The following is a 56,944-nucleotide window of genomic DNA, read 5'->3' as shown; positions in this document are numbered from 1 at the left end:
CTGGGCCTGCGGGTGGGTGAACAGGATCCGGACCATGTTCGTACAGCCCTCGAACGGCGACAGCAGCGCGGCGGCGACGGCGTTGACGGCCAGCACATCGAAGGCGGGACCGAGGACGTAGGCCGCCGAGGCGGGGAAGGCATCCAGCAGCCGCGCCAGGGCGGGGTGGACCTGGGCCAGGCCACCGGGCGGGCCCAGGCGAGGGCTCAGGCCGGCCAGGCGGTAGAGATGTTCGCGGGAGTCGTTGTCCAGGCGCAGGGCGCGGCCGATGGCGTCCAGCACCGAGGCGGAGGGGTTGCGTTCGCGGCCCTGCTCCAGGCGGGTGTAGTAGTCGCTGCTGACGCCGGCCAGGACGGCGACCTCTTCCCGGCGCAGCCCGGCGACCCGGCGCTTGGCGCCTGCGGGGAATCCGACGTCTCCGGGTTCGATGCGCGCGCGGTGTGCCTTGAGGAATTCGCCGAGTTCTGTCGTATGCATGCTGGTCACCCCCTCACACAGACTATGCGCGGGCTGACGTGGGCACTCGATGCGTCAGGCCCTGCTGAGTCGTCTCGACGCGCTGTACCGCGGCAACTCCCTCCGCCGCGCCGTGACCAGGACACATGCGGTCCGGATTCGCCTCTAGCGTGAGAGGAGGCGGGCCCAGTGAGTGAACCCGCACCAGCAACGCGTACAAGGTTCGGAGCAGTGTCATGACCGGCAACGGCCGTTTGATGATTTACGGAGCCACCGGCTACACCGGACGGCTCGCCACCGAGCGGGCCCAGCACCTGGGCCTCGACTACATCGTGGCCGGGAGGAACCCGGACCGCGTCGACGCCCTCGCCAAGGAGTTCGGCGTGCGGGGCCGCTCTTTCGCGCTCGACGACGCGGCGCTGGCGCGCGACGCGCTCGACGGCGTCACCGTCGTCCTGAACGTGGCCGGCCCCTTCCGCAGGACCGCCGGCCCGCTGCTGGACGCCTGCGTCGCGACCGGCACGCACTACCTGGACACCACCGCCGAGTACGACGTCTTCGCCGCCGCCCAGTCCCGCGATGCCGCGGCTCGGGCGGCCGGCGTGATGGTCATGTCCGGCACCGGCTGGGACGTGGTGCCCAGCGACTGCGTCGCCGCGTACGCCGCCGCCCGCGTCACCGAGCCCGTCCGGCTGCGCATCGCGCTCAAGCTGCTCAGCGCCACCCCCGAGGAGGCCGCCGGGCTGAACCTCTTCTCCCGTGGGTCCATCGCCAGCGCCACAGAAGGCATCGGAGAGCTCGGCGCGCTCGTGCGTGCCGACGGCGAGATCGTCGCACTGCCGGAGCCGAAGAGCGCCTCGTTCGACTTCGACGACGGCGGCCCGGAGGTCTGTGTATCCGCCCCCATGGGGGATCTGATCACCAGTCACGTCTCCACCGGAGTCGGCACGATCGAGGTCTACGTCCAGCAAGGGCAGCCCCTGCCCATCGACCTGGACCTAGCCGCGCTGCCGGACGGGCCGAGCGCGGCCGAGCGTGAGGTGGGCCGCAGCAAGGTCGTCGCCGAGGCGACCGGCCGGGACGGCACCGTGGCCCGCGCCCTGATCGACACGCCGACCGGCTACCGCTTCACCCAGCTCTCCTCCGTGGAGATCGCCCGGCGCGTTCTTCATGGCTCATACAAGGCGGGATTCCAGTCCCCGGCCTCCGCCTACGGCCCAGAGCTGGCTCTGAGCGTGGCCGACACCTCGATCACCGACCTCTGACGTACGACCGCCCCAACCTGCGGCCTTCGCTGCTTGTCGCTCAGAGTCGGTGAGCTTCTTCTGCCACTTCGGCTCGGCCAGGACGATCTGCGGGAGCCGGCGGACGGCCGCGCCCGCAGGGGAGGACGGCCGCCGCGCCGCACCCCGGAAACCGAGTGCCCAGGCCGACCCGGGGTGCGACGGGTTCGTCAGTGTCTGGCGCGTTCGAGTGCGTCCCAGAAGCCGCGGCGCAGGGCGTGGCGGACCTCGTCGTGCAGCAGGAAGTCGATCGGCAGGGAGGAGCCCTGGAGCAGCCGGGCCTCCAGGTCCGATGGCATCCGGGGCTTGCGGGCCAGGACGGCTTCAAGCCAGAGTGCGGGGGCGTCGCGGGCGACGGACTCGCCGAAGTCGTGCCCCTCGCGGTGCGCGGACTTGACCGCGTCGGACAGCGTGGTGGCTCCGGCCGTGGCGGCGGCCGGCGGCGACACGGGCGCGGACTGCGGGCCCGTGTAGGCGCCGAACTGCGGCTGCTGGTAGGAGCCGCTGCCGGCCGGGGCGGCGAACTGGCCGGTCGTCGGCGACTGCTGCTGCATGGGGCTGGTGGTCGGCGCCGACTGCTGCACGGGCGCGGGCGCGGGCGGATCGGGATAGGAGTAGGTGGGCAGCGCGGGCGGGTTGGCGGACTGCCCGCGGTCGGCGGACTTCCGGCGGCCGGAGGAGGATCCGGTGGAGGACGACTGGCTCTGCTCCTGGGCGCCCGAGTGCTGCGCGGCATGACTGCCCGAGTGCTGCGAGGCGTGGCCGCCGGTGCTCGAGGAGGACGGCGGCAGCGACGACTGCATCGCGGACGGCAGCGCGGGGGCCGGCAGCGAAGGCGGCGGCGACGAGGGGGCGGCCGGCAGGGAATGGGAGCCGTGCCCGTTGCTGACCGCCTGGCGACGACCGTTGGACGACTCGCTCGTGCCGGTCACCAGGGTGACGTAGGGGCGCAGGTTGGCGCCGCCGAGCTCGATGAGGTCGTCGCTCTCCTGCCTGAGCGTGCGGGACACGGCCCAGCTCGCGTCGGCGGCGATGTGCACCACGGTGACCCTGATGCCGAGGTCCTGCGCGTCGCAGACCACCTGGGCCAGGTCCTCGTCCCCGCTGACCACGACCGCGTCGCAGATGGCGTTGTTGCGGGCCAGCGTCATCAGGTCGCGGTGGACCTGCGCGTCGACGCCCTCGCGACGGCCCGGCCGGATGCGCGAGAGCCGCAGCTTGAGGCCGGGGATGTCGGCGAGCACGTCGTGCTCGGGAGTGCGGCGGCCTTCGACCGTCGCTTCGTACCAGTAGCAGCGCAGCAGCGGCAGGCCGGTACGCTCGCCGGACAGGCCCGACAGGAGTTGCAGCAGACCTGGGTAGTCCCAGGAGACGGATTCGCGATGGCGGGTCCCATGTACGGCCATCGCGCCGTCGGCCAGCAGATAGCCAGCGTCCACGAACAGCGCGCAGCGATCCACTGACACCGCCCCTTTCTTGGTGGTCCGACTTGCTGGCTCTACACCGTCGGAGCCGGACTCGGCGGCCCTGTCTCAGGGTAATGAAACCTGGTGATCGTGCGAGGGTTAATCCCGACGATTCGCCCCTGGACCTGCATGGTGCCTGACCAATTAGGCGAACCGTACCAGTTTGTCCTGATATCGGTCACGGGCGTGCGCGCACACTCACGGCGGCGACTCCGAACAGTACGACGTCCTTCTCCGCGACGACCGTCAGCGCGGGCCTGGCCCCCAATGCGGCGCTGACCGTATCGACGTCGACACCGAACGTCATCTCCGTCACGCCGTTGGAGGAGCCGTCGAACACGTTCGCCGGATCCTGGTCCCCTCCGGCCGGCTCCAGCGGACCGGAGCCGAGCGACACCTTGTCGCCGCCGAGATCGGCGTCGCCCTCCCAGGTGACCAGCTCCGCCCTGGCGGCCGAGGCGGCGGGCTCCAGCCCGCCGAGCGGCACTCGTACCGGCCCCGTCCCGCCGCCGATCACGGCGGCGCCGTCGACCACGACAGCCTGGCTGTACGGCCGGCGCGGATCGGTGGCGACCACCACGAGACTCCACCCCGCATGTCCCCCGAGCACCGCCCGAGCCACCGTCCCCCGCTCCCGCACCGCCCGCCCCGGGACCCCGCCCGCCACCGGCGCCACCGTCACGTGTCCGAAGGTGTCCTCTTCGGTCTGCGGGTCGGTTTCGTGGTCCGGAGGGACGGCGCTCATCGGGGCGTCCGCCGCCCACCAGATCCCTTGCCGGCGGCCACCGCTCACCAGGCCGGTGACGTCCGCGTACGCCTGGTAGGCGGGTCCTGCGGGCAGGGCGCGGTGGGCCACCTGGCCGGGCTGGATGGTCACGTATCCCTTGCGCCCCGGGGGCCTGAGCTTGATCGGGCCGGCCTCTTGGACGCTCGCCGACCAGTAGAGGCCCGCCCACACGACGCGACTCCCCTTGGGCAGGGCGAGCACGGCGCCGCTGGAGGCGTGGGTGCCGGCCGCGCTGTCCTCGTCGAGCAGGCGCATCGGCCACAGGTCGTTGTCCCGCTGGTCCCCCCTGCGGCGCCTGGCCTCCAGGCAGTCCTCGCGCTCGGCCGGGCAGGTCAGGAACGAGTTGCCGACCGCCCTGACGGTGACCTTGCCGTCGGCGGCGAACCTGGCGGGGGCACCGGAGGGCCGCACCCCCGTGGCGGCCCTCGCGGTGAGCTTGATGGGGCCGGCCTCGACCCTGAGGGTAGGCCCTTGACCCACCGGCGCCTCGGCGGCCACCTGCACCCGCAGGAACACCGCCGTCCTGCGGCCCGCGCCGAGCGGCCTCCTGGCGCACCTGGCGCCCGTCCCGGCCGGACGGCACACCCAGCCGTCCACGATCCCCACCGGCCGCACCGGAGCCCCCGCGACGGCCGCCCCCGCCCCCGCACGGACGGTGGAAGGGGTCCGGGCGGTTCGGACAGTGGAAGCGGTTCGGGTGGTTCCGGTGGTTCCGGCGGTTCGGGTGGTTCCGACGGTTTCGGTGGTTCGGGTGGTTCTGGTGGTTCGGGTGGTTCTGGTGGTTCGGGTGGTTCTGGTGGTTCGGGTGGTTCGGCGGGAGGTGATCGGGATGACGCCTTGGGTGCGGCCTCGGGGGGTGACCAGGGTGACGCCCGGGGGCAGCTCGATGGCGGTGTAGACCTCCTCGCTCGGCGCGTCGCCGTCGTTGCGCAGCCGCATGGCCACGATCCCCCGCTGAGCGCGTACGAGCGAGCCCATGACGGCGATCGTGGCGCGCAGGCCGGCTCTGGCCTGCTCGGGGCGGGCCTGGGCGGGAGGTGCGGCAGGTTCGCGGGCGGGGACGCGCTCGGGGCGCGTGGTGGGCTGGATGTGGGACGGGAGCAGGGGCGGCGCCTTGAAGGGCGACGGCTGTACGGAATCCGCGGACCTCGCGACCGGGGCCGGCGGACCGGCGGGGACCAGGGCGAAGGCGGCGGCCACGGCCAGCACCGTGGCGGCGCCGCCGGACACGACGAGCCACTGCCGGCCGGGCAGCCGCCGCAGGAGGCCGAGCGCGCGGGGCAGGCCGTTGGCCATCAGCCTGCTGTGCGCGAAGCCGGACTCGGCCATCGCGGTGGTGTAGCCGGCGGCGGCCGTACCGAGGACGAGCGGACCGACGACGGCGCGCAGGCTCCGGTTGACCTCGGTCAGCTCCCGCAGGACGGTGCGGCAGCCGGAGCAGTCGCTCACGTGCTCGTCCACGGCCTTGGTGTCGCGCCGGGTCAGCCCGCCTCTGACGTAGGCGCCGAGCCTGCCGAGCACCGGCCCGCACTCGTGCGGCGGCGAGCTCGCGAGGTGGGCCTGGAGGTAGGCCTGGCGCAGCCCTTCGCGGGCCCGGTAGGCGAGCGCGGCCACCCCGTTGGCCGACAGGCCCAGCAGGGGCGCCACGGCGGCGGGCCGGGCGGCCTCCACCTCGATGTGCCAGAGGACGGCGCGCCACCGCTCCGGCAACGACAGGTAGGCCCTGGCGATCGGCGAGCCGTCGAGCCCGGCCAGCGAGGGATCGACGAAGGGCAGGCCGGGGTCGAACGGCTCGGCCTCGCCGCCCGTCACCTGGTGGCTCTGGACCAGGGAACGGTCGTGAACGGTCCGGCGGACCACGGTCAGCAGGTAGGTCCTGAAGGCGGTGTCCGGGCCCCCGCCGCGGCCCACCAGGTCCAGGATCTTCGTGAAGGACTCGGCGACCACGTCCTCGACCTCGTCCTCGCCATGGACGAGATGGCGGGCCAGGGCGCGGGCGGCCGCGACGTGGCGCTCGTAGAGCCGGCCGTAGGCGGGGGCATTGCCCGCTCTGACGGCATGCAGGAGCTCTGTGTCGCTCTGCGGTGATTCCACACTCATAGTGACCTCGCGGTTACGAACCGTTGCCCGCACAGTCATTCCGCATCCACCCCCATGGTTAAACCGAACGCGCCTCTTTGCCTGCGGAAGGGCTGCGGGAGGGGCTTGGGTCGGCTGATCCGGACTCTAAGCTTGGTTCCATGACAGACCGCGACAGCCTGCTGGCCGAGATCAAGAAGAAGGCCGTCGTGCACGGCCGGGTGGTGCTCTCCTCCGGCAAGGAGGCCGACTTCTATCTCGACCTGCGCCGGATCACCCTCGACGGGGTGGCCGCGCCCCTGGTCGGCCGGGTCATGCTCGACCTCACGGCGGACCTGGAGTTCGACGCGGTGGGCGGGCTCACGCTCGGCGCCGACCCGGTGGCGACGGCCATGCTGCACGCCGCGGCCGCCCGCGGACGCACGCTGGACGCGTTCGTGGTGCGCAAGGCGCAGAAGGCGCACGGCATGCAGCGCAGGATCGAGGGGCCGGAGGTGAAGGGACGGCGGGTGCTGGCGGTCGAGGACACCTCCACGACCGGCTCCTCGCCGCTGACCGCCGTCGAGGCGTTGCGCGAGGCGGGCGCCGAGGTGGTGGCGGTCGCCACGATCGTCGACAGGGGCGCGAGCGCCCGGATGGCGGAGGAGGGCCTGGACTACCGCACGGCCTTCACCCTGCGGGACCTCGGGTTGTGAAGGACTCGCGCCCTCCCGGCTCGCCCTGCGGGCGCCGCTCGCCGTTCTCGGTGACGCGGACCGTGCCCGCGTCGGACAGCACCACGTCCAGCTCCGGCTCGAAGTAGCTGACCTCTTCGCCCCTGCTCATGTCGCGGTGCTGCAGCACGTCGCCGCCGGGCACCCGGACGGTCACCAGGGGGCAGGTGTCGGCCACGCACTCGATGCGCAGGGTCGGCGCCGGAGGGCTGCTGCCGGCGGTGGGGCTTCCCGAGAAGGGCTCCCGCACCGGCACCTGCTCGCCGCCGTCCGAGGCGAGCAGCGCCCGCCCGCCGATCACCAGGAGCGTCACCACGGCCCCGGTCGCGAGCACGGCGAGTGCCAGCCGGGCGAGGCTCATCGGGGCTGACCTGTGGCGTCCCACAGGGGGGAGCGTACCCCGTGGTAAGACGCCTTTCCCGTTGTCTGCCGGGGGCGGGCGAATACGCCGAGTATGGTGAGTTATCACGCCGGGTCACGAAGGCACGTGAGCGCGCCCATCCGCGAGAGCCCGGCGGGCGTTGTCTCTACCCCGGCGGGTAGCAAGACCGGGATACTGGCAGCGCGATGCCGTACTTCTCAGGGAGATGACTCATGCCTATAGCGACCCCAGAGGTCTACGCCGAGATGCTCGACCGTGCCAAGGCTGGCGGGTTCGCCTACCCAGCGATCAACGTGACCTCCTCCCAGACGCTGAACGCCGCGCTGCGCGGCTTCGCCGAGGCGGAGAGCGACGGCATCGTCCAGGTGTCCACCGGCGGCGCCGAGTTCCTGTCCGGCGCCACGGTCAAGGACATGGTCGTGGGCGCGACCGCGCTGGCGGAGTACGCCCGCGTGGTGGCCGACAAATATCCGGTGACCGTGGCCCTGCACACCGACCACTGCCCGAAGAACAAGCTCGACGGCTTCATGCGGCCGCTGATCGACATCTCGCTGCAGCGGGTGGCCAAGGGCCTCGACCCGCTCTTCCAGTCGCACATGTGGGACGGCTCCGCCGTACCTCTGGAGGAGAACCTGCAGATCGCCGAGGAGCTCCTCGACAAGTGCGCCCGCGCCAGGATCATCATGGAGATGGAGATCGGCGTGGTCGGCGGCGAGGAGGACGGCGTCGTCGGCGAGATCAACGAGAAGCTCTACACCACCCCCGGTGACGCGCTGGCCACGGCCGAGGCGGTCGGGCTGGGCGAGCGGGGCCGCTACCTGCTGGCCGCCACGTTCGGCAATGTGCACGGCGTCTACAAGCCCGGCCACGTCAAGCTGCGGCCCAGCGTGCTCAAGGACATCCAGGAGGCGGTCGGCGCCAAGTTCGGCAAGGACAAGCCGTTCGACCTGGTCTTCCACGGCGGCTCCGGCTCGCTGCTGGAGGAGATCCACGAAGCGATCTCGTACGGCGTGATCAAGATGAACGTGGACACCGACACGCAGTACGCCTTCACCAGGCCGGTGGCGGACCACATGTTCCGCAACTACGACGGCGTGCTCAAGATCGACGGTGACGTCGGCAACAAGAAGGCCTACGACCCGCGCGCCTACGGCAAGGCCGCCGAGGCCGGCATGGCCGCCCGCGTCACCGAGGCGTGCGAGCACCTCAAGAGCAGTGGGACGAAGATCTCCTAGCCACATTGACGGCCCGGCGGGTATGACTTGTCCTATGGATAACCTTCTCGCCGGGCCGCCCCCGACTCACCTGCCGGACCTGCCCGAGGCCAGGGAGGCACTCGAAGCGGGCGCCAAGGCTTCTGACGTGGCCGCCCGGTTCCCCGCATATCCCGCCGCCTGGGCCAGGCTCGCGGAGGAATACTTCGCGCAGGGCCACGCGGTCACCTCCTACGCTTTCGCCCGCACCGGCTATCACCGGGGCCTGGACCAGTTGCGTCGCAGCGGCTGGAAGGGGCACGGGCCGATTCCCTGGGACCACGAGCCGAACCGTGGCTTCCTGCGCTGCCTGGCCGCCCTGGCCAGGGCCGCCCAGGCGATCGGTGAGAAGGACGAGGCCGAGCGCTGCGGTCAGTTCCTCAAGGACAGCAGCGGGGAGGCCTACGACGCGCTCACCAAGAGCTAGCTCTTGGGACGAATGGACCCACTCGGGTAGTCTCTGTACGCAAGAGCCCCTGTCGTGCTTGCGCCAGGGGTTTCGTTTTGTGTTCGGGAGACTCACAATGCCGGCTGCCGTTCTCGTAGGAGCCCAATGGGGCGATGAGGGCAAGGGCAAGGCCACCGACCTTCTCGGTGGCGACGTCGACTACGTCGTCCGTTACCAGGGCGGTAACAACGCGGGTCACACCGTGGTCATCGGTGACCAGAAATACGCGCTGCACCTGCTGCCGACGGGCATCCTGTCGCCGGACGTGGTGCCCGTGATCGGCAACGGCGTGGTGATCGATCCCGGCGTGCTGCTGGGCGAGATCGACGGCCTGGCCGCGCGCGGCATCTCGGCCGAGCGACTGCTCATCTCGGCCAACGCGCACTTGATCATGCCGCACCACAAGACGCTGGACAAGGTCACCGAGCGCTATCTCGGCAAGGCCAAGATCGGCACGACCGGCCGCGGCATCGGCCCCGCCTACGGCGACAAGATCTACCGCGTGGGCGTACGGGTCCAGGACCTGCTCGACCCGGGCATCCTGGCCAAGAAGATCGAGATGGCGCTGGCGGAGAAGAACCAGGTGCTCACCAAGGTCTACAACCGCCGCGGCATCGAGGCGGAGGCGGTCCTGGAGGAATACCTCGCCTACGCCGAGCGGCTCAAGCCGCACATCGCGGACACCTCGCTGGTGCTGAGCAAGGCCCTGGACGAGGGCAAGTTCGTGCTGCTCGAAGGCGGGCAGGGCACGCTGCTGGACATCGACCACGGCACCTACCCGTTCGTCACCTCCTCCTCGCCGACCTCGGGCGGCGCCTGCGCCGGCTCCGGCATCCCGCCGACGCGGCTGACCAAGGTGATCGGCATCCTGAAGGCCTACACCACCCGCGTCGGGTCCGGCCCGTTCCCCACGGAGCTGGTGGACGACATGGGCGAGTGGCTGCGGCAGACGGGCGGCGAGTACGGCGTCACCACCGGACGCAACCGGCGCTGCGGCTGGTTCGACGCGGTCATCGCCCGGTACGCGACCCGCATCAACGGGGTCACCGACTTCTTCCTCACCAAGCTCGACGTGCTGTCCGGGCTGGAGCGGATCCCGGTGTGCGTGGCCTACGACGTGGACGGGGTGCGGCACGACGAGATCCCGATGACGCAGACGGACTTCCACCACGCCAAGCCGATCTACGAGGAGTTCCCCGGCTGGCAGGAGGACATCACGGGCGCCAAGACGTTCGACGACCTCCCGCCGAACGCGCGGTCGTACGTACGGACGCTGGAGGAGATGAGCGGCGCGCCGATCTCGGCCATCGGCGTGGGCCCCGGCCGCGACCAGACGCTGGTGATCCGCTCGCTGGTCTGACCCCTGAGGGTGATCCGCTCGCTGGCCCGGCCCTTGATAGTGAGCCGCTCCGCTGGTCCGGCCCCTGAGCTGGACTGCCCCCTGCCGAGGCGCCAGGGCCCCCTACCGGGGTGCCAGGACCGCCGCGGTCACCGGTGACAACAGTCTCCACCCGAGGCTCTCGTACAGCGCTCTGCCCTCGGGAGTGGCCACCAGGACGCCGGTGGTCGCGCCTCTGGAGAGGGCGGTGTCGACCAGGGTCCGGATGACGACGCCGCCGAGGCCGCGGCGGCGGTGCTCGGGGGCGGTCTCGACCCGGTCCAGCACCGCCGCCCGGCCGGCGACGGCGAGCTGGCCGCGGGCGGCGATCTCGCCCGCCTGGGTCAGCAGGCGGGCGGCGGTGACGTCGGAGCGGGTGGTGATCGCCATCGTGTAGCCCGCGGGCGGCTCGGCGCGCTCGCGCGTCAGCGGGGTGGTCATCATGAACTCCGGCGGGTCGATCGTCCAGGTGGGCGGGAGCCACGGGGCGATCAGCTCCGCCGGGGCGCAGAGTTTCAGCCAGGTGCCGGGGGTGGTGATGGCCGCCGTCAGGTGCTGGACGAGGGCGGGGGTCGGCGTGGGCAGGATGTGGCGCGCCACGTGACCGGGCCGGCCGACGTCCACGCGAAATCCCCAGGGTTCGGGGACCGGTGGCGGGGTCTTGCGAGAGATGACCCAGCCGTCCACCCATGCCCGAACCATGTCGAGTTGGGTAGTTACGAGAGCCTCCGTCATGGTTCCTCAGCTTATTGCAACAATGTTGCATTCATCGATTCATTTCTGGTGGGGTGGGTGGGACGCCGGAGTGGAACCGGGTTGCCTGCCCTTGGGCGCTCGACCAGCGGTAGCGACTCCGCGTATCACCGCAAAAAGGACACGGCGTGGCGGCGCGTAGCAGTGGCCGGAGCCCGGTAGTGTCCCCGGTGTGCGCGTTGAGATACATGGTCATCGGGGAGCGAGAGGCCTCTGGCCCGAGAACACGCTGCCCGGCATGAGCCGTACGTTGGAGCTCGGCGTGCACGCGCTCGAGCTCGACGTCGCGCTCACCGCGGATCGGCGGCTCGTGCTGACGCACGACCTCACGGTCTCCGCCGTGACCAGCGCCGACACCCGGCCGGTCAAGCCGGACGACCCCGCGTTCCCCTACGTCGGCAAGCCCATCAACGCGCTGACCCTCGCGCAGTTGCGCACCCTGGACGTCGGCGTGCGGCTGCCCCGGCACCCCGACGACGTGTTCGCGGTGACCCAGGTGGCGATGCCCGACACCCGGATGCCCACGTTCGGCGCGGTGCTCGGCCTGGCCAACGCCTACGCCGCCGAGAACGTACGACTGCACGTCGAGCTGAAGTCCGACCCGACCAGGCCCGCGCTCACCGCCGATCCCCGGCTCTTCACCGAGCTGGTGATCGACGAGCTCGAACGGCACGGCAGGCTCCGCAACGCGGCGATCCTGAGCTTCGACTGGCGGATCCTCGGCCACGCGGCCGAGCTCGCGCCGGACACGCGGCGCTTCGCGCTGATCGAGCTCGACACTCTGGACTGGAACGGCCCGCCGGCCGACGACGTGGCCGCCGCCGCGCGCGACGCCGGCGCCACCACGCTCTCGCCCGAGCACGTCATGGTGGACGAGCGGCTGATGTCCCAGGCCGCGGCGGCGGGGCTGGACGTGGCGGTCTGGACGGTCAACGACCAGGCCCTCGCCGCGCGCATGCTCGACCTCGGGGTGGCCGGGATCGTCACCGACTATCCGGACCGCATGCGTGAGGTGTGGCAGGAGCGCGGGCTCGAGCTGCCCGATCCTGTCGGCCCGCTCAAGCCGGTCGGCGTCTGACTACAGCCAGCCGTTGCGGCGGAAGCCGCGGTGCAGCACCACGCAGGCGGTGATCATCACGGCCAGGATGGCCGGATAGCCCCAGACCTGCTTGGTCTCGGGCATGAAGTCGAAGTTCATGCCGTAGACGCCGGCGATCATCGTGGGCACGGCCAGGATCGCCACCCAGGACGAGATCTTGCGCATGTCCTCGTTGGCCAGCGCGTTCGAGCGGGCCAGCGCCGCCTGCAGGATCGAGCTGCACAGCTCGTTGGAGGACTCCACCTGCTCGCACACCCGGGACAGGTGGTCGCCGACGTCGCGGAAGTATTCGCGCATCTCCGACGGGATCACCCGCCGCTGGGGCAGGGCGGCCAGTGGCGTCTGCAACGGGGTGACCGCCCGCTTGAGGTCCAGCATCTCCCGCTTGAGCTGGTAGATCCGGTTGATGTCGCGGGAGCTGACGTCCGCGAACACGGTGGCCTCGACCTCTTCCAGCTCCATCTGCATGAGGTCGGCCACCTGAAGGTAGCGGTCCACGACGTGGTCGGAGATGGCGTGCAGCACACCGGCCGGGCCACGGTCCAGCAGCTCGGGGCTGTCCTCGATGCGCTCGCGCACCTCCGCGAGCGGGCAGTGCTCGCCGTGGCGCACGGTCACCACGAAGTCCACGCCGAGGAACACCATGATCTCGCCGGTGGCGATGATCTCACTGGTCGCGGTCAGCTCGTCGTGGTCCAGGTAGGCGATGGTCTTGAGGACCATGAACAGGGAGTCGCCGTAGCGCTCGACCTTGGGACGCTGGTGCGCCTTGACGGCGTCCTCGACCGACAGCGGGTGCAGGTCGAAGACCTCGGCCAGCCACTCCACCTCGGGGGCCGCCGGCTCGTGCAGGCCGACCCAGACGAACGCCTTCGGGCCGTCGGAGTCCTTGTTGTGCCTGCGGACCTGGTCCAGGCACTCCACGATGCCGGAGGCGGTGGTCTTCCTGCCTTCGACGTAGGCGGCGTACTCGACGATGGAGTCGATGGGAGGCACGCAGGCCTCAAGCACCGGCTGCACGTGCGGGCGCGGCTGGTGACGCGGTGCGGGGTGACGGTTGATACGACGGAAGAGTGTGGACGAGCGCATGGCGGTCTCTTTCCGCCCGACCTGGCACGCTCCACGCGCGATGAAAGGTCACCTCAATCGAAAAGAATGCGTGGAGGCACGATCAGGCTGCCGGATTGGAGTGGTCGGGGGTATCTGGGGTGTACGTGAACGAGCACGTACTGCTGGGATCACCAGGTTTCATCCCGGACCACCTCCAATCACGCAAGAGACCACAGAGCCGCTCCAAGCTACCACAGGCAGGTAACGGCATAACGATACTCGCCCGCATGCGCGTGGCGCCGAGGGACCGGGGCGGGGACGGGCGGGGACGGTGGGCTGCGAGAATGAGCGGGTGCGCGTTCTAGTCGTAGGTTCCGGTGGGCGTGAGCACGCCCTGTGCCGTTCACTCCAACTCGATCCCCAGGTCAGCGAGCTTCACTGCGCTCCGGGGAATCCCGGGATCGAGGAGGTCGCCAGGCTGCACCCGGTCGACCCCGTCGATCCGGTGCAGGTGGCCGGGCTGGCCCGGCGGCTGCGGGTCGACCTCGTGGTCGTGGGCCCCGAGGCGCCGCTGGTGGCCGGGGTGGCCGACGCGGTCCGCGAGGCGGGGATCGCCTGCTTCGGGCCGTCCGGCCAGGCGGCGATGATCGAGGGCTCCAAGGCCTTCGCCAAGGACATCATGCACGCCGCCGGCGTGCCCACCGCGCAGGCGCGGGTCTGCCGGACGGCCGAGGAGGCCGCGGCCGCGCTGGCCGAGTTCGGGACGCCCTACGTCGTCAAGGACGACGGGCTGGCCGCCGGGAAGGGCGTGGTGGTCACCGACGACCGCGAGGCGGCGCTGGCCCATGCGGCGGCCTGCGAGCGGGTCGTCATCGAGGAGTTCCTGGACGGGCCGGAGGTGTCGCTGTTCGCGCTCTGCGACGGCAGCACCGCGGTCCCCCTGCAGCCCGCGCAGGACTTCAAGCGGGCCTACGACGGCGACCAGGGGCCCAACACCGGCGGCATGGGCGCCTACACGCCGCTGCCGTGGGCGCCGGAAGGGCTGACCGAGCAGGTCATGCGGGAGGTCGTGCACCCCACGATCGGCGAGCTGAGCCGGCGCGGGCTGCCCTACCAGGGCGTGCTCTACGTGGGGCTGGCCCTGACGGCCAAGGGGCCGAAGGTGATCGAGTTCAACGCGCGGTTCGGCGACCCGGAGACCCAGGTGATCCTCGACCGGCTGACGACGCCGCTGGGCGGGCTGCTGATGGCGTGCGCCACCGGCGAGCTGGGGCCGGATCCGGAGTTCGCGGACGGGGCCGCCGTGACGGTGGTCATCGCGGCGGAGGACTATCCGGGCACTCCGGTCAAGGGCGACGTGATCAAGGGGCTGGAGCCGACCGAGCACGCCTACGTGCTGCACGCCGGGACCGCGCGGAAGGACGGCGAGATCGTCTCGGCGGGCGGCCGGGTGCTGAGCGTGGTGGCCGGCGGGCCCGACCAGGACAGCGCCCGCCGCAACGCCTACGAGCTGGTGTCGCGGATCGAGATGCGCGGCGCATTCCACAGGACGGACATCGCCCGATGAAGCACCTGCACGCCGGCAAGGTCCGCGACCTCTACCAGACCGACGAGGGTCTGCTGCTGATGGTCGCCTCCGACCGCATCTCGGCCTACGACCATGTGCTTGAGCCGGACATCCCGGACAAGGGCGCGATCCTCACCCAGATGTCGCTGTGGTGGTTCGACCAGCTCCGCGACCTGGTGCCCAACCACGTCGTGGCACCGGGCGACGAGGCGCGCGGCGTGCTGGTCAAGCCGCTGACGATGGTGCAGGTGGAGTGCGTGGCGCGCGGCTATCTGGCCGGGGGCGGGCTGAGCGAATACCGCCGCGACGGGATGGTCTCCGGCGTACGGCTGCCGGAAGGGCTCACGGACGGGTCCCGGCTGCCCGAGCCGATCTTCACGCCGTCGACGAAGGCGCCCATGGGCGAGCACGACGAGCCGATCTCCTTCGCGCAGGTGGTGGCCGAGGTCGGCGCGGAGACGGCGGAGGAGCTGCGGCGCATCACGCTCGCCGTCTACACGCGCGGCGCGGAGATCGCCCTGGAGCGGGGCATCATCCTGGCCGACACCAAGATCGAGCTCGGCTGGGACGCCGACGGGGTGCTGACCCTGGGGGACGAGGTTCTCACCCCCGACTCGTCGCGATTCTGGCCGGCCGATGAGTGGCAGCCGGGACGCCCGCAGCCGTCATTCGATAAGCAGTATGTCCGTGATTGGCTAACGTCGCCCGAATCCGGATGGGACAAAAACTCCACAAATCCCCCACCTCGCCTCCCGGACAAGGTGGTCATGCGCACCAGGCAGCGATACCTGGAGGCCTATGAGCGCATCACTGGGACTTCCTTTACCGGGTGATTCGGCTGGGCCAGGTGGTGTGAGCGGCTACTGTTGGCCGGATCGACCCTCACCCTCTTTTCCGATCGATAATTTCCCGAGGAGCAGCACGAATGGTCCGTTACCGCGTGCGCGGTGGCAACGCACTGCGTGGAACCGCCTTCATCCAGGGCGCGAAGAACGCCGTGCTACCGATGATCGGTGCGGCTCTGCTGGCCGCCAAGGGCCGCACCGTGCTGCGCAACGTCCCGCTGATCGAGGACGTACGTCGCGCGGTCGAGCTGGCCGAGGCCGTCGGCGCCTACGTCGAGCTGCACGAGTCGGAGCGCACGCTGGTGATCGACGCCTCGCGGCTGTCCAGCGCGGTGCTTCCCGCCGAGATCGCCAGGCGCTTCCGCGGCTCGGTCCTGTTCACCCCAGCCCTGCTCCACCGGCTGGGCGAGGCGATCGTGGAGGGGGTCGGCGGCTGCAACCTCGGCAGCCGCAACCTCGACTTCCACTACCTCGGCTACAAGCGGCTCGGCGCGATCGTGGACGAGGGTGAGACCGTCATCCACGTCAAGGCCTCCGGCCTGACCGGCGCCACCCTCTACCTCGACACCCCCTCCCACACCGGCACCGAAAATCTGATCATGGCCGCCGCCCTGGCCAAGGGCACCACCGTGATCGAGAACGCGGCGCTGGAGCCGGAGGTGCTCGACGTCATCGACATGCTCTCCAAGATGGGCGCGCGCATCAGCGGCGCCGGCACCGGGTTCATCACCGTCGAGGGCGTGGACGAGTTGCACGCCGTCGAGCACACCGTGATGCCGGACCGGCTCGACGCGGGCGTGTTCGCCATGGCGGCGGCCATCACGCAGGGCGAGCTGAGTCTCGTCGGCACCGGCCTCGACCTGGGCGTGGTGCGCTACAAGCTGGAGCAGATGGGCGTCGACTTCGCCCGGCAGGGCGCGGTGCTGCACGTCCGGTGCGACGGCCCGCTGCGGCCGATCAACATCATCACCGACACCTACCCCGGCTTCGCCACGGACCTGCAGTCGCCGATGATGACCGTGGCCGCCCTCGCCGACGGCACCAGCTACATCCACGAACGCATCTTCGACGGCCGCTTCGCCCTCGCGGGCGAGCTGAACAAGATGGGCGCCAATGTGGAGGTGGACGGCAGCCGGGCGATCGTGCGCGGCGCCACTCCGCTGACCGGCACTCGGGTAACGGCTCATGATCTGCGTTCTGGTATAGCTCTGGTGCTCGCCGGACTGGCCGCCAAAGGCGAGACCGTCATCGAGTCGGGATACCTCATCGATCGCGGCCACGCACATCTCGCCACACGAATGCGGGCACTCGGAGCGGACATTACACGAGAGATTTCCGAGGGTTGAAAAACCTTAGGAATGGCGTGTTGAGCTGCTGAGACGTCTTCTCGGGTGGTCAACCCGAACGACTTTCCGGAAAAGTCGGGCGTGACATTACGGCCCCCGCGAGCGATCGTTCCAAAAGAGAGCACTGCAACGGACCGCAGGATGGGACGAACATTGGTCGAGAGGGCCGAAGAAACAACCCGAGTGTCACGCCCGGGCGCCATGACACCGGACCTCACTATTGGCGTGGTCGGGCCCCATGATCTGGTCGAGCGCGTCATGTTGATGGGTCACGCCGCAGCGCCGCTGCCCTGCCGGCTGGTCGCAGCCGCCTACCGCGACGAGCAGGAGGCGCCTGACAAGGTGACGCGCCTCGGCCCCGGCGTGGACGCGTGCCTGTTCGCCAGTCCGGTTCCGTACGACCTGGCGAGGCGTTCCGGCGTGCTGACGATGCCCGCCACCTACGTCCAGCTCGGCGGGGCGGCATTGGTGGCGGCGCTGGCCAAGGCGGCGCTTGATCCACGCGTCGATCCACAACGAGTCAGCGTCGACGTGGTCAGCCGCGCCGACGTCGAGGAGGCGTACACCGATCTGGGCATTCCGGCGACGGACGTGCACAGTCGCGACGAGCCGGGGGCGACGGGGACCATCGCCGCCTACCACGAGCGGCTGTCCCGGCAGGGCATCACCACGGGAGCGCTGACGTGCCTGCCCGCTGTGGCGGAGCGCCTGCAGACCGCGGGCGTGCCCGTCATCAGGATCAGGCCGACGTCGGCGGCCGTGCGCACCGCGCTGCACACCGCCGCGCTGCTGGGCGCGCACCACCGGTTGGAGGAGTCACAGCTCACCGTCGTGCTGGTGGAGGTGCCGACGCTGCGCGAGCCCGTGCGGCGCGCGGCGCCCCGCTACTGGCGCGACGAGCTGCGGCTGTCGCTGCACCGGCTGCTCGTCCAGGAGGCGAACCGGATCAACGCCACCGTCTGGCCGATCGACGATCACAGCTACCTGGTCACCGCGACCAGGGGCTCGGTGGCGGCGGCCACCGACGGGTTCCGGGTGCTGCCGTTCGCCGGCCGCATCCGGGACGAGCTGGGGCTGGCGGTCGAGGTGGGCGTGGGCATGGGCCGTACGACGCACGACGCCGAGTCGCACGCGCGGGCCGCGCTGGCCCGCACTCAGACAGGTAAACAGGCGCAGGGATTCGCCGTAGACCGAGAAGGGAGAGCACTGATCCCGGCGCCCCGGATGCCGCCTACGGGGACCACCGCGCTGAAGCCCAAGGGGGTCGAGGTGCTGGCCCGGCTGGCGGCCAAGCTCGAAGGCGGCGACACCGTGGTGGACGCCGAGGGTGCCGGGAAGATGCTGGGAGTAACGCCGCGCACGGCACGGCGGTTGCTGCGCACGCTGGTCGACGAGGGACTCGCGTGGCCGCTTCCGCCGAACCGTACGCCGCAGCCGGGACGGCCTCGGCAGCTCTACCGGTTGATCGTGGAGAAGCTCGGGCCGCGCTGACGGCCCTGGGTGATCAGGCCCGCCGCCGCACCTTCCCCCTTGGCCGGCGGCGGGCCCGATTACCCAGCTCCGGGGCCTGCTTGGCCGGGGTGGGAGGCATCTGTACCCATTGTTCCTTCCAGCAGGTGACGGGTTGGTGGATTGGGGGTTGACTCTTGCGGAATCAGCGGTTGGTCAACGTGGATGGGGGTATGACTTCCGACGCCCCCGATCGACGGGATTCGGACGGGGGCACCAATTCTTTCCGGCCCCTTCGCCGATGGGCGGGGCCGCTCCGCGTGGTGGACAGACCGCGGACTTCACCTGACCGATCCCCCGACGGTTTCTGTCGGTCTCGACCGCTATTGTCATGACCTATGGGCCACAACGCTGCTGACCAGCGATCTCCGCTCGCCATCTGGGGCGCGCTCATCATCGTCTACGTGGTGTGGGGATCCACCTATCTCGGCATCGGCATCATGGTCGAGTCGATCCCGCCCATGCTCGGCGGCGCCATGCGCTTCCTGGTCGCGGCCGCCCTCCTCGGCGGCTTCGTGCTCGTCAGGTCCGGCAGGCAGGCGTTCCGGATGACCCGGCGGGAGTTCCTCGGCGCCGCCGGGGTGGGGATCCTGCTGCTCACCTCGGGCAACGGCATGCTGGCCGTGGCCGAGCAGTACATCTCCACCGGCCTGGCGGCGCTGCTCGTGGCGTCGGTGCCGCTGTGGCTCGTGGTGTTCAGGTTCGCGGTGCGCGACCGGCCCAGGGCGCTCACCATGGCGGGCGTGCTGGTCGGGCTCGGCGGAGTGGCGGCACTGTCGCTGACCGGCGTCGACGGGGCCGGCACGGTGGGGATCGTCGTGGTGCTCCTCGCCTCGTTCTCGTGGGCGGTGGGCTCGTTCCTGTCCAGCCGGATCGCGATGCCCGCCAACGCGTTCGCGACGAGCACGGTCGAGATGCTGGCGGGCGGCCTCGGCCTGGTCCTGCTCGGCGGCGGGCTGGGCGAGCGGCTGGACCTGTCCGCGATCACCGACAGGTCCTGGCTCGCCCTCGGCTATCTCATCGTGATGGGCTCGCTGGTCGGGTTCACCGCGTTCTCGTGGCTGCTCGGCAACGCGCCCATCTCCCTCGTCTCGACCTACGCCTACGTCAACCCGGCGGTGGCCGTCCTCCTGGGCGCGCTGGTGCTGAGCGAGCCCGTCACCCTGCGGATCGTCGTGGGCGGCGTGATCATCCTGATCGGTGTGGCGCTGGTCATCTCGACCGAGCGCAAGGGGTCACAGATCCCGCAGCGCGCCGGCGAAGGCGTCCACCGTGGCGTCGACGTCCGCCGTGGTGTGCGCCGTGGACATGAACCACAGCCCCCGCGGGACCATATTGACTCCCCGGTCGAGTAGCGCCGCCTGCAGGCGGGCCATCTTGGCCCGGTCGGTGGCGGCGAAGTCCCGGTAGTCGCGGACGGCGGGGGCGTCGGTGAAGTACGTCTGGAACACCGGGCCGGGACCGTCCACGAGCATCGGCACGCCGGTCTTGGCCGCCGCCGCCCGCAGGCCCTCCATCAGCTCCTCGCCGCGCTCGTACAGCGTGCCGTAGACCTCCTCGCGCCGCTCGTCGAGGATGCGCAGCGTCGCCTCGGCCGCCGCGATGCCGACCGGCTGGGAGTTGAACGTCCCCGCGTGCGCGACCTTGCCCGTGGAGATGTGGTCCATCACGGCCGCCCGCCCGACCAGCGCCGACACCTGCATGCCGCCGGCCATGGCCTTGCCGAACACCGACAGGTCGGGCGTGATCCCGAACCGCTCCTGGGCGCCGCCGGGGGCGAGCCGGAAGCCGGTGATGATCTCGTCGAAGATCAGCAGGGTGCCGTGTTCGTCGCAGAGTCGCCGTACGGCCTCCAGATAGCCGGGGTCCGGGCTGATCGCGCCGGTGTTGCACAGGACGGGCTCGGCGATGACGGCGGCGATCTGCCCCGCGTGCCGCGCCATCAGCCCGGTCAGCGTCTCCAGGTCGTTCCACGGGCAGACGATCAGGTCGTCGGAATGGCCCGGCTGCTGTCCCGCCGTGCCCGGCACGGCGACGGGGGCCTGGGCGGGACCGGCCGCGTCCACCGCCGGGTGCACGCTGTAGAGCACGGGGTCGAGCCAGCCGTGGTAGTGGCCCTCGAACTTGAGGATCTTGGATCGGCCGGTGTAGCCGCGGGCCAGCCGGAGCGCGCCGTGGACGGCCTCCGAGCCCACGGTGTTGAACCTGACCCGTTCGGCGGAGGGCACCATCGCGCAGATCCGTTCGGCCACCCGCACCTCGGCGGCGTGCTGCGCCGAGTAGACCATGCCGCGGGCGGCCTGGTCCGCGATGGCCGCCACGACCGGCGCCGGGCAGTGGCCGAGCAGCGCCGGCCCCTGGCCGAGGACGTAGTCGACGTAGGAGTTGCCGTCCACGTCCCACAGGCGCGCGCCCTGGGCGCGGTCCACGTAGAGCGGGACGCCGGCCGTCCGGCGGGCGTCGCTGGAGACACCGCCGGCCAGGAAGCGCTGCCCGTTGGCGTAAAGGTCGCGGCTGACGTGCAAGGTCCGGGTCATGGGGACCATCAAAGGCCGGGCGGAGCCTCGCGGACAAGGAGGAGCGCAAGGACGGGGGCGCCATCGCAAGGACGGAGCCTTGTGAGGCGCTTCGCGGACCTGGTGAGCTGAGGCCCTGTCTCCAGGAAGGTGTGGCCGTGTTTCTCGGGCGTATCCGGCGGTCTCCCGCCGAACAAGTCGAAGTGGTCGCCTGGCGCGAGGGTGGCGAGCTGCTCAGCCTGGCCGGTCTGCGGGGCGGCGACGATCCGGTCGCGATGCTCGGTCTGTACGGACTGGACCGGCTCACCGAGGAGGTGGACCGGCGGTGGGCCGGTGCCGGGACGCTGCTGGAGGAGTCGTCGGTGGTGTTCGAGCCGCCGGTGGCCACCTGCACCAAGATCTGCTGCCTGGCCCTCAACTACGTCGCGCACGCCGAGGAGGGCGGGATGGAGGTGCCGCCGGAGCCGGTGCTGTTCTTCAAGCCGCCGTCCGCGCTGACCGGCCACAACCGCCCGGTGACCGCGCCGGCCCGCACCAAGCACCTGGAGCACGAGGTCGAGCTGGCCGTCGTGATCGGCTCCGTGGTCCGCGACCTGCCCGCCGAGCGCTGGCGAGAGGCCGTGGCCGGCTACACGGTGATCAACGACATGACCGCCCGCGACCTCCAGCTCGCCAACATCGCCCGCAACGCGCCGTGGGACCAGTCCAAGGGCTTCGACACCTTCGCGCCCACCGGGCCCTACCTGGCCACCGTGGACGAGGTGCCGGATCCGCAGGCGCTGGAGCTCACCCTGGAGGTCGGCGGGCAGGTACGGCAGCGGGCGAACACCGAGCAGATGGTGTTCGGCGTCCCGGAGCTGATCGCCGACCTGTCCGACGGGATGACGCTGCTGCCCGGCGACCTCATCGCCACCGGCACCATCGCCGGCATCGCCCCGCTCCAGGACGGCGACGTCATGCGGGCCACGGTGCAGGGCGTGGGCACCCTGGTCAACACCGTCGATTTCGGCCCGCCTAAACCATAGATATCGGCGCGCCCTACTCGTACTCTGAGAGGTATGGACTTCACGGTCGGCGCTCTCATCGACCTCGACGACTACGTCGCCTCGACCCGAGCCCGCGGCCGGTCGTGGGCCGACCGGCAGCTCGACCAGGCCGATCGCGCGGTGCGGGCGGCGACGGCGGGACAGCCGGTGACCTGCGAGCCGCTGCCCCCCGACGAGTGGCTGGTCACGCTGACCGGCGACGACCCGGACCGGCTCCTCGGCCAGGCGACCGCGCTGGCCGAGCAGGTCCGCGCCGGCATCGTCAGAGCCACCGAGCTCACCGCGACCGTCAGCCTGAGCGCCCCGCGACGCGGTCCGGGAGCCGAGCGGGACGCCCTCCGGACCAACGCCTACAAGCTGCTGCTGGGCGGCGACCGGGTCATCACGGCGCCGCCGGAGCCACGGCCCGACGCGCCACCGCCGGTGCGGATCGAGGCCGAGCTGGCCCGCCGGATCCAGGCCGGCGACCGGGGCGGCGCGGCCGGGCTGCTCACCGGCTGGGTCGACAGGTGCGTCCAGGAGCGGGACCTGGCCCCGAAGACGCTGCACAACTGGCTGATGGGCGAGCTGCTGTTCGTGGTGGACGTGGTCAACCGGTGCCGGCTCGCGGGCGGCTCCACCGACTGGGTCGACGCGTGCGCCCGCCTGCCGATCGAGGAGCTGATCACGGTCACGGAGATCCACGAGCGCTCCTATCTGCACATCTGGATCGAGGAGACGTTGACCCGGCTGATGCCACAGGCCGAGCGGGACATCCTGTCGATGGCCGAGAGCTTCATGGCGACGCACTACACCGATCCGCGCCTGCGGCTGTCGACGGTCGCGCAGGCGGTCTCGGCCAGCCCGTTCTACATCTCGCACCTGTTCGCCGACGAGCGGCGCACGACGTTCCTGCGGCATCTGACCGGGCTGCGGCTCCGCCACGCCCGGATGCTGCTCACCGCCTCCGCCGTGCCGATCGACACGATCGCCGCCCGCTCGGGCTACCTGAGCGCGAAGGCGTTCCGCGGCGTGTTCAAGCGGCACGTCGGCTGCTCCCCCAGCGAATACCGCCGGACCCATCGGTCCCCTGCCCCGTGAGGTCGTCACCCATGGAACTCGCCGTCGACGGCGGCCAGACCGGCCTGCGCGCCGGCCTCGCCACGGACGGGCGCGTACGCCTGACCGCCGAGGTCCCCGGCCTCGCCTACGCGGCGGGCCGGCCGGTGGACGTGATCACCGAGCGGGTCCTCGCCGCCTGGCACGAGCTACGGCGGCCGCAGGTCAGCACGATCTGCCTCGGCCTGACCACCCTGCTCGGCCCGCCGGCCGCCCACCAAGAGCTGGCCGACCGGCTCTTCGCGGCCCTGCCCGCCGCCCGCGTACTGATCACCGCGGACGCCGTGACCGCGCACGCCGGGGCTTTCGGCGGGCGGCCCGGCGTGGTCCTCGCGGCGGGCACCGGCTCGATCGCGCTGGGCGTGGCGGGCGCGGACGCGATCCGGCAGGTGGACGGCTGGGGCTACCTCTGCGGCGACGCGGGCGGCGGGCTGTGGATCGGCAGCCGCGGCCTGGACGCCGCCCTGCGCGGGTTCGACGGCCGACGGCCGCCGGGACCGCTCACCGCCCGCGCCCACGAGCTCTTCGGCGACCTCGCCGCCTTGCCCGAGCGCCTCTACCTGGCGCCCGACGCGGTGGCGCGGGTGGCCGGCTTCGCCGTCCACGTCCTGGAACTCGCCGGTACGGATGACAGCGCGCGGGCGATCACCACGGCGGCCGCCCACGAGCTGGCGGGCACCGTCGCCGCGGCGGCCCGCTGTTTCCCGGTGGGCGCCGAGGTGCCCGTCTCCTGGACCGGACGCCTGCTGGGCAGCCCGATCCTGAGCTCCGGGTTCCGGGCCGAGCTGGACAGGTTGCTGCCGCGGGTCCGGGCGGTGGCCCCGGCCGGCGACGGCCTGTCGGGGGCCGCGCGGCTGGCCGCCGGCGACCTGGGCCACTACCGGTCACTGATCAAGGCGTTCGAGCGTTCTGGAGAGGTTCGATGAGAGTCGGCCATGGCACCGTGATGCTGCCCGTCCCCGCCGGAACCCCGATGGGCGGATACCTCGACCGCCCCGGCCCCTCCACCGGCGTCCTCGACCCCCTGGAGGTGACGGCGATCACCTGGTACGACGGTCGCCGGCGCTTCGCTCTGGCGGTGGCCGACGTCATCTGCGTGAACGAGGATCTGGCCGCGCGGGCGAGAGCCGCCGTCCCCGAGGCGGGCGAGCTGTGGCTGGCGGCCACGCACACCCACGCGGGGCCCGAGACGGGGTGCGTGCCCGGCGGGGCGCCGACGCCGCAGCCCTGGCGTGACCTGATCGCCGAGGCGACGCGCGCGGCCGTGCTGCGGGCGGTCGCCACCGAACGGCCCGCCTCCGGGCAGGTCCGCCAGGGCGAGTTGCGCGAGGTCGGCGGGGACCGCAGCCGGCCGTCGGGCACGCCCGTGGTCCCGCTGGACGTGCTGGTCGTCCGCGACCCCGCCGGCCGGACTTCGGGGGTCCTGGTGGTGCTCCCGGTCCATCCCACCGTCCTGCCCGCCGCCGGCCGCCTGATCAGCGCGGACCTGGTGGGGGCGGTACGCGCGGCGTTACGGGCCCGGCTCGGCCCGGGCGTCTGGGTGGTGGTGGCGACCGGCGCGGCCGGCGACATCAGCACCCGCCACACCCGTCGCGGCACGGACCGCGCCGAGCTGGACCGGCTGGGCGCGGTGGTGGCAGAACGCTGCCTGGAGCTACTGAACCCCACCGACCCGAGCCCCGAGCCCGACGGAGTCACCACCCGGCCGGATCACTCCCTGGAGTCGCCAGGCCGGACTGACCAGGGCCGCGAGCCCGAGGGGGTCAGTTGGGCGGGCAGGCGGGTTCGGCTTGGGCGGGTGGATGGGAACGGTGACCCGGCCGCGCTCGTCGCCGCGTTGCGGGCGGCCCATGCCGAGGCGCTCGCGAGTGGTGACCCGGTCGCCGTGCGGATGGCGCGGAGCCGGCTCGACGGCGCTCGCGTGCTGACCGGCTCCGCGCCGGCGCGTCCCACGCTGGACGCCGCGGTGGGCGCGGCCCGGCTCGGCGGGGTGGCTCTCGCGGCGCTGCCCGGGGAGCCGTTCCTGGGGGTGCGGGACCTGATCCGGGCGAGCCGCCCCGAACCCGTGCTCGTCCTCGGATATGTCAACGGATATCCGGGCTACCTGCCCACCGCCGACGCCTACGCCAGGGCCGAGTACGAGGTGCTCGCCGCCCAGGCGGCGCCGGGCAGCGCCGAACGACTCGCGCGGACCGCCGCTGACCTGCTCCATGAGCTCGACGAGAGAAGAGGACGATGAACGCCTACGCGGAGGTCGCACGGACGGCCGTAGACAGGCTGCTGACCGAGGAGCGCGACGCGATCGCCCGCGCCGGAGAGCTGATCTTCACGGCCTTGCGCGCCGGTGGGGTGCTCCAGGCGTTCGGCACCGGGCACTCCAGATCGGTGGCGCTGGAGCTGGTGGGACGCGCCGGCGGGCTGGTCCCCGCCAACCAGCTGGGCATCCGTGACCTGGTCTACTACGGTGACGCGACCCCGGACGAGATCCTCGATCCGAAGGTCGAGCGGGTGCCGGGGCTGGCGGGGCGCATCTGGGAGCTGGCCGACATCCGCCCCCAGGACGTCTTCGTGGTCATCTCCAACTCGGGTGGGAACGCGGCCGTGGTGGAGCTCGCCAGGCTCGCCGTGGACCACGGGCATCCGCTGATCGCGATCACCTCGCGCGCGCACACCTCCCGGGTGTCCGGGCCGAAGCTGGCCGACCTGGCGGCGGTGGTCATCGACAACGGCGCGCCGTACGGCGACGCGGCCGTCGAACTGCCGGACGGCACGACCATCTGCCCCGTCTCCAACCTGACCGGCGTCCTGATCGCCCAGCTGCTGGTCGCCGACGTGGCCGGACGCTACCTCACCGCCGGCGCGCACCCCCCGGTCTTCCGGTCGGCCAACACCCCGGGCGGCGACGCGTACAACGCCACCCTGCTCGACCCGTACGGCGAGCGCGTCCGCCTGGGCGACGCCTGACCAACCGCCACACCGGGCGCGCCCGCCCGACCACCACAGCGGGCGCGTCCACCTGAGCCACCCCCGGCCAGCACACTGGACGCGTCCGATCGGCCCGTCGGGTCAGCGCGACACCAGTCGGTACGGCTGGCGGGGGCGGCCGGCCTGGGCGGACTTGACCGGGGGCAGGGCCCAGGCCAGGCCCTCCTCGACGAGGTTCTGCAGCACCCGGCGGGCGCTGCGTGGCGCGACGCCCAGCACCTCGGCCACGATCTCCGCGTCGACGACCATGGCCTCGGGGCCGTCGCCCAGCCGCTGCACGAGCCGGTCGAGCACCTTGCCCGCCTTGGAGTCGGCCTCGGGCTCCGCCACCTGGTCGCCCCTGCGCCGCTGCCGCAGGGGCAGGGAGGTGGCGGTGCCGTCGCTGCCGATCAGGAAGGCGGCCGTGGCGTCGGCGCCACGGGCCCGTTCGACGGCGATCAGGGCGTGGGTGTCGGCGTCCCGGGCGGTGTTGCCGAGCCCGATGCCCACCTCGACGGCCACCCCGAGGTCGGCCCGCACCCGGTCGGCGAACGGCGCCACCCGGAACCCGTCGGTGGCCTGCGAGAGCGCCCCGACGGTGGCCGTGATCACGTAGCTGTTCTCCTCGCGCGGGACCACCGTCGCGCCCATCTGCCGGGCCTCGGCGAGCAGCGAGCGGTGCAGCGACAGTTTCAGCTCCTGCTGCCAGTAGTTGCCCGGCCCCGAGTGGGTGGGCCTGGTCGAGGCCGCGAGCTCGACGAGCACGATGGCGATCTGCGACTCCTCCAGGCGGCTGCCCGTGCCCAGCAGCGTGGCGGTGTTGATGGCCAGCCGCAGCGTGTGCGTCGTGGGCATCATCCGCAGCACCGGCACCTTGGCCGCCTCCAGCTTGCGGGCCACGGTCCTGACCGTGGTGAGCGCGGCCGTGGTGGCGCCCTCGCGGTAGAGCCGCTCGTGGAAGCCGACGAAGTCGCGCACCGAGTCCGGCTGGCGGTATTCGGAGACGTGCACCCCGTCCATGGGCACGCCGATCTCCTCGTACGCCTCGGCGACGTCGGTCCGCGCGATCGAGTCGATGCTCACCCTGGCCGGGTCGATGCCCTCGCTCAGCACGCCCCGGAGCAGGCAGGAGTAGAGACCCGCCCCGCTCACCGGCACGAACGTGGCCGGCACGGGCAGCTCACCCGACTGGGTGGCCAGGTCGTGCTGGAGCGGCCCGGTGAACAGGACGGCGTCGATGCTGCCCGCTATCTTGGCGAGCTTCTCGCGCGTCTCGTGCTCGCCCGCGTGCGGCGCGCCCACGAGCCGGAACGACGCGGCCGAGGGCAGGCTCGCGCCGATGTGCACGATCTGCTCGACGAGATCGTGCGGTCCCACCACGCCGATCGCGATCTTGGATCGTAGCCGGTCCACGTCTATGCCTCTGGTTTCCCGAGCAGCGCGGTGATCGTGCCCCCGAGCACCGCGGCCCTGTCATCGTCGCTGAGATCTGAGAACAGTATCCGCCCCAGCGACATACGTAGATCGATGAACGGAAAGTCCGATCCGTACACCACCCGGTGTGCGCCGAGCCGGCGGACCATCCTGGCGATGTCCGCGCCCGTGTTGAACGAGCCGCACACCTCCAGGATGACCCTCTCGTGCCGCTCCGCAACCTCGATCGACGCGTCGATGCCCAGCGGCGTCACCCCCGAGTGTCCCGCCAGGATCGTCGCCCGCGGGTGCCGGCCGGCGATCTCGTCGACCATCGGCAGGTCGTTGTACGGCGAGCCGCTGAAGGTGTGGGTGAGCACGGGACGCCCGGTGAGCTCGGCGTACTCCCAGACGGGCGCGTAGCGTGCCCCGGTCAGCGGATACTCGTGCAGGTCGGGGTGGAGCTTGACGCCGCCGAAGCGGGGGTCGTCGCCCCAGCGGCCGAGCTCGGCGACCGGGTCCTGCCAGGGGTTGACGGTCAGGTAGCCGGTGAACCGGTCCGGCGCCCGGTCCACGACGGCCGCGGTGGCCGCGTTGCCCTGGGCGGCGTCGAGCTGGATCGCCAGGTGGCTGGAGAGCACCGCGTGCGCGACGCCGCACCGGTCCATCACCTCGATCATCCCCGCCGGGTCCGGGTCCGGGATGAAGAACACGCTGTACGGCCCGGCATGGGCATGCGCGTCGACGATTCTCGTCGCCTGCTGCGGCCGGCGTGCCCACAGGGCCGTCGTCAGCTCGTTCATGCCGCTCTGACCTCTCTTCTGAGCAGGCGGCGCAGGTTCCCCGCACCGACGGCCGCGACCTCGGCCTCGCCGAGCTCCGACCACATCAACCGGGTGACCGCCTCCGCCGGGTCGCGGTAGGGCGCGCCGGTGCCGAAGACGAGCCGGCCCGCGCCGAACCGGGTCGCCAGCCATTCCAGGCCGCGGTGCGAGGACAGGTCGGCCAGCCCGATGCTCACGTGGTCGGTCCGGTCCAGGACGCCGGCGATCTGCCGCAGCATCCGGTAGCCCACGCCGCCCACCACGATCCGCAGGCCCGGATGGGCCAGGGCCAGCGTCTCCACCGTCCGCCAGGTGGTCTGGCCCGCGTCCACCAGCAGCGGCAGCCGTACGGAGGCGATGGCGTCGAGCATCGCGGCCGTGTCGGCGCTCGCGAGGTCGTAATTGTGCTCGCGCGGGAAGGCGCGGACGGCGGCCACGCCCGCCTCGACGGCGGCGTCGGCGAACCCGGTCGCGCTGCCCGTCTCCCCGCACGTGTCGGGCAGCATCACCCAGCACGGGCGGAGCCTGGGCTGACCGGCGACCAGGCCGAGCAGCTCGCGGTTGCCCCGTGCCGGGTCGTGCAGCCAGGACGTCATGCTGCCGACCACGGCCTCGGCCACGCCCACCCGGTCCATCGCGGCGAGCAGCTCGGGCACGGTGCCGCCACCCACGTCGCGGCGCGGGTGGCGGCCCAGCATGACATCCGCGTCGATCAGGACCGGACGGCCCTCACTCATCGCCGCCCCAGTGCTCGGCGAGCCCGTCGCGGGTCCAGCCGTCGGGCGGGAAGGTGTCGGTTACCTCGCCCAGGTGGACCGCCGACAGGGTGACCCGGACCTCTGGTGGCTCGTCGGTGAACGGGACGACGGCGACGGTGAAGTGGCCGTCGCGGCGGCGCAGGCCCAGCGAGTGGATCTCGCCGTATTCGGCGGTGGCGGTGACCGGGTCGGGGATCCTGGCGGGCCCGCTGCCGAGGACGACCTCGTCCGGCGACTCCGCGGGCACCACGAGGAGCCCCGGCCCGCGGCTGCTCGCGTACCCGTCGCCGTGCCGGATCCACGGCGACGTCCCGTGCAGCTGCCAGATCGCCTCGGCGTCGATCGTGTCGGTGATCAGCCAGTAGGACGGCTCGCTCCGGACGAAGGCGATCCTGCGGTCGTGCCTGGCCCGGTAGCCGTGGTGGTGGCCGGCGAAGACGTCCACGTGCTCGCCGGCGTGGAACAGGTCGAGGGCCGCCGCCCGATCCTCGACGTAGTCCTCGCCGGGCACGAGCAGGGTGTTGTGGCCCCTGGTCGCCTGGTACCAGTCGTAGTAGCCCGGGTCGTCGTAGGACGGCGGCCCGCCCGCCTCCCAGGCCAGCGGCACGCCCCAGCCGGACAGCACGAAGTCGAGCGCCGCGTGGTGGCTGTGCGGCTCCAGCTCGTGGCCGATGTACGGACCGTAGTTGATCACGGTGTGCAGGTCGCGGGCGCGGAAGATCGCGTACGCGCTGGACTCCAGGAGGTGTGAGCCCTCGACCGGCCGTACCGCCTCGCCCAGCAGCCGCTCCCCGGTCCGCAGCATCTCGGCGGGCCAGACCAGGCCGCTGTCCTGCAGGTGCGGCACCCAGCCGCCCGAGGTGGTGAGCGAGGCGAGCCAGTCGTGCATGGCCGGGAAGCGCGGGTGGGCGATCAGGTCCGGGTCGACGGACGCGGCCCGCTGGACGCCGCCCAGGCACATGCCGTGATAGCCGGGCGAGCGCTCGTGGTGGCCGCCGTCCTCGCGCACGTCGCGTTCCAGGTGCTCCAGGATGCGGGCCCTGGCCACCTCGGCCCAGCGCCCGGACTCGGGGAAGTCGGCGAACACGCGCGCGAGGTGCAGCAGCTCGCAGGCGGTGGCGAACTGCCAGTTGCCGTGCCGGAACTCGTCGTGCTCCTCGGCCGCCCAGCGGGCCCCGCCGAGGATGGTCTTCATCATCCGCAGCCAGCACGCGTCGCCGAGCGCGGGCTCGGTGGCGAAGACGGCCAGCGCCCGGCTGAGGTGCATCGAGCGGGAGGCGACCCCGAGGGAGTACCACACCACGTTGAGCCCCGGCCAGTCGCCCTCGACCCGGTCCCGGCTGTCGTACCACTGGTTGAAGAGCCGGTCCCACTCGCGGGCGTAGCGCGGATCACCGGTCTGCGCGTAGGCCGAGACCAGCGGCATCATCCACCTCAGGTAGTGGAAGCCGTACAGTCTCGACCTGCCGTGGCCCTTGTCGAGGAAGTCCACCTCGATCCCGAGCAGCCGGTCGGCCTCCGCCACGTCGCCGGGCAGCGGGTCCGGCCACACCGGCGCCCGCCGCCGCCACGGCCTGGCCGCCGCGACGCCGGCCGCGCCGAGCTCGGCGAGCAGCGCCTCGTCGGTGATGTGCAGCATGCGCGCCGGGTCCACATGCGGCGGCTTCTCCACGTACGACGACTTCTCCACGTGCGGCGATTCTTGTGCGTGCGGCGGCTTTTCTGTGTGCGTCATCGGAGCTTCACCGGCTGTCCCGTGCGGGCCGACTCGTGCGCGGCCTCCAGTACGGCGGTCACGTGCCGGGAGCTCTCCACGGTGACCAGCGGCTGTTCGCCGGTGAGCGCGCAGTCCACGAAGTGGTGGATGGCGTCGCGGTAGGCCCCGGCCGGTTTGCCGTGCACGACCCGCTGCAGCATGTTGCGGGGATAGGTGTAGCCGTCCTCGGTGGCCAGCTGGATGTTCTCCTTCTGCCTGTCGAGCTGGATGACGCCCTTCTCCCCGGTCACGGTGACGTAGCTGTCGACCATGGTCGGGAAGGTGTTGGGGTAGATCCAGGCCGACTCGAAGGTGGCCACCGCGCCGCGCCCGAACCGGGCCTGGATCTGCATGGCGTCGGGGGTGTCGATGCCCCGGCCGCGCAGTTTCCCGTACCGGGCGGTGGCGAACACCTCGGCCACCTCGTCGTCGTACAGCCAGGTGAGCAGGTCGATGTCGTGGCTGGACAGGAACCAGGCGCAGGTCGTCCGGTCCGCCCAGCCGATCATCTCGGTGGGCACGTAGATCGTGTCGTCCTTGCGCGCGTAGCCCACGACCGGCTCGCCGACCAGGCGCATCTGGTCCTTGGCCTGCGCGTAGGCGGGGACCCAGCGGTGGTTGAACAGGCACATCGCCGTCACGCCCGCCGCCCGGATGGCCTCGACGGACCGGTCGGCGTCGGCCACCGTGGTGGTGAACGGCTTCTCGACCAGGATGTGCACGCCGGCCCGCGCCGCGGCCACCATGACGTCGGCGTGCAGATGGTCGGGCGTGGTGATGGAGATCGCGTCGACGGTCCCGGAGTCGAGCAGCTCCTGGTAGCCGGGGTAGACGGTCGCCTCCGGCGCCTGGTCGAGCGGCCGGCGGGCGACGGCGGTGATCTCGGTCTGGGGATGGGCGGCGAAGACCTCGGCGTGGCCGCGGCCCATCAGGCCGGCGCCGACGATCCCGATGCGGAGTCTAGGCAAGTGCGTCATTCCATCGTTTCTCGGCGGCGTCGAGCGCTTCCTCGGCGCTCTTGGAGCCCTGGAGGAAGGCTCTGACCTCTTCGTTCAGGTATTCGGCGAGCTCGGCGTCCTTGTTCGTGCCGAGCGGGCTGTACTCCAGCTTGGGCAGCCCCTTCACGATCACCTGGCGGGCGACGGCCATCGGGTCGTCGCCGGCGGCCTCGGTGAAGAAGGGGTCCTTGGTCGAGGAGACCGTGGACGGGTAGATCGGCACGATCTTGCAGAAGGCCAGCTGGTTGACGCCGTTGGTGAAGAACTTGATGAACTCGGCGGCGGCCTTCTTGTGCGCGGAGGCCTTGGGGATGGCGAAGGCCTGCTGGGCGAGCAGCAGGTAGTTGCCGGAGCTCATCTTCACCGGCTCGGTGACGACGAGGTCCTCGTACACGTCGGGGGCGTTCTTCTGGACGTTGAGCAGCTGGGCGGCGTTGGCCGAGGGGATGAAGGCCAGCTGGCCGTTCTCCAGCGTCTGCGGCATGTTCCGGACGTCCTTGGAGATGGCGCCGGGCGCGATGCCGTGCTTGTCGTAGCTCTTCTTGTACGTCTCCAGGACCGCGAGGGCCTCCGGCGTGTTGAACGCCGCCTTCTTCTTGTCCTCCGACAGCAGGGGGACGCCGTGGTAGCGGAGGGTGGTGTGGTCGGCGATGCTGTTGGTGCCGTTGATCTTGGTCTTGTCGTAGACCTTGTCGGCCAGGGCGAGCGCCTCGGCGAAGGAGGTGGGCGGGGCCTTGTCGTCGAAGCCGGCCTTGCTGACGACCGATTTGCGGTACATCGCCACGGGAGCGCCGCCGTTGTACCAGGGCACGGCGTAGAGCTTGCCGTCCAGCCGCAGCGGATCGACCAGGTTGGGCTGGAAGTCGGCCAGCTCGGCCTGCCCGAAGTAGGCGTCCAGCGGTTCGAGTGAGGGGACGAACCGGCCCAGCTCGACCGAGGTGACGTTGACCGCGTCGGGCACCTCACCGCTGGCGACGGCGGCGAGCAGTTTGGTGGCGCTCTCCGCGCCGGGGACGTCCACCCACTTGATGGTGACCTTGGGATGTTCCTTCTGGTACTGGCCGATCAGGCCGGTGATGTAGTCGCTGTAGTTCTTCTTCAGGTTGATCGTCCAGAACTCGACCTGCCCTTCGAAGGGCTGGTCGTCCGCGGGCGCGGCGGCGCTCTGGGTCGAGGTTCCGGCGACGCAGCCGGTGGTGAAGAGGGACAGCGCGAGCGCGCCGGCCGCTAAGGCACTTCGAGTCATCTCCGCGGACCTCCTGGAAGATATGGCCGTCCTTTATCCCCGCTTTCGGCACAATGGCAGCCCTATGACAGAACGTCAAGAGTCGAGGTCTTGACCGTCGCGATTGGCCGACTATACGCTTCGTCAAATTCTGGCCAGCCTTTATTGATGCTTAGGACGGCTTTAAGGATGTGATGCGATGGCCGCCGGCCGGATCCCCGGACAGCGGTGGTACACCCCCTACCTGTTCGCGATACCGGCGCTCGCCCTGTTCGGCGTGTTCTTCGCCTGGCCGGCGGTCACCGCGATCCAGCTGTCGTTCCTGGAGTACGACGTTGTGTCGCCACCGGTCTTCGTAGGGGTGGAGAACTTCACCAAGATCGTCGCGGACGACAGGTTCTGGACCGCGCTGCTCAACTCGCTGCTCTTCCTGGTGGGCATGTTCCCGCTGCTGGTGGTCCTGCCGCTGCTGCTGGCGGTGCTGGTCAACCAGAAGCTGCCCGGCATCAGGACCTTCCGGATGCTCTACTACCTGCCCGTCGTGACCTCGATGGTCGCGGTCGGCGTCGCCTGGGAGTACGTCTTCCACCAGCAGGGCGTCCTCAACTGGATGCTCACCGGCGCGGGCATCCTCGACCAGCCCATCCAGTATCTCCTCGACCCCTTCTGGGCGCTGCCCGCGCTCGTCCTGGTCGAGGGCTGGAAGAGCATGGGCTTCTACATGATGATCTACCTCGCCGGCCTGCAGACCATCCCCACCAACCTGTACGAGGCCGCCAGGGTCGACGGCGCCACCGCCTGGCACCGGCTGCGCCACATCACGGTGCCGCTGATGGTGCCCTACATCGCGGTCGCGGTGACGGTGGAGATGCTCGACGCCATGCAGGCCTTCACCTCCATCTACGTGATGACCAGGGGCGGCCCGCAGGACGCCACCCTCACCCTCGGCTACTACATCTGGTCGGTGGCCTTCGAGCACTACGAGATGGGCTACGCCAGCGCGATCGGCCTGGTCCTGTGGGTGCTGATGATCGGCCTGGCCATCCTCAACTACCGGCTCACCCGGGGACGGACGGTCATGCCATGATGCTGCGGCGCGCGGGGATGTACCTCCTGCTGACGGCGATCGCGCTGGCCTTCGTCGGCCCGTTCCTGATCCTGATCTCCGCGGCGCTGAAGCCCCCGGGCCAGGCCGTGTTCAGCTTCCCGCCCGACGTCATCCCCCGGCCACCGGTCCTCACCTGGGTGATGGAGGCCTGGACCGCCATTCCCTTCCCCGCCTACCTGCTCAACTCGGTGATCTACGTCGGCGTGACGGTGCCGCTCTACATCGTGGTGGCCGCGATGTGCGCCTACCCGCTCGCCCTCATGGACTTCCGCGGCAAGAACCTCATCTTCTTCGCCATCCTGTCCACGATGTTCCTGCCGAGCGAGGTCATGCTCATCCCCAGGTTCCTCGTGGTCTCCCAGCTCGGGATGGCCGACACCTTCGCGGGGGTGATCCTGCCGGGGGTGCTCTCGGCCTTCGGGATCTTCCTGCTCCGCCAGACGTTCGCCGGCGTGCCGCGCGAGATCGTGGACGCCGCCCGCACCGACGGCTGCCACGAGCTGCGCATCTTCTGGCACGTCATGCTCCCCGCCGCCCGGCCCACCCTGGCCATTCTCGGCATCTTCGGCTTCATCTCGGTCTGGAACAGCTTCATCTGGCCGCTCGTGGTGCTCAAGGACTCGGCGAAGTATCCGGTCGCGCTGGGGATCGCCTACCTCGCCGGGATCACCGGCACCGATGTTCGCAGTCTGGCAGCCGGGACGATCATCTCGATCATCCCGGTCGTCATCGTCTTCATGATCATGCAACGGCACGTACTCGAAGGCATGCGCGGCGCGGTCAAGGGCTGACGCCGCCGGAGGTGATGGATCGATGTTGACACGCAGGCAGTTCGGCCTCGGCGCGCTCGCAGCGGGCGTCCTCGGCACCGTACACACAGGCACGGCTCGCGCCGCGGCGGGCTACGACTACACGGCACGGCAGACGTTCGACCAGTTCGACCGGGACTTCCACGCCGGCGGCGGCGTGGGGCAGCCCACGGACAACAACGAGCACGGCGGCCTGGCCTGGGGCCAGTCCTACGTGCTGGCGGGCCTCGTCCGGATGTACGAGGCCTACCAGGACACGCACTACCTGGAGCGGCTCATCACCAACATCGACCTGGTGCTGGCCAACCGCGACTCCGAGCGCGGCGTGGCCGACTACCGGGGCGAGTCGCTGCCCGCGTGGCGGGCCATGCACCCCTACACCGTGGGCCTGGTCGCGCTGGCGGACGCGGCCGGCCGGCCGGTGCTGGAGGTGCGCAGCTCGGTGTCGTACGCCGACCTGACCTCGGCCACCGTGCTGGCCGGCAGCGCCGCGGACCGCTTCACGTTAGAGGTGAAGAGCAGCAGGAACAACGCGACCTCCACCTTCACCGACCTGTCCATGGACCCGGCCTCCCCGGACTACGCGGTGACCAAGATCCTCAACGCCTACCCGACGCCCAACCAGGTCACCGCGCGTGACCTCGACCCGTCGGGCACCACCCCGCCCGCCCAGGGGACGAACCCGCTCGTCTCCCAGCCCGTGCTCTTCGCCGTGCACACCGGCATGATCACCTACCCGATCGCGTCGTTCGCCCGGATCGTGCTGGGCACGCCCAAGCTCCGCGCCAACCCGCGCTACCGCGCGAAGGCCGTGGAATATCTCGCCGCCGCCAAGGCCGCGGCCGCCGTGCACGACCGTGAATGGCGGCAGACCGACGACGGCGGCGGGCACCTCATCTGGGTCAAGGGCACCCCGCTCGGCTACGACGGCACCGAGATGCCCACCAACCAGTTCCTCGCGCTCGGACTGACCTACGCCGAGATCGCCGCCGCCACCGGCGACCCGGTCTACGCCGACCGGACCCGGCGGATGGCCCGCACCCTCGCCGGCGAGCTCAAGACCAACGCGAAGGGCGCCTACACCTGGACGTACTGGCCGACGTTCGGCGCGACCTACAACGGCTTCTCGGCCGCCGACGGCATCTCCGAGTTCACCCCGTCGGGCCGGGGCGCCAAGCAGCAGGAGGACCTCAGCCACGGCGCGATCGACGTGGAGTTCGCCGCCCTCGCCTTCCGCCACAAGCTCGGCTTCAAGGGTGTCGACATGGTCCGGCTGGCCAAGACCTACAGCAAGAACATGGCCACCACCGAGCCCGGCGGCGTGCCGACCACGTCCCTGTACGTCGACGGGACCGGCGGCCTGGCCGCCGCGGGCCAGTATCTCCAGGCACCGCGCTGGCTGGCCGTCGCGCAGTGGGATCCGGCGACGTTCGAGCACGCCCGGTCCATCTACGAAGCCCGCGCGCTCGTGCCCAGCCAGGGCTCGCACATCGCCGGCGTCGCCTACCTCAACTGGGCGGCCCGCCGACTCAGCTGACCCGCCACCCGGCTCGGACGGCCCGTAACCTCGCTCGGTCCGCCCGCCACCCGACTCGGCTGACCCCTCACTTGGCGAAGGAGGCCGCGGCGCTCAGGAAAGCGTCGTTGGCCTCCGGGTCGCCGATGGAGACCCGGGCGCCCTCCCCCGCGAACGGGCGCACCGCCACCCCTTCGACCGCGCACGCCGCGGCGAAGTCCATGGTGCGCTCGCCGAGCCGGAGCCAGACGAAGTTCGCCTCCGTGGGCGGCACCGTCCAGCCCTGCGCGATGAGCGCCTCGCGCACCCGGGTGCGCTCCTTGACCACGGAGTCGACCCGTTCGAGCAGCTCGTCCTCCGCCTCCAGCGACGCGATGGCCGCCACCTGGGCGAGGTGGTTGACGGCGAACGGGATGATCGTCTTGCGTACGGCCGCGGCCACCGGCTCGTGCCCGACCACATAGCCCACGCGCAGCCCCGCCAGGCCGTACGCCTTGGAGAAGGTGCGCAGCACGCACACGTTGGGCCGGTCGCGGTAGAGGAGCAGGCCGTCGGGGACGGACTCGTCGCGGACGTACTCGCGGTAGGCCTCGTCCAGCACGACCAGGACGTCCTCAGGGACCCGGTCGAGGAACGCCAGCAGCTCCTGGCCCCGGATCGAGGTGCCGGTCGGGTTGTTGGGGTTGCAGACGAAGATCATGCGGGTTTCCGGGGTGATCGCCTCGGCCATGGCGTCCAGGTCGTGGTCCTCACCCGCCAGCGGCACCTGTACGGACCGCACCCCGGCCAGGTCGGCGAGCAGCGGATAAGCCTCGAACGAGCGCCACGCGTAGATCACCTCGGCGCCGGGCTCGCCCACGGTCTCGAACAGCTGCTGCGCCACGGTGACCGAGCCCGCGCCGAGCGCGATGTGCTCGACCGGCACGCCGAACCGCGCGGCGATGGCCTCGGTCAGTTTGACCGCCCCCGGATCGGGATAGCGATTGACCTGCCGCGCCCCCTCTGCGATCGCCTCCACCACCGACGGCAGCGGACCGTAGGGCGATTCGTTGGAAGAGAGCTTGTACGACCGGCCGTCGGCAGTCATCACGGCCTTGCCCGGCTTGTAGGCGGGCATGCTGTCCAGAATCGGACGGAAACGAGGCATGGCCACACCATAAGGCAGCAGCCCAAAGCACCACACTATGGGGCATCATCGTCGGTGATATTTATTTGAGTGACGATAACTTTACTGACAGTTACGATGGCATCATGGACTTCGTTGGCAGGATTGCCGAGCTCCACAAGTTGGATGGCTGGTGGGAGGAGCGAAACCCGCGCCCGGCATTGATCTGGGGTCGCCGGCGCGTCGGCAAGACCGCACTGCTCCAGCACTTCGCACGGGACAAGCGGGTGATCTTTCACACAGGTGGCGGGCGCACTCCTGTCCGGGAGCTACAGGAGTTGTCGAGCCGGGCCGCCTCAATGGTCACCTCATCCACACGAGACCTGGTCAGTCGGCCCTATGAGACGTGGGACGAGGCACTCGATCACCTCAGCCGGGAAGCGGGGGACGAGCCGCTCCTGCTCGTCCTCGACGAATTCCCCGAACTGATCACCTCAGCTCCCGAACTCGAAAGTGTGCTACGCGCCTTCCTCGATCATGCCCACGGCCGATCTCGCTTGCGCATCGTCGTGTGCGGCTCGGCTGGGCGGAGCATGAGGGCCGTTCAGGAGTACCGGGCTCCCCTGTACGGGCGATTCGACCTGACCATGCAGCTTCACCCCTTCCGCCCGCACGAGGCGGCGGAGATGCTGCCCGATCTCACACCTGCCGATCGGGCGCTGGTCTACGGCGTCCTCGGCGGCATGCCGCTCTACCTCTCATGGTGGCGCTCTGAGTTGTCCATCGAACGCAATCTCGCCCGCCTGGCCTGTCATCCTGACGCCAAGATGCTCAGAGAGGGAGACCTGGTCCTGGCGACAGAGGCCGGCAAAGGCGCCCACCTGGCCGCAACCCTCCAGGCCATCGCTGAGGGCTACACCAAGCACCATGAGATCGCTGATGTGATCCGGGCCGATCCCAGCCGGACTCTGAACGACCTGCTGGCACTTGGGCTAGCCGAACGCATCCGACCCGTTACTGATACTGACCGCAGCCGACGGAAGATCTACCGCATCGCGGACAACTTTCTCGCCTTCTATCTCGGCACGCTCTCCCGGGTGCTCCCCGAGATCGACCGTGGTCTCGGCGAGACCGTGCTTCCGGTGCTCGTCGAATCTCTCAACGACCATCTGGGCGATGCCTGGGAGGAGGCGTTCCGCGACCACCTGCGGCTACGAGCCACCGACATCCACCCGCAGGTCGTTGCCATCGGACCCTGGTGGCAGGCAGACGGTCAGCACCAGATCGACGCCGCCGTGCTGACCGGGCGCTCCCGGCGACCGGTCCTGGTGGGAGAGGCGAAATGGGGCAAGAAGGTGAACGCGTCCCGCATCATCTCAGGGCTCGCGGCGAAGGCCGCTCATATGACGTCAGAGGCCGGAGAGCTCCGATTCGCGGTGTGCGCCCGCGACGAGATCACCCACGCGCCCCCTGGCACGCTCTGCGTGACCGCCGCCGACATCTTCCCTGACCCTGAGGGTTCTGCGGACGAAGTGACGAGTTCAGGCCGGACAAAGTGACGAGCCGCGAGTCGGCCACCTGAGGGGTCACTCCTTCAGGGAGCGGAGCATCGGGGGGTGGAGGAGCTCGGCGGGGCCGCGGCGGTAGAGCTTGGCGGGGCGGCCGCCGTCTCTCGTCGTGGTGGCGCCCGTCTCCACCAGGAAGCCTTCGGCCTTGGTGACCTTGCGGTGGAAGTTGCGCGGGTCCAGCGGACGGCCCCAGACGATCTCGTACACCCGGCGCAGGTCCGCCACCGTGAACTCCGGCGGGCAGAACGCGACGCCGAGCGAGGTGTATTCGAGCTTGGCCCTGGCCCGCTCGACGCCGTCGAGCATGATGCGGCGGTGGTCGAAGGCCATGACGGTCAGCGCGTCGATCGGCTGCCAGCTCATGTGGGCCTTCTCCGAGGCGGGCAGGTCGGGGGCGAGGCCGAGGTAGGCGACGCTGAGGACGCGCTGGCGGGGGTCGCGGTCGGGGTAGCCGTAGGTCTGGAGCTGCTCCAGGTGGACGGGGGCGCCGGGGAGGCCGGCCCGCTCGGCGAGGATGCGCTGGGCCGCCTGCGGCAGGTCCTCGTCGAGCTGGATGAAGCCGCCGGGCAGTGACCAGCGGCGCAGGAACGGCGGGTTGTCGCGCCGCCAGACGAGCGCGCTGAGTGCCTGACAGCGCACAGTGAGCACGACCAGGTCGACGCTGACCGGGATGCTCGGAACCATGGCAGGCACGTTACACGCCCGTGGGATCACCGAGGGTCAGGTCGGGACACGGACGTGCAGCGGCTCGGTCGTGAACTGACCCGAGGGGATCTTCACGTTCACCTTGATCCACTCCCCCGGCGGCACCTGGGCCCAGTCGAACGGCACCCAGGCGGTCTGCATGTGCTCGGGCAGGTCCTCCAGGGGGTCCTTGTCCAGCCAGCCCATGTCGGCGACGACGAGGTCGGTGGCGCCACTCGACCAGGCGATGGAGACGGTGCCGTTCTCCAGGTTGTAGCCGCGCACCTCCAGCCCGTCCTGGGGGTCGCGGGCGCGCCTGATGGCGTCCACCGCGATGGGCCGCTGCCAGTCCTTGGTGATCTCGGTCTCCGGCGAGGGCGTGCCACAGGTCATGAAGTCGCTCCACATGTAGGAGACGACCTTCTGCACGTACCGGCCGGCCATGGTGACGGCGTGGTCCAGGCGTTCCTTGTCGGTCTTGCCGCGGGTGCCGTGCGAGGCGCACGGCTTGTCGCCGGACGGCTCGAACGCCTCCACGTTGGCCCACAGCTCCACCTCGTAGTTGCCGCCCTCCAGCATCTCCTCGCGGGCCTTGGCCATCTCGCGATAGTAGTCGCGGGTGGAGCCGTGGTAAGCGGTGTCGTAGGTCGCCTCGCCCACGACCGGGCGCAGCCGCGTGTCCACCTCGTCGTCGCCCTCGTCCGGCCAGAACAGGCCCACCTTGCCGGTGCCCCGGCTGTCCTGCGGCGCGATGATGCCGACCCCGGTCCTGGCCAGCGCCTTGAACGCCTCAGCCACCTGCTCGGGCGTCTGGCCGAAGGCGACCCGTTTGCGGGCGTCCAGGTAGGGGCTGATCAGGATGGGCTTGTCCGGCAGCTCCTGTTCGACGATCCGGTGCTGACCCGCGTACACCTCCAGGGTGGGGTTGGTGGCCAGCGTGTCGCTCATCTGCACCTCGAACGGCTGGTAGACGCCGCCGAGCGACTCCCGGCCGGCGAAGCGCACACCGTAGTCCTGCAGGATGCGCCGGGTCAGCGTGGTGAGGACGTCGATGTGCTTCGGGTTGGCCCTGGTCGGGGTCTTCGGGTCGCGCGGGGCCAGCGGCAGCGCGGGGAAGATCTGCATGCCGAACTGGTCGCCCAGGTCGAGCAGCTTGGTGAGGCTGTCCTCGGGCGCGCCGGCGATGAGGATCAGGTCGTACGTCCGGCCCTTGCTGAAGTCGCACGAGGCGTCGTCGGAGCCGTCGGGGGGCGCCAGCATGCGGAAGTAGAGGCGCTTGCCCGCGGAGATCGTGCGCTCCATCGGGGTGCACCTGAACAGGTCCTCGCCGAACGACTCGTCGGTGCGATAGACGTACGTGCGTCCGATGCGGTTGTCGGGGTTGACCTTCTTCAGGTCACGCTCGGCGGCGTCGTGGCAGGACAGGCCGTCCTCGACGCACTTGGTGTAGAGCGGGTCGAGGTCGCCGTCCTTGGCCTTGACGAAGCCCTCGTCGTCGACGAGGCGGAACTGCAGGCCGTAGCCGATCCTGATGATGGTGTCGCCGCCGACGTTGTGGATCTGCTGCAGCTGGCTGCGCCAGGTGCACGGGTTGGACCGGGGCGTGATCCAGTAGCCGGTGATGGCGTAGGGCGCCTTCTGCTCGGTCTCGAACGTTCCACAGGGGTCGGTGAACTCGCTCACCTTCGGCGTCGGCTGGGTGCGAGCCGGTGACGGGTTCGGCTCTTGGGCGGCCGTCTTGACGGGGGCGTCCTCGGGCAGGACCACGATCACGACGGCTACCGCGGTCAGGATCACTGCGCCCAGGATGACGAAGAGCCAGCGCACGTTGAGGAACCTACCGCCTTAGTGATCTGCCGGGCATAAACGGCTAATGCTTGACACCGGCCCACGCCTCAAGCTGCGTCACGAACCGCTTGGCCGAGTTGGGCCAGTGGTGGTTCGTGCGGGCGGCCGTGTAGCCGCGCGCGCCCTGCGCCCGCCGCTCACGCACGTCGTCCCGCAGGGTCAGCACCGCCTGCGCCACCGCCTTGGGGTCCTCCCAGGGCACCACGACGCCGCTGCCGTAGCGCTCCACGAGCTCCACCGCCCGGGGGGACGGGGTGGTGATGACGGGGATGCCGTGCGCCATGTACTCAACGATCTTGGTGGGCATCGAGTGCCGGTAGTTCGGCTCGTCGTGCAGCAGCGACAGGCCCGCCAGCGCGCCGTCGAGCCGCTTGAGCGCCTCGTCGTTGGGCATGAAGTCGCGCCACTCCAGCAGGCCGTCGGTGACCGCCTGGTTGAGCACCGGACGGCTCTGCGGGTCGGCGTAGCCGATCAGCTCCACCCCGACCCGGTACGGCTGCAGCAGCTTGGCGACCTCCACGGCCTCCAGCACCCCGCGGGCCCTGGACAGCCAGCCGAGGTAGACGACCCGGTCCTCGCCCGGCGGGGTGACCGCGTCGGGCACCCACGTCTCGTTCGGCACGATGAGGTGGGCGTGCTTGAACCGGCCCGCGTAGGCGGTCTCGGCCAGCAGCAGGTTGAGGTGGTTCTCGGCGAGGCTCTCCAGCATCCGGGCCAGGAAGCGCACCGGCGGGCGCAGCAGCGACGGCAGCCAGGGCTTCAGCGACAGCGTCGCCGGGGTGTCCTCGTGCACGTCCCACACCACGGGCGGCCTGTTGCGCAGCCCCCAGACCGCGAACAGCAGCTCGGGGTCGTGGATGAGCACCAGGTCGACCTTGCGCCGCATGCGCTTGAACAGCTTGCGAGCCGCCCACACGGCCGAGATCCGTTTACGCTGAGCCGCCCTGGGCAGATCGACACCGGTCACCCAAGGTCGCGGAACGACGCCGTGAGCCGAGAAAGAGGCGGCGTACGTGACCTCATGACCGGCGTCCACAAGGGCGCGGATCTGCCTATGCAGGATTCTCGCGTCCTCGGGGTTATGCACCACCGTCATGACGAGCACGTGCACTGCGCGCAACCCTCCGTCGCTACAGCCGCTCGACGCGTTCACCCTCGGTGAGAACACCGCGGGTGTCGAGCACGAGCTTGGCTTTGGCCTCGACCATGCCGAGGTCGAACGCGGCGTGCTGCTGCAACAGCAGCGTCACGTCGGCATTGGCCACGGCCTCGGCCAGATCTTCCTCTCGCGGCACAGGAGTGCCGTCCACCGACCACTCCTTGACGTACGGATCCGCGAACGTGAGCTCCGCCCCCAGTTCCAGCAGCGCACGCGCCACCGGCAGGGCCGGGGTCTCCCGTTCATCGGCGATGTCCGGCTTGTACGTCACGCCGAGCATAACGACTCTCGCGCCGTTCACAGGCTTCTTGTACCTGTTGAGCAAGCGCTGGACGCGGGCCACCACGTAGGACGGCATCCGCTCGTTGATCTCCTGCGCCAGCTCGACGAACCTGAACGGGTAGCCGAGCTTGCGTACCGTGTAAGACAGGTAGGACGGGTCCACGGGGATGCAGTGACCCCCGACGCCCGGTCCCGGCAGGAACTTGTGGAAGCCGAACGGCTTGGTCGCCGCGGCCTCGATCGATTCCCACAGGTCGACGCCCAGCTCGTCGCAGAAGATCGCCATCTCGTTGACGAGGGCGATGTTGACGTGCCGGTAGGTGTTCTCCAGCAGCTTGGCCATCTCGGCCTCGCGGGTGCCGCTGACGGTCACCACCTGCTCGATGAACTGCCCGTAGAAGGCGGTCGCGCGGTCCCGGCAGCCGGTGGTGAACCCGCCGACGACCTTGGGCGTGTTGCGCAGGCCGTACTTGGGGTTGCCCGGGTCGATGCGCTCGGGGGAGAAGGCGAGGTGGAAGTCCTTGCCCGCGACCAGGCCCGAGGCTTCGAGCAGCGGGCGGGCCACCTCGTCGGTGGTGCCGGGCCAGGTGGTGGACTCCAGCACGACCAGGGTGCCCTGGGTGAGGTTGCGCGCGACGGTCATGGTCGCGCCCTCGACGGAGGACAGGTCCGGTCGGTGGTCCTCGTCCAGCGGGGTCGGCACGCAGATGACGACGGTGTTGCTTCTGGCCAGCACGGTCTCGTCCAGCGTGGCGCTGAAGCCGTTGGCCAGCATGTGATCGAGGTCCGCGTCGGTCAGGTCGTCGATGTAGGACTGGCCGGCGTTGAGCGCTTCCACCTTGCGGGGGTCGACGTCGACGCCCACGACCCGGAGCCCGGCGGCCACCGCCTCTTTGGCGAGCGGCATACCGACGTAGCCCAGACCGATGACAGCCAGGTCTATTTCTGTCACAGCTGTGCCCTGGAGAGCCGGAAACAACACTTCATGGTCGCAAAGGTTATCTCAAGTCCACCTAGCTCACGCCTAATGCGAGCGAACCTGTCAGAACAGACAGCCAAACGGTAGGTCATGACTCGGCAAGCGTTCGGTATACGGTGCGGTAAGTTTCGGCAACGCGGCTCCAGGTGCGCTTGGCCGCGACCTCCGCGCGCCCCGCCTCACCCATCTCCGCACGTCTGGCAGGGTCCTGGCTGAGCGCGGCGAGCGCCTGGGCCAGCTCCGCCGGGTCGCCCGGTGGCACGAGCAGGCCCGCGCCGTCGGAGCCGACCAGCTCCGACAGGGCCGGCAGGTCGCTGAGCACGACCGGCTTGCCCAGCGCCATCGCCTCGACCGGCTTCAGCGGCGTGACCAGCCGGGTCACCCGGAGGTCGTCGCGCGGGCAGACGAAGATGTCGATGGCGTCCTGAGCCTGCAGCGCCTCCTCGGGGCCCACCCGGCCGGGCAGGATCGCCGTGGCCAGGCCCAGCTCCTCCACCAGCTCCAGGAGGGCGGGACGCTCGGTGCCGTCGCCGACCAGCAGCACCCGCACCGGCGTGCCCTCGTCGCGCAGCAGCGCCGCCGCCCGCAGGAGGGTCGCGAAGCCCTCGTAGCCGACCAGGCTGGAGACCGAACCGACGACGATCTCCTTGTCGTCGATCCCCATCTGCCGCCGGAACGACGCGCCGTCGTAGTGGGCGGTCAGCAGCTCGTCGTCGACCGCGTTGGGGGCGAGATAGATCTTGTCCCTCGGCACGCCGCGCTCGACGATCTCGGTGGCCATCGTCTCGGCCAGCGTGACGACCGCGTCGGCCTCGCGCATCAGGAACGCCTCGCGCTCGCGCTGGAGCACGTGCCGCTCACTGCCGATGCGGACCGGATCGCGCGAGGCCCACGTCTCCTCGAGGAAGCCGCGCACCTCGTACACGAAGGGCGTGCCCGTACGGTCGCGCACGGCGTGCGCGACCGAGCCGTTGCGGTGGTCGGTGGCGGCGTGCACCACCTGCGGGCGCAGCTGCGTGACGAGCTTGGTGACGGCGTCGGCGCCCTTGACCATGCGGCCGTGCATCTCGAACGGCACCTCGCCGCGCCCGTCGGGGATCAGCCGGTAGTAGGGGATCCCCTCCAGCTCCTCGTACGGCGAGGCGTCGGCGTGCCCCTGCAGCATGGGCCAGCCCCAGCTGGTCACCACGTGCGGGTCGAGGCCCGCGACCTTCTGCGCCGTGACGATGCGGTGGGTCCTGACCGTGTAGCCGGCCTGGGTGTAGGGCAGCGCGTTGGTGACCAGGTGCACCACGCGACCGGCGACCCGCTCCAGGATGGCCACCTTGGGCCCCGGCGGGATCGGGTCGGGGCTGATCGCGGCCAGCTCGCCGCGGTAGTAGGCGGCCCTGCGCTTGACGAACGGATACTTGGTGAAGGGTTCGAGCACCTCGGCGGCCTGGGTGACACGGCCGGTGTCCCAGTGCTCCTTGGCGTCGTTCCACGGCGCCCTGATCAGGCGCATGCCGAACTTGCGGACCATGCGCCGGGCCTGGCGCGCGGCCGGCCAGGCCACCTTGCCGACGACCGGGCGCAGCCGGGGCGGCATGGCGTCGGCCGCCGCCTGGGCGGCACGGACCGGATCGGCTCGCACCTTCGTCGTGACGACGCGGGTGACGATGATCGGATGCTGGAGGAAACCCTTGAGAAGTCCACCGACGCCGGCACGGGCAGACTTCGCGGAAACTCCAGCGGGAACCTTGGAGGAGTCTTGACGACTGGCGTCGGATGGCACGCGGTGACCGTACCATAGGCAGCGTTTTTTCCCTTCCGCTATGAAAGGCGAGGTCAATGAGGGAGAACCCCCTGGTCCTGCACGTTTTGGGCGCTCGTCCCAATTTCGTGAAAGCGGCCCCGGTGGTGCGAGCACTCGGCGAGCTCGGTGTGCGGCAGGGCATCATCCACACCGGTCAGCACTATGACGCGCTGATGTCGGACGTCTTCTTCGCCGATCTGGGCCTGCCCGAGCCGGTGGCGAACCTGGCCGTCGGCTCCGGCACGCACGCCAGGCAGACCGCCGCGCTGCTCGTCGGCCTGGAGGACACCTTCCTTGAGCAGTCCCCCGATCTCGTGGTCGTCTACGGCGACGTGAACTCCACGCTGGCGGCCATCCTGGTCTGCGCCAAGCTCGGCATCCCCAGCGCGCACGTCGAGGCGGGGCTGCGCTCGTTCGACCGGGGCATGCCGGAGGAGGTCAACCGGATCGTCACCGACTCGCTGTCCGACCTGCTCTTCGCCACCTCCCCGGAGGCGCTGTCGCACCTGGCGGCCGAGGGCGTGCCCGCCTCCAAGGTGCACCTGGTGGGCAACCCCATGATCGACAGCCTGTTCTCGGCGCTGCCGTCGCTCGACCCGGCGCCGGTGGTGGCCCGGCTGGGCCTGCCGGAGCGCTACGCCGTGGCGACACTGCACCGCCCCGCCAACGTGGACACCCCCGAGGCCGCGCACGAGCTGGTCTCGGCCGTGCTGGAGGTGTCGCGGCAGATCCCGCTCGTGGTGCCGATCCATCCGCGCGGCCGCACCCGGCTGGCCGAGGCGGGGCTGGTGGACAGCCCTTCGGTCCGGGTCGTGGACCCGCTGGGCTACGTGGACTTCCTCTCCCTCGTCCGGGGCGCCGCGCTGGTCGTCACCGACTCGGGCGGCGTGCAGGAGGAGACGACCATGCTGGGCGTGCCCTGCCTGACCGTACGGCCCAACACCGAGCGGCCGATCACCATCACGCACGGCACCAACCGCCTGGTCACGCCCGCGCTGCTGCCCGCCGCGGCGGAGAAGGCGCTGGCCGACGGGGCGGTGACCCCCTCCGGCTCGCAGCCCCCGCTCTGGGACGGCGCCGCGGGGCCGCGCATCGCCCGGGTGATCTCCGCCTGGCTCAAGGGGGACAACCTCTCCCCCGCCGCGCAGGGGATCCGTTCCGAATAACCCCCACATTTCGTACGGCTGCCGCCGTAACATGACATACCCCGCAGAGCGTTAGGCGAGTACCCATGGCCGAATCCCCAGAAGAGCCCACGTTCCAGCGACTCGGCCCCGTCAACTGGCTGCCCGAGGAGCGCAAGCTCGTCGAGCGGTACGAGACGGAGATCGTCGAGCTGCGCAGGCGGCTGGAGATAGCCGAGGCCAAGGCCGCCTACGCCGGCTGGAAGCTGGAGGCCACCCAGGCCAAGCGGACCTTCAAGCTGGGCGAGGCGATCGGGTCCAAGAGCCCCGGCAAGATGCTGGAGGCGGTCAGGTCCAAGGACCGCGCCCCCAAGGCGCCCATGCCGGTCACCGAGGCGGTCCAACTGGCCGGCCACCGGCCGCCGAAGGTGGAGGTGCCTCCGGCCAAGTGGCCGCTCGGGCCGGTGACCCGGCCCGACCTGCGGGTGGCGGTGATCCTGGACGACTTCTCCAGGATGGCCTTCAAGTACGAGTGGGACCAGATCGAGTTCGGGCTCAAGGACTGGCCGGAGATCTTCGCCGACAAGCGGCCCGACGTGCTGTTCTGCGAGTCGGCCTGGCACGGCAACCAGGGCCGCTGGCGCTACCAGATGACCGGCACCAACGCGCCCAAGGAGCCGCTGCGCGACCTGGTCGCCTGGTGCCAGGCCGAGGGGATCCCGACGGTCTTCTGGAACAAGGAGGACCCGCCGAACTTCGACTTCTTCATCGACACGGCCAAGCTGTTCGACTACGTGTTCACCTGCGACGGCGACATGGTGCCGAAATATCGCGAAGTCCTGGGACATGATCGGGTGGACGTGCTGCAGTTCGCGGCCCAGCCCCGCGTGCACAACCCGATCCAGCAGAAGCAGGGCCGCCTGCACGACGTGGTCTTCGCCGGGATGTACTTCCGCGACAAGCACCCCGAGCGCCGTGAGCAGATGGAGACCGTCCTCGACCCCGTCCGCGAGCTCGGCCTGCACATCTTCGCCCGCAACGGCGAGGTGGACGACAAGTACGGCTGGCCGGAGAAGTACCGCCCGCACATCGTCGGCGAGCTCCCCTACGACCAGATGCTCGCCGCCTACCGCATGTACAAGGTCTTCCTCAACGTCAACTCGGTGCTGGACTCACCCACCATGTGCGCGCGCCGCGTCTTCGAGCTGTCGGCCTGCGCCACCCCGGTCGTGTCCGGCTGGTCCAGGGCCATCGAGGAGACCTTCGGCGACCTGGTGCCCATCGCCCGCGAGCCGGTGGAGTCGTACAACCAGGTCCTGCACCTGATCAACAGCCCCGAGCTGCGCGCCCGGATGGGCCATCTGGCCATGCGCGAGGTCTTCGACAAGCACCTGTTCTCCCACCGCGTGGACCAGATCCTCCAGATGCTCGGCCGGCCCACCCAGCCCCGCTCGCGCTCGATCTCCGTGGTGCTGCCCACCAACCGCGCCTCGCAGATCGAGCACGCGATCTCCTCGGTGGCCAAGCAGATCCACCGGCCGCTGCAGCTCATCATGGTGCTGCACGGCCTGGACATCGACCCCGTCGTGGTGGCCGACAAGGCGCGGATGGCCGGCATCACCGACGTCACGGTGCTGCCCGCCGCCCCCGAGCTGTCGCTCGGGGCCTGCATGAACCTGGGCATCGCCGCCGCCGAGGGCGAGCTGATCGCCAAGATGGACGACGACAACCTGTACGGCGAGCACTACCTGTCGGACCTGGTCCGCGCCTTCGACTACTCCGACGCCGAGCTGGTCGGCAAGGGCGCCCACTACGCCTACTTCGAGGGCCGCAACACCACGATGCTGCGCCTGCCCGGCCTGGAGCACCGCTACTCCTTCCTGGTGCAGGGCGGCACGTTCCTCGGCACGGCGGAGATGTTCCGCTCCTACGGCTTCCCCGACCTGACCCGGGGCGAGGACACCCACCTGGTCCGCAGGCTGAAGGAGGACGGGGTGAAGATCTACTCCGCCGACCGGTTCAACTTCGTCTACTGGCGCAGCGCCGACGCCTCCATGCACACCTGGCAGGCCGACCACATCAAGCTGACCAGGAACGCCCAGTTCTCCTTCGCGGGCCGCCCCGACGACCACGTGCTGATCTGAGTCAGGCGGCGCCGCTCCGCGTCAGGTGGCGACGCGGGAGAGGTTCTGGTCCGCCAGCCGCCCCAGCTCCAGCAGCCCGGCGCGCTTGACCTCCTTGCCCACCACCATGAGGCTCATGACGACGGTGCCGCGGCGGATCACCACCGAGCCGATCTGCGCGTTCCTGTCGCCGCCCGACGCGGTGGTCAGGTAGGCGCGCGACTCGTCGCCCTGCCGGGGCATGTCCAGGTCCTGGGTGCGGTAGGTGACCTCGGTGCCGTGCACGTCGGCGGTGTAGGTGCCGCACCCGACGGGCAGCGGGCCGGGGAACGCGGCCGGCGGGAGCGCCACCACGGCCTGGCTGATGGAGCCCCGCTCGTTGGCGAAGGCGATCACGGCCGCGGGCGCGCGGGCGATCTCCGGCCTGGCCGGGTCGAGCTGGGGCGCGCCGGCGCACTCCGGCCGGTTCAGCTTGGACTGCCGGACGGCCGCCAGGCCCTGCTGGGTGGACTTGAGCGTGCCGAACGCACCGACCTCCGGGCCGTGCACCACGCGCATCCCCTTGGGAACCGGCAGCAGGACGGCCCGCAGCTTGCCCGCCAGGGCGGCGGACGGCGAGGGCGCCTGGGCCGTCTTCACCGGCTGCTCGGCGACCCCACTCGCGGCACATCCCGCTATGACCGTCATGCTCAGACATATCCCCGAAAAGGCCTTAAGCATGAATTCTCCATTTCACTTCAGCGACGGTGAATAGACGCTAGAGGAAACGGCGAACGCGAGGGCGGGCAACGTCGCTATTCACGGAAATCGACGGCTCCGAGGATGGGAGTCCGTACGTTCTCATCTCTGCTACCAGCGGCTTCACCCTTTGCCACCGTTTTTGCAGGAGTTTCCGTACGTTGCCTACGCCGGATAATACCGGCACCAGATCGCGCTAAATGTTGCTCGAAGGAGTGCGCGTCTCCACGCCGTATCCGGCCATGGTGATGATGCTCGCGGCATGAGCGACATCTCGGCATCACCAGGCCGGACCCGCGATCCCGGAAAGGAGCGGACTCTTTCGCGCCGCGACTTCCTCGACGGGATCGCCATGACCGCCGGCCTGGCCGCCGTCGGCTCGCGGGACGGCCTCACCGCTTTCGAGGCGCTCACGACAGGCCCTGAGATGCCCCACAACGCCGCACCGGCCCCCGGCGTCGCAGGGTGGCACGGTGACACGGCTCATGCGCTCAGCGTGCCGCACGCGCTGCGGGACGGCCGGTTCTGGGAGTACGCGGGTCCCGCCGTCCCCACCGGTGAGCACTACGACCTGGTGGTGGTCGGCGCGGGGACCAGCGGGCTGACCGCGGCCGCCGAATGGCTGCGCGCCGCCCCGGACGCGCGCGTGCTCATCCTGGACAACCACGAACGGCTCGGCGAGCGCCGGCGCGGGCCCGGCCACGCGCCGTACGACAGCGTGATGTGCGACCGGGAGACCTTCCCGGTGGAGACGCTGGTCCGGTACGAGCCCGAGGGCACCGCCGAGCGGTGGATCTCCCGCCTGCCGGTCGCCGACCGGGCCAGGGCGGACCTGCTCCGGCTCTACCGGGACGCGCCCGACTGGTTTCCCCGGCTGTCGGCCGAGGAGAAGCAGGAGCGGCTGGCCGGGTTGACGTACTCGGACTTCCTGCTGAAGGTGTGCCGGGCGCACCCGGACGTCGAGCGGTTCTGCCGGACCATGTCCAGCGCCGCCTGGGCCTACGACACCCGGGCCTTCGGCGCGATCGACGCCTGGGGCAGCACGCACGGCCGCACCCACGGCCATGCCCACGGCCGTACTCACGGCCGTACTCACGGCGATGCCCGCCCAGATGCCCGCAGCGACGCCCGCAGAGACGCCCACGGCCCCGACCACAGCCCTGCTCGCGGCTGGGCCCGGGGTTGGGACTATCCCGGGTTCGACGGCTTGGGGCTGGACGCCGGGAAACCGTCGCGGTTCAACGCGCCCAGCGTGCAGCGGGACTGGCGGCGCCGCCCCGGCGACCCCCAGGACCCGATGGACCCGGTGGACCCGTTGATCCCCGGTCCGGCCGGGGCGCCGGTGGGCCTGCTCGCCGCCGCCGCCCTGGACCGGCCAGGCGATCCGGTCCGGCTGCGGCTGTCCAGCCCGGTGGTCTCGGTACGCGACGAGGGCCCGCCGGGGGGCGTGAGCGTCGGCTATTTCGACGGCCACGAGGTCAGGACCGTGGCCGCCGGGGCGGTGATCCTGGCCTGCTGGAGCATGGTCGTCCCCTACCTGATCCCCGACCTGCCGGCCGAACAGCGCCGGGCACTGGCCGCCGCGGTGCGGCTGCCGACGGTGGAGGCCGTGGTGCGGCTGCGGGACCGGCGGGCGTGGCAGCGGGTCGGCGTCACCCGCACCCGCTGGACCGGCGCGTACTGGTATGCGACGGAGCTGGCCGAGGAGGACAGGGGGCCGGTCACCGCGCGGCTGCTGGCCGCGCCCTGCCGCTCGGAGCTGGGGCCTGCCGAGGGGGCGGCCGAGGGGCGGCGGGCACTGTTCAGGACGCCGTACCGCTTCCTGGAGCACAGCGCCCGCGACCAGCTCGCCCGGCTGCTCGGGCCCGGCGGGTTCGACCCGGACAGGGACATCGAGGGGGTCGAGATCCGCAGGTGGGGCCATGGGCACGCGGCCGAGTACGGGCGGCCCTGGCACGCGTTCTACCCGGACGGCCCGTTCCCGGCCGAGGTGGCGAGCAGGCGGTTCGGCCGGATCGCGATCGCCGGCTCCGACACCGCCGTGGGCGGGACCGGCGGCGCCGTCGCCGCGGCCCGCCGAGCCGTGGCGGAACTGTCGCTATGAAGGCGCCTTTTACGACCGTGTCCGGCACGGGCAGAGAGTTGCCCCGGTAACAACATGGAACATCCTGTTCCTCCCCCTACGTCGGACGCATAATCGATGCTAGTCTCCTGTGCGATCTTCCGGAGGTGTATTTACACCAGGTGTGGAAATGCCCTCGACTCCTGAGGTTGGGACATGGGCTCGCAAAACCGGTCAATTCGGTTCAAGATCTTCTTATTGCTGCTGCTACCCCTCCTGTCCTTGAGCGCGCTCTGGGGCTTCGTTCTCAACCTCACGGTGAGCGACGGCCAGTCACTCCTGCGAGGCGACACGCTTTACCGGACGGTCGGCGTCACCTCGACCGACCTGGGACTACAACTTCAGGCCGAGCGCGAAGGCTCGGTCGTCGCGGTCACCACCCGTGAGCTCACCGAGGACCTCGGCGAGCAGCGAGCGCGCACGGACCGGGCGGTGGCGGCCTTCCAGCGGGCCACCGTCGAGGCCGAGGGCGAGATCTCCGAAGAGATGCGGGTGCCCCTCGCCATGCTCCGCATCGAGCTGTCCCGGCTCGAATTCATCCGCACCGACATCGACGACGGCCAGAGCTCCCGGCTGACCGGACTCAACAGGTACAACCAGGTGCTCGACGCGGTGTTCAGGTTCTACGACCACCTGACCCCCGTGCCCGACCTGTCGGTCTACCAGCAGGCCTCCTCCCTGCAGACGCTGGGCAACGCCCGCGAGTTCGTCGCCAGGGAGCACGCGCTGATCAGGGCCGTCCTCATCGACAAGCGGCTGACCGGGCCGGAGGCCGCCGCCTTCGCCGAATACGTCTCCTCCCGCAAGTATCTGCACGCCGGCGGCCAGGCGGGCCTGGAGATCCAGCTCCGCAAGCCGTACGAGCAGCTCTTCCAGAGCGAGCCGTTCCTCGCCTTCGCCACGATGGAGGCGCGGATCATCAGGACGGGCGCGCCGCCACCCGACGCGCAGGCCTGGAACTCCACCATTGACCATTTCACCGCCCAGCTGGACAAGCTCGGCGCCTCGGCGGCCGAGGCGCTCGCCGCTCGCGCGGCGGACGGGGCCAACGCCATCCGGGTGCAGATCGGCGTCGCGGGCGGCGTCGGGCTGATCGCCGTACTCGCTTCGATCATCATCTCAGTGCGCTTCGGCCGCCGCCTGGCCGCCGAGCTGGCCGGGCTGCGTGCCGTCGCCGTCGAGCTGTCGGAGCAGCGCCTGCCCGCGCTGGTGGACCGGCTGAACAACGGCGAAGAGGTGGACGTCGACAAGGCGACCAAACCGATCAAGGTCATCGGCTCCGCCGAGATCACCGACGTGGCCAAGGCGTTCGGCTCCGTGCAGCGCACCGCCGTGCTCGCGGCGGTCGGCCAGGCCGCGCTCCGGCGCGGTGTCAGCCAGGTCTTCCTCAACCTCGCCCGGCGCAAGCAGGGTCTGCTGCACCGCCAGCTCGCGCTGCTCGACTCCATGCAGCGCCGCACCCACGACCCCGACCAGCTCGAAGAGCTCTTCCGGCTGGACCACCTGACCACCCGCATGCGCCGGCACGCGGAGAGCCTGATCATCCTGTCCGGCTCGGCCCCCGGCCGGGCCTGGCGCAAGCCGGTGCCCGTGGTGGACATCGTCCGGGCCTCCGTCGCCGAGGTCGAGGACTACACCAGGGTCGACGTCGAGAACATGCCCGGCAGCGCCATCGACGGCGGCGCCGCGGCGGACCTCACGCACCTGGTCGCCGAGCTGGTCGAGAACGCCACGCTCTACTCCCCGCCGCACTCCACCGTCCAGGTGCGCGGCGACCGGGTGAGCAACGGCTACACGATCGAGGTGGAGGACCGCGGGCTCGGCCAGTCCGCCGAGGAGTACGCGGCCTACAACGCGGTCCTGTCGAACCCGCCAGAGTTCGACCTCGCCGACAGCGACCGGCTCGGCCTGTTCGTGGTGGCCAAGCTGGCCGAGCGGCACGGCATCAACGTGCTGCTGCGCCGCTCCCCCTTCGGCGGCACCACGGCCATCGTGCTCCTGCCCGCCTCGCTCATCACCGACCAGGCCGAACTCCCCGCCGCGCCCGAGGAATCGGCCGTGCTGCCCGCCCGTACGAGAAAGAAAGCGCTCGCGGTCGTGAGCGGCGGCACCCACGCGGGCTTGCCAAGGCGCGTGCGGCAGGCCAACCTGTCATCCCGGCTCAAAGACGGCGCGCCGCCCGAGCCGGAGCCTGAGCGGACCAACGAACGCTCTCCCGATGAGGTACGCGACATGTTCTCCGCGTTCCAGCGGGGAACACAGCGCGCCCGAGAAGAAGCAAATGAGGAGGGGGAGGCATGAGTGTGCCGACGACCAACACCGGTGAACTGAATTGGCTCCTTGACGACCTGACGACCCGAGTGGGCGCGGTCAGGCAGGCGGTGATCCTGTCGACGGACGGGCTGGCGGTCGGGCACTCCAAGGGCCTGACGCGCGAGGACGCCGAGCATCTGTCGGCCGTCGCGTCCGGGTTCCAGAGCCTGGCCCGCGGCACGGGGCGGCACTTCGGCGGCGGAGACGTACGCCAGACCATCGTCGAGATGGAGTCGGCGTTCCTCTTCGTGACGGCGGCGGGGCAGGGCACCTGCCTGGCGGTGCTCGCCGACGCCAACGTCGACGTGGGCCACATCGCCTACGAGATGGCGATGCTGGTGAAGCGGGTGGGGCAGCACATCACCACCAACCCGCGAACCGCCTCATGAGCGCGAACCAGTGGTTAGACGACGACGCGGGGCCGATCGTCCGGCCCTACGCCCTCATTCGCGGACGTACGAGGTCTTCGGGGGACACGTTCGACCTCATCGCGACCGTCAGCACCATCGGCGAGCCGACGTCGGACCTCGGCCCCGAGGCGTTGCAGATCTACCGGGCGGCCCGTAGCCCGATCTCGGTGGCCGATCTGGCCGTCGAGCTCGATCTGCCCGTCGGCGTCGTCCGGGTGATGCTCGGCGACCTGCGTGACCACGACCTGATCAAGGTGACGTCCCCCTCAGCCGCCGGGTCGCGCCCGAATGAGGGCATTCTCAAGGAAGTGATCAATGGACTCCGTGCTCTCTGAGGACCCAGTCGCGCTGAAGATCCTCATCGCCGGCGGCTTCGGCGTGGGCAAGACCACCCTGGTCGGGGCGATCAGCGAGATCAGACCGTTGCGCACGGAAGAGGTCCTCTCCGACCGCGGGATCGGCGTCGACGACATCGACGGCGTCGAGACCAAGACCACCACGACCGTGGCGATGGACTTCGGCCGGATCACCATCCGCGAGGGGCTCGTCGTCTACCTGTTCGGCACGCCCGGCCAGGAGCGGTTCTGGTTCATGTGGGACGAGCTGAGCTACGGCGCGCTGGGCGCGGTCGTGATCGCCGACACCCGGCGGCTGACCGACTGCTTCCCCTCCGTCGACTACTTCGAGCAGCGTGGCACGCCGTTCGTGGTGGCGGTCAACTGCTTCGACGGGGCCGACCGGCACACCGTCGACGACGTGCGGATCGCGCTGGACCTGGACCACGACGTGCCCGTGATGCTGTGCGACGTACGGCGGCGCACCTCCGCCAAGGAAGTGATGATCACGCTCGTCGAGCACTCGCTCAGGACCCTGACCGCCGCCGGGTAGCGCGTCCGGCCGGCTGACCGGCACCGGTTATAGCGCCCGCAGGCCGCTGATGACCTCGCGGAGCAGGCTCTCCGTGGGAGACGACGCCTCTTTGGAACGCGGCGGCCGTACCGTGACCAGGCCATGGCCGAGCAGGTCGCCGAGCAGCACCCGGACCACCTGGACCGGGAGGTTCAGCTCGGCGGCCACCTCGGCGATCGGCCTGGCATGACCGGCGACGCAGTTGAGCAGCCGCCGATGCTGGGTGCCCAGGTCCGCGTGGGCCGGTGCCGGTTGTCCCGTCAGCGCCACCGTGGCCAGCAGGTCCAGCGCGGTGGAGGTGGACTTGGTGCGTCCGCGAGCCACCGCGTACGGGCGGACGACGGGCCCCGCTTCGTCGTCCACCCATTCCTGCTCATGACTCACGATCGCGACCCCCCGCTCTGATCGGTGTCCTGGCGTCCGCGCTGCCAGCCCGACTGGAGCGAGGACAGCAGGGCTCTGGCCTCCTCGGGCGAGCGGGTCTCCGCAGGGGCTTCGGGAGCGGGCGGCGGCTTCTGCAGCTTCGGCGGCAGATTGGCCTGCCGGACCCGGCGCGGCAGCCCGGCGCCCGGCTCCGACGCCTGCGCCTGAGCCGGCGCCGGCGTCCGCGCGGGGAGCTCGTCCTGGCCCGGAGACTGTACGGGCCGGCGCGCCGGAAGGTCATCCGGCGCCTGGGTGCGCGTCCGCTCCGGGAGCGTGTCCGGGGACTGCGTGCGGGCGCGTGCCGGAAGCGCGTCCGGGGACTGCGTGCGGGTACGTGCGGGAAGCGCGTCCGGAGATCGCGTACGGGTACGGGCCGGGAGCTCGTCCGGCGCCTGGGTGCGGGGCCGTGCCGGGAGCTCGTCGGAAGACTGCGTGCGGGTGCGGGCCGGAAGCTCGCCCGGCGCTTCCGGCTCCTGGGCCGGTGACAGGGCCTGGGTGGGGGCCGCTTCCACGCCGCGCTTGTGCGACCGCACCCGGCGCGGCAGGTCGCCCGGTCCCGGGTCGTTGCCGACGACCGACACCGAGATCGACTCCAGCTCAGGCAGCTGCGAGGGCGGCAGGGCCGGCAACTGCTGGACCAGGTTCGCGGGTATCAGCACGATGGCCGTGGTGCCACCGTACGGGGAAGGCTTGAGCGTCACCCCGATGCCGTGCCTGGCGGCCAGCATGCCGACGACGGCGAAGCCCAGGCGCTCGCTCTGCGCGGGGTCGAACTCGGCCGGGCGGGCCAGCCGGCGGTTGATGGCGTCGCGGGCCTCCTGCGTCATGCCGAGGCCGCGGTCCTCGATCTCGACCGCGAACCCCTTGCCCACCAGGTCGCCGCGGACCGACACCTCGTTGCCCGGCGAGGAGAAGGT

49 protein-coding genes (2 of these 49 only partly in view) are annotated in these 56,944 nt (G+C 70.7%); 27 read left to right on the top strand and 22 right to left on the bottom strand.

The genetic code is table 11. The features are described 5' to 3' along the window. On the bottom strand, positions 1–477 hold the 5' portion of the coding sequence (locus IEY87_RS33365) for a helix-turn-helix transcriptional regulator (protein WP_189142825.1). It extends 342 nt beyond the left edge of the window; only the first 477 of its 819 coding nucleotides appear in the window; its start codon is at positions 475–477; its stop codon lies beyond the left edge, outside the window. 215 nt (positions 478–692) lie between these two features. Between IEY87_RS33365 and IEY87_RS33360 the strand changes: the two genes are divergently transcribed. Beyond that, complete coding sequence (locus IEY87_RS33360) at positions 693–1,721, top strand: saccharopine dehydrogenase family protein (RefSeq protein WP_189142824.1); 1,029 nt, start codon at positions 693–695, stop codon at positions 1,719–1,721. 188 nt (positions 1,722–1,909) lie between these two features. Here IEY87_RS33360 and IEY87_RS33355 read toward each other — a convergent pair whose 3' ends face one another. Both IEY87_RS33355 and IEY87_RS33350 read right to left on the bottom strand, forming a co-directional pair. Then, positions 1,910–3,205: an NYN domain-containing protein gene (locus tag IEY87_RS33355; RefSeq protein WP_372462261.1), complete on the bottom strand. Its 1,296-nt coding sequence runs from the start codon at positions 3,203–3,205 to the stop codon at positions 1,910–1,912. A 178-nt stretch (positions 3,206–3,383) separates the two neighbouring features. Further along, positions 3,384–6,092: a sigma factor gene (locus IEY87_RS33350; protein WP_189142823.1), complete on the bottom strand. Its 2,709-nt coding sequence runs from the start codon at positions 6,090–6,092 to the stop codon at positions 3,384–3,386. A gap of 140 nt (positions 6,093–6,232) precedes the next feature. Here IEY87_RS33350 and pyrE point away from each other — a divergent pair, with 140 nt between their 5' ends. After that, a complete protein-coding gene (gene pyrE / locus IEY87_RS33345; protein ID WP_189142822.1) occupies positions 6,233–6,766 on the top strand; it encodes an orotate phosphoribosyltransferase in 534 nt (177 codons plus the stop codon). Here the strand turns inward: pyrE and IEY87_RS33340 are convergent. After that, entirely contained in the window at positions 6,741–7,145 is a 405-nt protein-coding gene (locus tag IEY87_RS33340; RefSeq protein ID WP_189142821.1) for a hypothetical protein, read from the bottom strand. The genes pyrE and IEY87_RS33340 overlap by 26 nt on opposite strands. 233 nt (positions 7,146–7,378) lie before the next feature. On the opposite strand from IEY87_RS33340, the gene fbaA reads away from it, so the two are divergent. From fbaA to IEY87_RS33325, 3 genes are all read left to right on the top strand, one after another. After that, positions 7,379–8,401, top strand: a complete 1,023-nt coding sequence (gene fbaA, locus IEY87_RS33335) for a class II fructose-bisphosphate aldolase (protein ID WP_189142820.1) — start codon at positions 7,379–7,381, stop codon at positions 8,399–8,401. A gap of 34 nt (positions 8,402–8,435) precedes the next feature. After that, entirely contained in the window at positions 8,436–8,846 is a 411-nt protein-coding gene (locus IEY87_RS33330; protein WP_225277426.1) for a DUF3151 domain-containing protein, read from the top strand. A gap of 97 nt (positions 8,847–8,943) precedes the next feature. Then, complete coding sequence (locus IEY87_RS33325) at positions 8,944–10,227, top strand: adenylosuccinate synthase (protein ID WP_189142818.1); 1,284 nt, start codon at positions 8,944–8,946, stop codon at positions 10,225–10,227. A gap of 102 nt (positions 10,228–10,329) precedes the next feature. Here IEY87_RS33325 and IEY87_RS33320 read toward each other — a convergent pair whose 3' ends face one another. After that, on the bottom strand, positions 10,330–10,947 hold the full coding sequence (locus IEY87_RS33320) for a GNAT family N-acetyltransferase (RefSeq protein WP_189142817.1): 618 nt from the start codon (positions 10,945–10,947) through the stop codon (positions 10,330–10,332). Between the two features lie 223 nt (positions 10,948–11,170). Here IEY87_RS33320 and IEY87_RS33315 point away from each other — a divergent pair, with 223 nt between their 5' ends. After that, the gene (locus IEY87_RS33315) at positions 11,171–12,076 is read left to right on the top strand and encodes a glycerophosphodiester phosphodiesterase family protein (RefSeq protein ID WP_189142816.1); all 906 of its coding nucleotides are present in this window, start codon (positions 11,171–11,173) and stop codon (positions 12,074–12,076) included. Here IEY87_RS33315 and corA read toward each other — a convergent pair whose 3' ends face one another. Further along, positions 12,077–13,084, bottom strand: a complete 1,008-nt coding sequence (gene corA, locus IEY87_RS33310) for a magnesium/cobalt transporter CorA (RefSeq protein WP_372462263.1) — start codon at positions 13,082–13,084, stop codon at positions 12,077–12,079. 415 nt (positions 13,085–13,499) lie between these two features. Here corA and purD point away from each other — a divergent pair, with 415 nt between their 5' ends. The 5 genes from purD (at position 13,500) to IEY87_RS33285 (ending at position 19,769) form a co-directional block, all read left to right on the top strand. Continuing rightward, the gene (purD, locus tag IEY87_RS33305) at positions 13,500–14,714 is read left to right on the top strand and encodes a phosphoribosylamine--glycine ligase (RefSeq protein WP_189142814.1); all 1,215 of its coding nucleotides are present in this window, start codon (positions 13,500–13,502) and stop codon (positions 14,712–14,714) included. Next, entirely contained in the window at positions 14,711–15,547 is an 837-nt protein-coding gene (locus IEY87_RS33300) for a phosphoribosylaminoimidazolesuccinocarboxamide synthase (RefSeq protein ID WP_189142813.1), read from the top strand. Before purD ends, IEY87_RS33300 begins: the two co-directional genes overlap by 4 nt. Positions 15,548–15,639: 92 nt before the next feature. Beyond that, the gene (gene murA / locus IEY87_RS33295; RefSeq protein WP_189142812.1) at positions 15,640–16,905 is read left to right on the top strand and encodes a UDP-N-acetylglucosamine 1-carboxyvinyltransferase; all 1,266 of its coding nucleotides are present in this window, start codon (positions 15,640–15,642) and stop codon (positions 16,903–16,905) included. Between the two features lie 201 nt (positions 16,906–17,106). Next, positions 17,107–18,396 (top strand): GTP cyclohydrolase IIa, encoded by a 1,290-nt coding sequence (locus IEY87_RS33290; RefSeq protein WP_189142811.1) that lies wholly within the window; start codon positions 17,107–17,109, stop codon positions 18,394–18,396. Positions 18,397–18,752: 356 nt separating this feature from the next. Then, the gene (locus tag IEY87_RS33285; protein WP_189142810.1) at positions 18,753–19,769 is read left to right on the top strand and encodes an EamA family transporter; all 1,017 of its coding nucleotides are present in this window, start codon (positions 18,753–18,755) and stop codon (positions 19,767–19,769) included. On the opposite strand, the gene IEY87_RS33280 is transcribed toward IEY87_RS33285, so the two are convergent. Next, positions 19,650–20,951 (bottom strand): aspartate aminotransferase family protein, encoded by a 1,302-nt coding sequence (locus tag IEY87_RS33280; RefSeq protein WP_189142809.1) that lies wholly within the window; start codon positions 20,949–20,951, stop codon positions 19,650–19,652. The two genes, IEY87_RS33285 and IEY87_RS33280, sit on opposite strands and share 120 nt — an antisense overlap. A gap of 137 nt (positions 20,952–21,088) precedes the next feature. Here IEY87_RS33280 and IEY87_RS33275 point away from each other — a divergent pair, with 137 nt between their 5' ends. From IEY87_RS33275 to IEY87_RS33255, 5 genes are read left to right on the top strand one after another with little or no spacing between them, the layout of a single operon-like run. After that, positions 21,089–21,955, top strand: a complete 867-nt coding sequence (locus tag IEY87_RS33275) for a fumarylacetoacetate hydrolase family protein (protein WP_225277428.1) — start codon at positions 21,089–21,091, stop codon at positions 21,953–21,955. A 33-nt stretch (positions 21,956–21,988) separates the two neighbouring features. Continuing rightward, the gene (locus IEY87_RS33270; RefSeq protein ID WP_189142808.1) at positions 21,989–23,056 is read left to right on the top strand and encodes a helix-turn-helix transcriptional regulator; all 1,068 of its coding nucleotides are present in this window, start codon (positions 21,989–21,991) and stop codon (positions 23,054–23,056) included. A gap of 11 nt (positions 23,057–23,067) precedes the next feature. Next, positions 23,068–24,000, top strand: coding sequence for an N-acetylglucosamine kinase (locus tag IEY87_RS33265; protein ID WP_189142807.1), 933 nt, complete (start codon positions 23,068–23,070; stop codon positions 23,998–24,000). Continuing rightward, a complete protein-coding gene (locus IEY87_RS33260) occupies positions 23,997–25,313 on the top strand; it encodes a hypothetical protein (protein WP_189142806.1) in 1,317 nt (438 codons plus the stop codon). Before IEY87_RS33265 ends, IEY87_RS33260 begins: the two co-directional genes overlap by 4 nt. Next, positions 25,310–26,038, top strand: a complete 729-nt coding sequence (locus tag IEY87_RS33255) for a sugar isomerase domain-containing protein (protein ID WP_189142805.1) — start codon at positions 25,310–25,312, stop codon at positions 26,036–26,038. The genes IEY87_RS33260 and IEY87_RS33255 overlap by 4 nt, the downstream gene beginning before the upstream one ends. Positions 26,039–26,140: 102 nt before the next feature. Here the strand turns inward: IEY87_RS33255 and IEY87_RS33250 are convergent, their stop codons facing one another. Genes IEY87_RS33250 through IEY87_RS33225 form a run of 6 tightly spaced genes read right to left on the bottom strand, consistent with a single transcriptional unit; the run spans position 26,141 to position 33,033 of the window. Continuing rightward, a complete protein-coding gene (locus IEY87_RS33250) occupies positions 26,141–27,451 on the bottom strand; it encodes a transcriptional regulator (RefSeq protein ID WP_189142804.1) in 1,311 nt (436 codons plus the stop codon). Between the two features lie 2 nt (positions 27,452–27,453). Next, the gene (locus IEY87_RS33245; protein WP_189142803.1) at positions 27,454–28,254 is read right to left on the bottom strand and encodes an amidohydrolase family protein; all 801 of its coding nucleotides are present in this window, start codon (positions 28,252–28,254) and stop codon (positions 27,454–27,456) included. Beyond that, positions 28,251–29,012 (bottom strand): amidohydrolase family protein, encoded by a 762-nt coding sequence (locus tag IEY87_RS33240; protein ID WP_189142802.1) that lies wholly within the window; start codon positions 29,010–29,012, stop codon positions 28,251–28,253. The genes IEY87_RS33245 and IEY87_RS33240 overlap by 4 nt, the downstream gene beginning before the upstream one ends. Beyond that, positions 29,005–30,768, bottom strand: a complete 1,764-nt coding sequence (locus IEY87_RS33235) for a heparinase II/III family protein (RefSeq protein WP_189142801.1) — start codon at positions 30,766–30,768, stop codon at positions 29,005–29,007. The genes IEY87_RS33240 and IEY87_RS33235 overlap by 8 nt, the downstream gene beginning before the upstream one ends. Then, positions 30,765–31,766, bottom strand: a complete 1,002-nt coding sequence (locus IEY87_RS33230; protein ID WP_189142800.1) for a Gfo/Idh/MocA family protein — start codon at positions 31,764–31,766, stop codon at positions 30,765–30,767. The genes IEY87_RS33235 and IEY87_RS33230 overlap by 4 nt, the downstream gene beginning before the upstream one ends. Then, positions 31,750–33,033, bottom strand: coding sequence for an ABC transporter substrate-binding protein (locus IEY87_RS33225; protein ID WP_189142799.1), 1,284 nt, complete (start codon positions 33,031–33,033; stop codon positions 31,750–31,752). Before IEY87_RS33225 ends, IEY87_RS33230 begins: the two co-directional genes overlap by 17 nt. Before the next feature lie 178 nt (positions 33,034–33,211). Here IEY87_RS33225 and IEY87_RS33220 point away from each other — a divergent pair, with 178 nt between their 5' ends. The 3 genes from IEY87_RS33220 to IEY87_RS33210 are packed head-to-tail and all read left to right on the top strand — an operon-like array spanning position 33,212 to position 36,466. Further along, positions 33,212–34,099, top strand: coding sequence for a carbohydrate ABC transporter permease (locus tag IEY87_RS33220; protein ID WP_189142798.1), 888 nt, complete (start codon positions 33,212–33,214; stop codon positions 34,097–34,099). Beyond that, on the top strand, positions 34,096–34,911 hold the full coding sequence (locus tag IEY87_RS33215; RefSeq protein WP_189142797.1) for a carbohydrate ABC transporter permease: 816 nt from the start codon (positions 34,096–34,098) through the stop codon (positions 34,909–34,911). Before IEY87_RS33220 ends, IEY87_RS33215 begins: the two co-directional genes overlap by 4 nt. A gap of 22 nt (positions 34,912–34,933) precedes the next feature. Next, positions 34,934–36,466 (top strand): hypothetical protein, encoded by a 1,533-nt coding sequence (locus IEY87_RS33210; RefSeq protein ID WP_189142796.1) that lies wholly within the window; start codon positions 34,934–34,936, stop codon positions 36,464–36,466. 67 nt (positions 36,467–36,533) lie between these two features. Here the strand turns inward: IEY87_RS33210 and hisC are convergent, their stop codons facing one another. After that, positions 36,534–37,592, bottom strand: coding sequence for a histidinol-phosphate transaminase (hisC, locus tag IEY87_RS33205; RefSeq protein ID WP_189142795.1), 1,059 nt, complete (start codon positions 37,590–37,592; stop codon positions 36,534–36,536). Between the two features lie 104 nt (positions 37,593–37,696). Between hisC and IEY87_RS33200 the strand changes: the two genes are divergently transcribed. Further along, the gene (locus IEY87_RS33200) at positions 37,697–39,109 is read left to right on the top strand and encodes an ATP-binding protein (RefSeq protein WP_189142794.1); all 1,413 of its coding nucleotides are present in this window, start codon (positions 37,697–37,699) and stop codon (positions 39,107–39,109) included. 27 nt (positions 39,110–39,136) lie between these two features. Here the strand turns inward: IEY87_RS33200 and IEY87_RS33195 are convergent, their stop codons facing one another. The 5 genes from IEY87_RS33195 to IEY87_RS33175 form a co-directional block, all read right to left on the bottom strand. Next, positions 39,137–39,802 carry an NUDIX hydrolase gene (locus IEY87_RS33195; protein ID WP_189142793.1) on the bottom strand — a complete coding sequence of 222 codons (666 nt, stop codon included), beginning with the start codon at positions 39,800–39,802 and terminating at the stop codon, positions 39,137–39,139. Between the two features lie 36 nt (positions 39,803–39,838). Then, positions 39,839–41,629 carry a DUF4434 domain-containing protein gene (locus tag IEY87_RS33190; RefSeq protein WP_189142792.1) on the bottom strand — a complete coding sequence of 597 codons (1,791 nt, stop codon included), beginning with the start codon at positions 41,627–41,629 and terminating at the stop codon, positions 39,839–39,841. Between the two features lie 43 nt (positions 41,630–41,672). Beyond that, positions 41,673–42,761, bottom strand: a complete 1,089-nt coding sequence (locus IEY87_RS33185; RefSeq protein ID WP_189142945.1) for a glycosyltransferase — start codon at positions 42,759–42,761, stop codon at positions 41,673–41,675. 19 nt (positions 42,762–42,780) lie between these two features. Continuing rightward, entirely contained in the window at positions 42,781–44,043 is a 1,263-nt protein-coding gene (locus IEY87_RS33180; RefSeq protein WP_189142791.1) for a nucleotide sugar dehydrogenase, read from the bottom strand. A 115-nt stretch (positions 44,044–44,158) separates the two neighbouring features. Next, positions 44,159–45,844 carry a glycosyltransferase gene (locus IEY87_RS33175; protein ID WP_189142790.1) on the bottom strand — a complete coding sequence of 562 codons (1,686 nt, stop codon included), beginning with the start codon at positions 45,842–45,844 and terminating at the stop codon, positions 44,159–44,161. 56 nt (positions 45,845–45,900) lie between these two features. Here IEY87_RS33175 and wecB point away from each other — a divergent pair, with 56 nt between their 5' ends. Then, positions 45,901–47,031 carry a non-hydrolyzing UDP-N-acetylglucosamine 2-epimerase gene (gene wecB / locus IEY87_RS33170; protein ID WP_189142789.1) on the top strand — a complete coding sequence of 377 codons (1,131 nt, stop codon included), beginning with the start codon at positions 45,901–45,903 and terminating at the stop codon, positions 47,029–47,031. 65 nt (positions 47,032–47,096) lie between these two features. Then, positions 47,097–49,133, top strand: coding sequence for a glycosyltransferase family protein (locus IEY87_RS33165; protein ID WP_189142788.1), 2,037 nt, complete (start codon positions 47,097–47,099; stop codon positions 49,131–49,133). A 21-nt stretch (positions 49,134–49,154) separates the two neighbouring features. On the opposite strand, the gene IEY87_RS33160 is transcribed toward IEY87_RS33165, so the two are convergent. Then, positions 49,155–49,799, bottom strand: a complete 645-nt coding sequence (locus IEY87_RS33160; protein ID WP_189142787.1) for a hypothetical protein — start codon at positions 49,797–49,799, stop codon at positions 49,155–49,157. A 313-nt stretch (positions 49,800–50,112) separates the two neighbouring features. Between IEY87_RS33160 and IEY87_RS46130 the strand changes: the two genes are divergently transcribed. The 5 genes from IEY87_RS46130 (at position 50,113) to IEY87_RS33135 (ending at position 55,583) form a co-directional block, all read left to right on the top strand. Continuing rightward, the gene (locus tag IEY87_RS46130) at positions 50,113–51,954 is read left to right on the top strand and encodes an NAD(P)-binding protein (protein WP_225277429.1); all 1,842 of its coding nucleotides are present in this window, start codon (positions 50,113–50,115) and stop codon (positions 51,952–51,954) included. Positions 51,955–52,170: 216 nt separating this feature from the next. Continuing rightward, complete coding sequence (locus tag IEY87_RS33150; RefSeq protein WP_189142786.1) at positions 52,171–54,273, top strand: sensor histidine kinase; 2,103 nt, start codon at positions 52,171–52,173, stop codon at positions 54,271–54,273. Beyond that, positions 54,270–54,674 carry a roadblock/LC7 domain-containing protein gene (locus IEY87_RS33145; RefSeq protein ID WP_189142785.1) on the top strand — a complete coding sequence of 135 codons (405 nt, stop codon included), beginning with the start codon at positions 54,270–54,272 and terminating at the stop codon, positions 54,672–54,674. Before IEY87_RS33150 ends, IEY87_RS33145 begins: the two co-directional genes overlap by 4 nt. Next, a complete protein-coding gene (locus IEY87_RS33140; protein ID WP_189142784.1) occupies positions 54,671–55,030 on the top strand; it encodes a DUF742 domain-containing protein in 360 nt (119 codons plus the stop codon). The genes IEY87_RS33145 and IEY87_RS33140 overlap by 4 nt, the downstream gene beginning before the upstream one ends. Next, the gene (locus IEY87_RS33135; protein ID WP_189142783.1) at positions 55,011–55,583 is read left to right on the top strand and encodes a GTP-binding protein; all 573 of its coding nucleotides are present in this window, start codon (positions 55,011–55,013) and stop codon (positions 55,581–55,583) included. The genes IEY87_RS33140 and IEY87_RS33135 overlap by 20 nt, the downstream gene beginning before the upstream one ends. A 27-nt stretch (positions 55,584–55,610) precedes the next feature. On the opposite strand, the gene IEY87_RS33130 is transcribed toward IEY87_RS33135, so the two are convergent. Together IEY87_RS33130 and IEY87_RS33125 are read right to left on the bottom strand one after the other, a co-directional pair. Continuing rightward, entirely contained in the window at positions 55,611–55,988 is a 378-nt protein-coding gene (locus IEY87_RS33130) for a DUF742 domain-containing protein (protein WP_189142782.1), read from the bottom strand. Beyond that, positions 55,985–56,944, bottom strand: partial view of a sensor histidine kinase gene (locus IEY87_RS33125; protein ID WP_189142781.1) — the final stretch only. 1,590 nt of this gene lie beyond the right edge of the window; the window shows 960 of its 2,550 coding nt (coding positions 1,591–2,550); its start codon lies beyond the right edge, outside the window; it ends in the stop codon at positions 55,985–55,987. Before IEY87_RS33125 ends, IEY87_RS33130 begins: the two co-directional genes overlap by 4 nt.

The sequence above is a fragment of the Nonomuraea glycinis genome, from assembly GCF_014646515.1.
Taxonomy (GTDB): domain Bacteria; phylum Actinomycetota; class Actinomycetes; order Streptosporangiales; family Streptosporangiaceae; genus Nonomuraea; species Nonomuraea glycinis.
Note: the sequence above shows the minus strand (reverse complement) of the source record. Positions and strands in the feature narration are given on the sequence as shown.

Coding starts and splice junctions, on each gene's coding strand:
- IEY87_RS33360 (WP_189142824.1), top strand. CDS start 693: ATGACCGGCAACGGCCGTTTGATGATTTACGGAGCCACCGGCTACACC.
- IEY87_RS33350 (WP_189142823.1), bottom strand. CDS start 6,092: ATGAGTGTGGAATCACCGCAGAGCGACACAGAGCTCCTGCATGCCGTC.
- pyrE (WP_189142822.1), top strand. CDS start 6,233: ATGACAGACCGCGACAGCCTGCTGGCCGAGATCAAGAAGAAGGCCGTC.
- IEY87_RS33340 (WP_189142821.1), bottom strand. CDS start 7,145: ATGAGCCTCGCCCGGCTGGCACTCGCCGTGCTCGCGACCGGGGCCGTG.
- fbaA (WP_189142820.1), top strand. CDS start 7,379: ATGCCTATAGCGACCCCAGAGGTCTACGCCGAGATGCTCGACCGTGCC.
- IEY87_RS33330 (WP_225277426.1), top strand. CDS start 8,436: ATGGATAACCTTCTCGCCGGGCCGCCCCCGACTCACCTGCCGGACCTG.
- IEY87_RS33325 (WP_189142818.1), top strand. CDS start 8,944: ATGCCGGCTGCCGTTCTCGTAGGAGCCCAATGGGGCGATGAGGGCAAG.
- IEY87_RS33320 (WP_189142817.1), bottom strand. CDS start 10,947: ATGGTTCGGGCATGGGTGGACGGCTGGGTCATCTCTCGCAAGACCCCG.
- IEY87_RS33300 (WP_189142813.1), top strand. CDS start 14,711: ATGAAGCACCTGCACGCCGGCAAGGTCCGCGACCTCTACCAGACCGAC.
- murA (WP_189142812.1), top strand. CDS start 15,640: ATGGTCCGTTACCGCGTGCGCGGTGGCAACGCACTGCGTGGAACCGCC.
- IEY87_RS33290 (WP_189142811.1), top strand. CDS start 17,107: ATGACACCGGACCTCACTATTGGCGTGGTCGGGCCCCATGATCTGGTC.
- IEY87_RS33285 (WP_189142810.1), top strand. CDS start 18,753: ATGGGCCACAACGCTGCTGACCAGCGATCTCCGCTCGCCATCTGGGGC.
- IEY87_RS33280 (WP_189142809.1), bottom strand. CDS start 20,951: ATGACCCGGACCTTGCACGTCAGCCGCGACCTTTACGCCAACGGGCAG.
- IEY87_RS33270 (WP_189142808.1), top strand. CDS start 21,989: ATGGACTTCACGGTCGGCGCTCTCATCGACCTCGACGACTACGTCGCC.
- IEY87_RS33265 (WP_189142807.1), top strand. CDS start 23,068: ATGGAACTCGCCGTCGACGGCGGCCAGACCGGCCTGCGCGCCGGCCTC.
- IEY87_RS33260 (WP_189142806.1), top strand. CDS start 23,997: ATGAGAGTCGGCCATGGCACCGTGATGCTGCCCGTCCCCGCCGGAACC.
- IEY87_RS33255 (WP_189142805.1), top strand. CDS start 25,310: ATGAACGCCTACGCGGAGGTCGCACGGACGGCCGTAGACAGGCTGCTG.
- IEY87_RS33245 (WP_189142803.1), bottom strand. CDS start 28,254: ATGAACGAGCTGACGACGGCCCTGTGGGCACGCCGGCCGCAGCAGGCG.
- IEY87_RS33240 (WP_189142802.1), bottom strand. CDS start 29,012: ATGAGTGAGGGCCGTCCGGTCCTGATCGACGCGGATGTCATGCTGGGC.
- IEY87_RS33235 (WP_189142801.1), bottom strand. CDS start 30,768: ATGACGCACACAGAAAAGCCGCCGCACGCACAAGAATCGCCGCACGTG.
- IEY87_RS33230 (WP_189142800.1), bottom strand. CDS start 31,766: ATGACGCACTTGCCTAGACTCCGCATCGGGATCGTCGGCGCCGGCCTG.
- IEY87_RS33225 (WP_189142799.1), bottom strand. CDS start 33,033: ATGACTCGAAGTGCCTTAGCGGCCGGCGCGCTCGCGCTGTCCCTCTTC.
- IEY87_RS33220 (WP_189142798.1), top strand. CDS start 33,212: ATGGCCGCCGGCCGGATCCCCGGACAGCGGTGGTACACCCCCTACCTG.
- IEY87_RS33215 (WP_189142797.1), top strand. CDS start 34,096: ATGATGCTGCGGCGCGCGGGGATGTACCTCCTGCTGACGGCGATCGCG.
- IEY87_RS33210 (WP_189142796.1), top strand. CDS start 34,934: ATGTTGACACGCAGGCAGTTCGGCCTCGGCGCGCTCGCAGCGGGCGTC.
- hisC (WP_189142795.1), bottom strand. CDS start 37,592: ATGCCTCGTTTCCGTCCGATTCTGGACAGCATGCCCGCCTACAAGCCG.
- IEY87_RS33200 (WP_189142794.1), top strand. CDS start 37,697: ATGGACTTCGTTGGCAGGATTGCCGAGCTCCACAAGTTGGATGGCTGG.
- IEY87_RS33195 (WP_189142793.1), bottom strand. CDS start 39,802: ATGGTTCCGAGCATCCCGGTCAGCGTCGACCTGGTCGTGCTCACTGTG.
- wecB (WP_189142789.1), top strand. CDS start 45,901: ATGAGGGAGAACCCCCTGGTCCTGCACGTTTTGGGCGCTCGTCCCAAT.
- IEY87_RS33165 (WP_189142788.1), top strand. CDS start 47,097: ATGGCCGAATCCCCAGAAGAGCCCACGTTCCAGCGACTCGGCCCCGTC.
- IEY87_RS33160 (WP_189142787.1), bottom strand. CDS start 49,799: ATGACGGTCATAGCGGGATGTGCCGCGAGTGGGGTCGCCGAGCAGCCG.
- IEY87_RS46130 (WP_225277429.1), top strand. CDS start 50,113: ATGAGCGACATCTCGGCATCACCAGGCCGGACCCGCGATCCCGGAAAG.
- IEY87_RS33145 (WP_189142785.1), top strand. CDS start 54,270: ATGAGTGTGCCGACGACCAACACCGGTGAACTGAATTGGCTCCTTGAC.
- IEY87_RS33140 (WP_189142784.1), top strand. CDS start 54,671: ATGAGCGCGAACCAGTGGTTAGACGACGACGCGGGGCCGATCGTCCGG.
- IEY87_RS33135 (WP_189142783.1), top strand. CDS start 55,011: ATGGACTCCGTGCTCTCTGAGGACCCAGTCGCGCTGAAGATCCTCATC.